Here is a 54,573-nt window from a genome sequence, read left to right on the forward strand (position 1 = left end):
TACGGCCGCCGAGTGGTCAACAGCTCGAACATCGGACGGGTGTGCAGGCGCGACCCGTTGGTCGAGATCGTGACCATCATCCCCAGATCCCACGCCGTCGTGTAGACGTGCGGGAACAACTTGTCGATGGTCGGCTCGCCGCCGGTCAGTTGCAGCCACAGCACCCCGGCGTCGCGCATGATGTGCAGCACCCGCTCGCGGTCGCGCCACTTGAGCCCCTCGAACCGCTTCAATCCGAGGTAGCAGTGCTCACAGTCGTAATTGCACCCGAGATTCAGCTCGTACGACGCTCGACCGAAGCCGCGACTCGACGGCCGACGAACGATCACCACCTCGGCCAGAGACCGCCCCACGATGTCCATGCCCCACCGCTGACGAGCAGCATCGGCCAACCATTGCGGGCACGACGCAACCGGATCGGCCGACGCGGTCAGCAACTCGCCGAACCGGCGTGACCCGATCCTGACCGCCTGCCGACTGTCCGGCCGTAAGACCAGGTACTCACCCAGAAACGGACTCGCGATCAACTCGTGCATCCCAGCTCCCCATCTACGGTTTCAGGTGATCAAGCAGCGAAACTGAGGGAGCGCGACCCCTCGGTCTCTTTGCGCGCGACCAAGGTCCTTACCGCCGCGCTGCGGTAGTCGGCGCGGTCCAAGTACGGGCGCACGAGCGCAAGCGACCCCGGCAACTCAGGATCGAAAATCACAAGCGTGGGCGCGTCGTCATGCGGACAACCCCGCGCCCTGGCCGTGACCACCGGCGCAGACGCCGCGCGCGCCGTCGCCACGGTCACCGCAGCGCCATGCGGGTTCGCGTGCTGCCCCCGCGACGGGAACAAGTAGTAGAAAACCGTCAGGCCCAGGACGAAACAACAGACCACGACGACAGCCGAAAAATACCCGAAAAACGACATAGAAAACCTCTCCGCCCAAAAGAACCAAAGGGAATCGACCAGTCGAGTTATCGACCGGGAAACCACTCTCGCCCGGCATTCCCAGGTGAGCCGTGACTTTGGACCCGACGCGACGGCGCCCCGGGTTCGCCGGGGTTCGGCACATCGAACAGTTCTATGACGACTTCGACCAAGCCGCGACAGCGAGCGCTCCATACCACGTTCTCAAGCGCGAAGAGGTTCGGATTGCCCCCGTCAGCCGCTGAGCGAACCGCCGTGACGTCGCCCTCGGCCCGCACGTGGACGACATCAATGAAAGGCTCTTCCCACGCGAACGTGAAGACAAGGGAATCTTCGCTTTCCAGGCAGCGAAATCCGCGCGCTACCAAGGCGTTCAGAGCGTCATCACTGCTGTGCATGACGCCCCCTGCTGTACCAACCAGTCGTCTCCGCGCTACCAGACGCGACGGATGCATCCGACCCATGCTGTTCCGAACACAGCAGTTCATCGACGATGACAGCGAACGAGGCCGCGCTCGATGGTTGCCCGGTAGGCTCGAAAGGATTCGCCCAGTCACGCGACAACGGCAACCGGGCACTGAGCGCATAATCGTCACCCCACGCGCTGACGACCTCCAGTTGTCCCGACTGGCACCGCACGAAGAGCAGACCCGAGTCGAGGCCCTCAGTATCGAGCGACGGACTGACGACAAACCCGGCGGCGCGCAGGCGCGCAACCACATGGTGATCGCTCATCGGTCCTCCTTCTTTCGCTTATCGCGCCGCGCAAACCTCACCCAGTCGTCTACAGGTCTTGCCAACGCGCCGAGGAACCAAAGAGCCGCGGCGACGACGAAGACGACCTGCTGCGTCAAAGACACCGACCAACCTCCCGCCAACCTCCGGCGCCACAGCGCGGCGCGCCCGATGCGGGACCGGCCGACACCTGAGGTAGGTGTGGACTCGCGAAGCCCGCAGGCTCACTGTCTCCAATCCGCCTTCTCAGTGCAAGCAATCCGAGCAATTCTTGCGCACTCTTACGCCGTTCGGAGTACTGTTTTCACTCTCAGTGGCCTCCCCTTCGCCAGCTTTGACGTGCAGCGGCGTAGCTTGTGCGAGAGTTGCGCAGATTGCTCGGAGCCGCACCAAGGAGGGCACATGAAGTTGACGTTCCTCGGCACGACCAGCAACAGCGGTTCGTGCCCCAACCTCTACGCAACAGATCGAGGCACGTACGTCGTGCAGGGCGCCAAGATCACCGATGCCGAGGCGCTGGAGGCTCTTCGGGAGCGTGGCCTGCCCGACCACGAGACCGCCGTCGAGATTCCTGTCGAGCTGCTGCGCTTCGCTCCCAAGGGCGCGTGATGCCGGATCTGGTCCGCGGAGAGGATTTTGCCAGTCTGTTCCGTCGCTTCACCCGTTCGGCTTGGCGCTGGGAAGCCCAAGGGACATACCGGCAACCCGACGAGGTAGCGCCCTGGCAACGCTGGCGGGAGGGCGTCCCTGTTGCGAATGATCTTGATTGGCTGGGGCCGTGGCTCGATGATGTGCGCGCCGCTACCCGCGCAGGCAAGCGGTTCGAGAGAGTGCGACTGGTCACTGACCCGTTGACGGAGTACCTGCGGTGGCAGATGGAGGTCACGCCGGCAAACATCGAGGCAGGCGAGGTCATTCGCCTGCTTCCAGCGGCCGACGCGCGAGCGCTAGGTCTGCCGGTTCACGACTTCTGGCTGTTTGACGACGAGAGGGTCGCTGTCCTGCACTTCGGTGATACCGGCCTGACAGGAGCCGAGATCATCACGGACCCGGCTACGGTGGCGCAACATCAGTCTTGGCGTGACGTAGCGTGGCGACACGCGGTCGCGTTCGAGGACTACGCATCGCTATAGCCATCAAGAGGAGCCCGTGAGCAGCACGCCCGACAAGCGCCGTCTTGAGTTCGCCGACGAGCTTCGACGTCTCCGTGTCGAGGCTGGCTTGTCGGGCAAACAACTCGCGGGCAAGGTCAACTGGCACCCGTCCAAGGTGTCGAAGATCGAGAACGGCAGGCAGGACCCGACCGACTCCGACGTCTCGACATGGCTTGATGCCGTCGAGGCGTCGGAGTCGGTTGTAGGCCGTATGCGGGATGATCTACGCGGAATCCGGATCGCTTCCAACTCATGGAAGCGGCAGCTTCGCACCGGCCACAGCAGCCGACAGCAGTACAGCAGCGAAATCGAAAGCAAAGCGAACGTAATCCGCGTATTCGAGTTGATAGTAGTTCCGGGTTTGGTTCAGATCGCCGAATACGCTCGGCACGTGTTCATCAAAGCTGCCGAGTTTCAAGAGACGCCACGTGACACGGATGACGCCCTACGCATCCGGCTTGAGCGTCAACGGGCGCTATACGACAGCGCGAAGCGCATCGAGCTGTTAATTTGCGAGTCGGCGTTGCGGTATTTCGTCTGCCCACCAGAGGTGATGGTTGCGCAGATCGACCGTCTTCTCGCACTGCTCGGCCTGTCAACAGTTCGATTCGGCGTCATCCCGCTGGACACGCAGATGCCAGCCGTGCCGACCAATGGCTTCTGGATCGTCGGCAACACGGTCCTCATCGAAACAGTGGACACAGAGATCAACACCGACTCTCCCACTGACTTGGCGACTTATCACAAGCTCGCGGACATGTTGTGGTCCGTGGCGGTCGAGGGTGACGACGCGCGCCGTATCCTGACGAACTGCTCGACCGCCATCGCACGAGCACATAATCTGACCAGAATTAACGAATAGAGCAGGACCACGAACATGAAACAAGCACAGTGGAGGAAGTCAAGTCACAGTGTGGGGAACCCCGAACAATGCGTCGAGGTCGCGCAGCTTAACGGCGCGGTAGCCGTCCGCGACAGCAAGAACCCCAACGGTCCCGTCGTGGTCATTTCCCATGGGCCGTTCATCGGCCTCCTAAGCAAGCTCAAAGACGTAGAACGGGCCAGCTAGTCATAGGCCGGTAGCGCAAGAGGCACTCACTTCGGGTGGGTGCCCCTTGCGCACGTCCAGCCTCTCTACGGGTGAAACCGGGAAGACCTTGCCCGTACCTCACTGCTTGCGGCGTGTCCGTGCCCGCGCGCTAAGCAGGGCCATGCGCGAGAAGTGCGCCGACCGGGCGCTCTCGGCCCGTCGAGCCCGCTCGTCAGGAGGCAGCGCGCCGTCCGGGTCGACCTGTGAGGCGAACCGGTCGCGGGAAGCCTTGCGCGCCGCTGCGGTTCGTGCCGACCAGTTCTCGGTCTTCGCCCATGAGGTGTGAGCCGCGATGCGAGCGCGAAGCGAGCGCTGTTCTGGTGTCATTCGTTCAGTCATGAGACCAGCACAGCGCATCGCCGTCACCAATCAGACCCTGTCGCCGAGTCGCATAGAGCGGTGCGACGCATGGGCGCGTTCCGTGGCTGCGCTCGCGCCATACCGGCGAAGCATCTCCGGGGACTTCCACCCCATGATCCGCATAAGGTCGGTTTCGTTCCCTCCCTCGGCCTGCCAGTAGTGCGCGAGCGCGTGTCGGAACATGTGCGGGTGGATGTGCCCGACCTTCGCCTGCTCGGCACGACGCAGCAGCATCATCTTGACGCCGTCGTGCGTGAGTGCGCCTTTCCCGGTCGACCCCAACCACAACGCAGGCAACGCGGCTTGCTTGTGACGTCCCCGCAAACGGAGATAGCGGTGCAACGCTTGCGCGGTTTTCGCGCCGACCGGGATCGCCCTCGGGCGCCGCCCTTTGCCGGTGACGAGGATCGAATCGGTTTCGAGGTCGAGGTCGTCCAACAGCAGGTTGCTGACCTCGGCTCGTCGGCTACCGGTGTCCCACAGGACCCGCAATATCGCGGTGTCGCGTCGGTCTGCGAAGTCCTTGCCCTTGCACGTTTCGAGCAACGCGCGCATCTGATCGATTGTCACGATCGGGATCGACTGCTCGGGCACGATCGGCGCCCTGGTCTTGTCCATCGGCGAACGGTCGATCTCGTCCTCGTTGACCAGCCACTTGAAGAACGTGCGCAGGCTCCGGTAGTTGTTGTGCGCGTTCCCCGCACTCGTTCGGCCGAGCAGATGAACCATGTAGTCGCGAATGTCCGACGGACGAATCGTGGTCGGCGCGATAGGCGTTTCCTGGGCATTCGCCCAGTCGCCGAGCAGACGAACCACGTGCAGGTAGATCCGCACCGTGTTGGCCGACTTGTTGTCGGCTTCAAGTGATCGACGCCACTCGCTGGCGAGGCTTCCCCATTCGCCCGAGGCGTACTTGTACGGGGTCTTCATGGCTTCCATCCTGGTTCCGGTTTGTCACCAGGCGAGAGGACTGGGAGCGCTGTGCTCGCTCAATCCGGCACTACGGAGCGCCTCATCAGCCAGTTTCCGCAGGTCAGAAGCGGTCGGAGCCGGTGAGGGGACTTGAACCCCTAACCTTTCGCTTACAAGATCTCAGATGCACCGTTCCGAGCGTTGCCACTGATTCATCTGTGCTGGTCAGGGACAAGCTTGCATCAGAAGAAGCGGCCCGCACTGGGCTGAACTGAGCCCCCATAGGAGCCCCCCGTTTCAGCACCGGAAGGCGCGTCCCCTTGCTCCGACCCCGCGGTTCATGAGGGCGTTCTCTGGCCTCCGGGGCGTGGTTGGGGGACTCTGGGGTTATGCCTGGGAAGATGCGGACGTGTCCTGAGTGCCTGGGAAGCGGGCTGGCCCCGAACAGGACGGACTTCTGTGGGAGGTGTGGAGGCATTGGCGAGGTCATCGTCAGCGGCGTCACCCGAGGGGGCCTGTCCGCATGGCTGCGGCCCAGACGGGATGCTGCGCTGGCAGCAACCCAGCACGGACGACACCGGCCGCCTGGTGCTCACCGAGATGGAACACCCGTGCCCCGGTGGCTGCGCCCCCCAGTGGCGCTACCCAGCTGCTGAACGGGACCTGGTGGTCGACGTCCCCGACCACCAGGCCGCCACGGATGCGGCGCCACCGCCGACCCGTGCCCGTGGGCACGCCGACGCGGCCCAGGAACTCCCTGACGCACTCGCCGCCCTGATCCAAGCAGCCGTGCGCCGAGCAGAAGGCCGCGCCGACTAGTGCGCCACCGTCATTTCACGTCAGAGATCGCGTACTCGTAGAAAACCCAGTTACCGGCAAGCGCAGTCGACTCGCCGTATTCAACGACCGCTCCCTCAGCGTCAAGAAAATGGTTCCTGCTAAGGAGAACCGGCGAACCAGCTTCGATGCCCAGTTCGCCCGCGTCTTCGGAGCTAGCACCGCCGCCAGCGTGCTGTACATGGGTCGCGCTGATGGCTCGTCCGGTGACTTCTTCGACATACCGGCTAGTGCCTTGAGGAATGCGGGAGCACTCAAGTAGCAACGGCGCTATCTCCGCAAGTTCACCCGCATACCACGAAACAGACGTCGACAAAGGAACGTCATCAGCGTTGTACGTCGTGCGCCGTCGCTGGATGACCTGATCTCCCTCTGTGACGCCCAACGCTCCGGCCACAGTCACGGGCGCAGGAACAAGGCCGGCAGAACGGATTTTGGCGTAGTGACCAGGTGGGTAAATCTTGCCGGTTCGCTGGATAGCAAGAACACGATCTTGCGCAGAAAGGTGTAGCGAGCCTCCCGCGACAACAGTGCCAATTCCAGGGACCGACCGAACTAGCCCCTCAGAGTTCAGCAGCCCCAGTGCCTTAGCAGCTGTGGCCATCGCGACATTCCACTCGCGGGTGATCCGGCGGGCGGACGGCACCGCGTCGTCCGGCTTTAGCTCGCCGCTCTTGATCCGACCTCGAATGTCGGCTGCGATCTGCACGTAGGGCGGTTCGGGCCGCTCTATGGACGGCATGTGGCTCATCTCCCAGGTAGAGCACTCCGGGCGTACTAGGACACCTACAGGTTAGCTCCCGGTGCTACAGGGACAAACCTGCAACAGGTGCTCTAGTACGCCTACTTGACAGCGTTCTAGTACACCTCTAACGTCTGTGGTGTTGCAGGCGTCGCAGGAGAGACAGACGACGCAGTGACAGCAAGAAGCCCCGACCGGTGCTGGAACACCGGCCGGGGCGTCGCATCCGGCTTTGGGAGGACAGATGCAGGTTGAGGGTACGGCCCGGTATCTGCGGGTCAAGGAGGTTGCGGTGCGGTTCGCCGTGTCGCCGTCGACGGTGTATCGGGCTGTGGAGGCGGGGGAGTTGCCGTCTGTGCGGATCGGTGGGTCGGTGCGGATTCCGGAGCAGGCGTTGGCGGCGTTCGAGGCTGCCGCGTTCGGGTCGGCGCTGCCGGGGGTGGCGTGATGCGGGAGTTGTTGGCGGCTGCGGAGGCGATGTCGCGGGTGTTGGTGGAGAACCCGACCGCGCCGAAGGTGTGCAACGTGCGGCTGTTCTCGGAGTACCAGATGCGTCCGGCGGCGCAGTTGCAGGTGACCGGTGGGTGGTCGTCGGGGGCGCTGGTGTCGGTGGCGTTGTGGGCGAAGGCGTTCGGCAGGCCGGTGGTGTTCACCTCGCACGAGACCTACGTCCAGGTCTGCACGACGACCAGCGTGGTGACCGCTTCCGGTGACGTGGTGTGGGTGGAGGTCTGGGACCACCTGGACTCGGAGGACCGGGAGGTTCTGGCCCGGCACGCGGGTGTCTCGGTGGTCCCGGGGCAGCCCGGGGCGGTCGTGGAACTCACGGCCGCGCGGGTGCTTGACGCCGTTGCCGCCGCTGCGGAGTTCGCGGCGGCGCGGGATGAGGCGGTGGCGCGATGACGCCGCGGATCGTGCGGTTGCCGTGGAACGGGCAGTTCTGGCACGGGCGGATGGAGGACGGGTTGCCGACCTTCGGGTTCCGTGACGCGCCCGCTGGTCTGGTGACTCGTCGGCAGTTGCGGGCGGCGGGGTTGTGCCCGGGTGGGCGTGGCTATGTCGCCCAGCTCAAGTGGCGGGGTGGTCGGCGGTGGGCGGCGCTGTACCTGCTGGAGGCGGCGGTGCCGTCGCCGGGGTCGACCACGCCGCAGCTGGTGGCGCTGTGGAAGGCCAACCGCGCGTTGCGCACCTGTCGTGACTGCGGGCGGGTGTTCGACTTCCGGCTGCCGACCTCGAACGGGCGCCGCTGCTGGGACTGCGACCAGGACCCCGACGAGTTTCCAGCCCCTGTCTCTGCCGGTGTGTCCCGAATGGAGCGTGTCGCATGAGCGCGTTGGTCCTGATCCCCTCGCATGTCGTCGTTCCGGTGGGCGGGGGCCTGTCGGTGCGGACGATTCGCGTGGTGGTGACCATCAACGATGTCGCCTACCAGGTCGACCGGCCGCTGCTCATGGTCGGCCGGAACGTCGCGTTGTCGCCGGACGTGTCCGTCCAGGGCGCGGTGGTCGGGTTCCACATGGACCGGTGGTGCGTGATCGCCTTCGGCGACACCGCAGGCGCGGGTGTGCAGTTGCCCCGCTACCTGGGCGACCAGGTTGTGGCCGCGCGGATGGCGCGGGACTTCGAGGGCGACCCCCGGATCGGGTGGGACTCGCCCGAGGTGGAGATCGAGGCGTGGTGCGTGCGCTGGATCGAGACCCACCGGGGCGGGGAGGTGACAGCGCCGTGACGCGGGTGATTCGGGTGGCGTTGCTGCCGCTGGTGCTGGCGTGGTCGCTGGCGCGGTTGCTGCTGGGCCCGGCGCTGATCGTGGTCCTGGGGTGGTGGCTGATCCCGGCGGGGTCGGTGTGGTTCGTGCTGCTGGCCTCGCTGGTGGGGCTGTACCTGGTGGTCGCGTTCACGGCGTGGAAGGCCGGGGTGCGCGGGGAGCTGCGGTCGCTGACCCGGGGCGTGGTGCGCGTCGCGGCCGCCGGTCGTGGGCGGCGCCCGAGGAGGGGGAAGCGATGAGCGGGAACGGGAAGCTGACCGGGCGCAAGGTGGCGCTGTTCGCGGTGATGGCCGGTGCGCTGGCGTTGACGGTCAACGGTGAGGTCCAAGCGGTCGCGCCGATGCTGGGGACCGGGTTCGGGGCGGTGCTGGCGGCGGTGTTCGCGCTCTCGACGCTGCTGGCGCTGAACTACGTGATCGAGGGCACCGGGTCGGTGCGGCTGTGGGCGTGGCTGGTGCTGGTGCTGGCCGGTGGCATGGAGTTGGGCCTGAACACCTGGCACGCCCTCAGCGCCGTGCTGACGACCCCTGAGGGCGCGGTCGTGCTCGACTCGCGGGGTCGGGCCGTTCCGGCGCTGCCGCCGCTGGCGGCGGTCGCGGTCGGGGCGGGGCCGGTGCTGCTGGCGGGTCTGCTCTCGCACCTGGTCGCGCTGACCATGGCCGACCGCCCCGCCCCGGTGCCGCCTGCCGCGCCCACCCCCGCCCCCGCGCCCGCTCTGCCGGTGCCGGGTACCGGATTGGCGGCGCGGGAGGAATCGGGGGCGGGTGACCCGGTGCCGGTGCGGGCGTCGGCGACCCGGGTCGGCGTGAGCGCCGGTACGGGTACCGGTGCCCGGGGTCGCAAGCCCAGGGCGGTGGAGGCCGGTACGCGTACCGCGCCGAAGACGCCGCGACCAGATGACGAGTTGCTGGCGGTGCTGACCTACCCCGAACTCGTCGCCCGCGACGCCGACGGCACCGTGCCGGTACGCCGCGCCGCCCGGGAACTGGGATGCGGGGTGGACCGGGCGCGCAAGCTGCTGCGCGAATCCGGCCTCCTGGCCGACCGGGCCGAGGGCAGCGCCACCGAGGACGCGCGGTCGGAGTTGGTCGACGCGGCGGTCTGACCGTCCAGGGTGCGGCACCCGCCCCACCGTCCGTGGTGGGTGCCGTCGCCCGGTCGGCCGGAAACCGGCGACCACATCTTCCCTCTTCGTCACCCTTTGGAAAGGACACCCCTGATGGCCGAGATCACCGCGTTCGGTGAGCCGGAGTTCTTCTCCACCAGCCAGATCCGCGACTACTGCGGCAACGCCCGCAAGGTCCTGCGTCCGATGCACCACGAGCTGATGGTCAGCGCCGAAGAGCTGCACGCGGCGTTGAAGTACGTGCGCTCGGCCGACCCGAAAGCAGCGGGCCTGGACTCCCGGGTCCGGGCGCGCCTGGTGGCCCGGCACATGCACACCGCCGCCGACGCCCTGCTGGTGGCGCAGTCGGCGATGGTCAAGACCTACCTGTCGTTCCGCCGCCACTACGTGGTCGAGCTGAACGAGGCCGGGTTCAAGGACAAGGCCCGCCGCGAGTTCCGCTTCGACGACTAACCGCGTCACCCGTACCGGGGCGCTGGGCGTGCCCGGTGACCGCGAGGCAGTACACCGCAAGGAAAGGAGAACGATGATGGGCAGGCGCAACGGGGGCCGCGCGGTCACCGAGCACGAGCAGGACAAGGCGTTCGGCTACTACGTGCCCCGCAAGTACTGGGCGTCCCGACTCGCCCCGTACGCCGGGGAGTGGGCCGGGGTCGGGGCGATGTGGGCGGCCGGTGCGGGCACGCACCTGCTGTGCGCGGACTCCACGGTCCTGCCGTGGGTCACCCCCGGCATGACCCTGCTGGGCACCGGGTTGGCGGCGGTGGCGTGGAAGGCCGGTGCCGCACGCGGCATGGTGACCCGGCTGCACGCCACCGCCACCACCGCGCTCGGTGGGCTGTGGATGACCGCGTGCTCGATCGTGGCCCCGTGGCAGCAGCCGATGACCGGGCTGTGCCTCTACGGCGGCGCGGCGGTCGCGCTGTCGTGGAACATCCGACGGATGCTCAACTCCGGTGGCGACAACGACGGCAGCGGCGGGCTGTTCGACAAGATCAAGCTGGCCGGTGTCCACACCGGTCCGTCCCAGGTCGCCCCGAACAAGGTCACCGTGCCGCTGGCGCTGACCGCCGGTGAGACCTCTGTGGAGGACGTGCAGAAGAACGCCGACAAGGTGGCCCAGGTCCTGCGGCTGCCCAAGGGGTCGGTGCGGATCGTGGGCGACCCCGACGACATGTCCCGGGCGACCATGAACCTGGTCCCCACCGACGTCCTGCGCCACACCCAGCCCTGGCCGGGGCCGTCGCACCCGGGCGGGTCCATCACGGACCCGATCGTGCCCGGGATCTACGAGGACACCGAGCCGCAGCGCATGTTCTTCCCCGGCGACAAGGCCACCGGCCGCCAGGCCATGACCCTGATCGTCCAAGGCATGAAGGGGTCCGGGAAGACCGGCGGGGCGAAGAACTGCTGGACGGAGATCCTCACCCGGACCGACGTGAACCTCATCGTCCTCGACCCGTCCAAAGGGGAGCAGTCGGTGGCGTTCCTGGGCGAGAAGACCCATGTGGTCACCGGGCACCAGAAGTGCGCCGACCTCACCGGCCGTGTCCCCGACGTCATCACCGACCGCTCCACCGCCCTGGGCCGGTGGGGCTACGACGAGTGGACCCCGGAGGCGTTCACCCGCCACGGGATGCCCTACCTGATCCTGTGGATCGAGGAGGCGACCCGGGTCCTGGAGGACGCCGCGCTCATGACCCGCATCACCCAGGAGTGCCGCTCGGCGGGCATCTCGGTGGTGCTCTCCTTGCAGAAGGCCAGCTACCGGCAGATGAGCACCGACGTCCGCTCCCAGGTGGACGGTGTGTGGTGCTTCGGGGTCAAGGACCTCGAAGACGCCGCGTTCACCCTGTCCGAACAGGTCATCGACGCCGGAGCCCGCCCCGACCGGTGGCAGAACCGCCGCGTCGGCTGCAACTACCTCGAAGTCCCCGGGGTCGACGAGGACCGCTACCCGATCCCGGGCCGCACCTTCACCGGCACCGACGAGCAGCGCGCCGCGACCATCGCCGCCCACGACCACATCCGCCCGCCGCTGTGGGCGCCCACCGCGAAACTCCTCGGCCTGCCCACCCACCCCGGCACCACGACCACGACGACCACCGCGACGACCGCGAACGGAGCCACCTCAATGTCCAGCGGCCGCGCCGACGACCACGCCGACCTCGACCGCCTGCCCCTGCCCGCCAACGACGACCCGGACACCCTGCCCGCCGACCCCGAACCCGACCTGCCCGCCGACCCCGACGCCGAACTCCCCGACGACCCCGACATGGCCCTGCCCGGCGGGCGCCCGACCCGCAAGCAGGCCCTGGCCATGGTCCGCGACGCCATCGGCGAACTCGCCGCCCAGGGCGTCACCACCTTCACCATCCGGGACCTTCCCGACCCAGCCCTGGTCAGCCGGGGCCGCCCGTGGCTGTCCGGAGTCCTCTCCGGATTCGTCCGCGACGGCCTGCTCGCCGAGGCCGGCACCGACGGCAAAGCCACCCGCTACGCCCTCGCCATGAGCGACGCAGCGTAACCACGCGCGGGCGTTCCTGACGACACGTCACGTCAGCCGTCAGGAACGCCCGCACTCCCACCCCAACGCGTGCGCGCGCACGTGCGCGCGCGAAACCCGATTCATAACAGTGTTCCGACAACGGCTGGACGCCCTCCGGCTCGACCCCGCACGCCCATCTGACGCTACACACAGTAACCAAAAGGAGGACCCTGGAATGCGAACCCGCCATCGACACCTCACCGCCGACTGGTTCGGCGAAGGCCACGACCTCGACCCCGACCGCCTCAACGTCGCCTTCCACGAGATCGGCCACCTCACCGTCTGGGAGACCCTGCCCGGAGCCCGTGTGCTCGCCGTGAAGGTCACCGGCAAGGGCAACGGCACCGAGGGCCTGGTCCACATGCGGTGGCCCAAGAACGCCCCCGAGATCGACCGCGGCTACCTGGTCGGCCGCCTGGCCGGAAGCGAAGCCGACCGGCTGCGCTGCGACCAGACCGGCGACCGCCCCGACACCGCAGGCTGGGGCCACGACATGGCCGACTTCCGCCGCGTCCGCCGCCAACACGAGCCCTCCCGGCAGTGGACCGAAGCCGAACTCCGCGCCGAAGCCCGCCGCCTCCTGCTCGCCCAACTCCCCCGCGCCCAGCGCCGAGCGCTCCAGCTCGCCCGCTACGGCCACCTCCACACCTGACCCCCACCCCGCCCGCAACAACCGACAAGGAACCTGCCATGACCGTGGAAACCCGCTGGGAACAAGCCATCCGCGACGCCATCACCAGCCTGGAACACACACGCGGCGACTGGGTCGCCCTGGTCGACCTGCGCCCCATCCTCAACCACTGGGGAACCAGCCGCGCTGCCCAGGACCGCCACCTCAAACGCCTCTCCCTCGAAGGCAAGGTCCACCTCGTCCCCGAGTCCAACCGCAAAGCCCTGCGCGAGGAAGACCACGACGCCTCCCTCCGACTCGGTGGCGACGACAACCACCTCATCGCCTGGAACTACCACCGCCACCCCTGACCACCCACCAGTTCGTTTTCACCCATCCCCATCCATAGGAGACAGATCAGTGAGTACGCCAAGCACACCGAACAACAAGATCATCGCTGCCGCTGCCACCCGGCGCGGGGTTCGCGCACACAACATGGACGCCGCTGCGGTGTTCCGTGCTGGCACCGGGGTGGTGGGCGCGGCGCTGGTGGACGGGATCGGCAACGACGAGCAGGGCGCGGCCACGATGGGTCTGCTCGCCGAAACCGCCGCGCGGATCGCCACGACCAAGGGCACCCTGGCCGGGCTGCTCGCCGCCGCAGCGCTGATCGAGGACCCCGGAGTCGAGCCCTACGCGCCCAACGGAGTGATCGTGGTCGCCGCCGCCGAACCCGGCAGCCCGACCGCGCTGGCGTGGGTCGGCGACTCCCACGCCTACGGCTGGAACGGCCACGTCCTGCGACGCCGCACCGACCCCCACACCATGGGCGCCTACCTGCGGCAGAACGGCGACCACGAAGTCCTGGCCGGACTGCACGACAACTGGGTGCGGCTGAGCCTGACCGTGGCCGCACCCACCAACGTCGCCCGCGCCGACGCCCCCGAAGACGAACTCGTCCTGCTGGTCTCCGACGGCCTGGACGACCTCACCACCGACGAACTCACCGCGTTGATCCGGGAGCACGAGCACGACCCGCAGGCCCTGGCCGAGGCCATCGTCGCCACCGCCCGACTCGACGACAACGGCTACCGCGACGACGCCACCGCCATCGTCCTCACCAGCCGCGCCACCCGCGAGAACGGCTGATGTGAGCACCCCGGTGGCCGCGCGGGGCACCTCCCGCGCGGCCACCGGGCCGACTCGCCCCACCCCGAAACCGAGACCAGGAAGGCAGACCCATGACGACGACCGCCGACATGCTCGCCGTGGCACTGGACGCCGTGGCGCGAGGTTGGAAGGTGTTCCCGCTGCGGCCGAATTCGAAGAAGCCGCCCGCTCTGCACGGTGAGCGCGATTGCCCCCGCACCGGGATCTGCGCCACCGACCACCAGGGATGGGAGCAGCGAGCCATGGGCGACCCCGACCGGGTGCGCTGGTTCTGGACAAGCCGCCGCTTCTGCGGCTGCAACGTCGGCATCGCCACCGGCCCCAGTGGGCTGGTGGTGGTCGACCTCGACATGCCCAAGTCACCCGCCGACCGCCCCAAGGACGGCTTGAACCGGGGGGAGGGTATCCGGGACGGAGCGGATGTGTTCACCGCCGTCTGCGCCGACCTGGGCCACCAAGTTCCCTGGGAGACCACGACTGTGCGCACCCCGACCGGCGGCACCCACCTTTACTACGCCGCTCCCCAGGGCGTGGAGCTGCGCAACACCGAAGGCTCCTCCGGCCACGGACTCGGCTGGAAGGTCGACACCCGCGCCTGGGGCGGCTACGTCGTCGCCCCCGGCTCGATCACCCCCGCCGGGACCTACCGGCTGATCGAGGACCGCGCCCCGCTGCCCCTGCCCTCCTGGCTGACCGCCCGACTCACCCCGCCCCCACCACCCGCGCCGCGCACCGCCGCCCCCGCGACCGGTTCCGACCGGCGCCCGGCCTACGTCGCCGCAGCCATCCAAGGCGAATGCGACCGGGTGGCCGCCGCCCGACCGTCCCAGCACACCCGGACCCTGTTCTCCGCCTCCGGCAACCTCGGCCAACTCGTCGGAGGCGGACTCCTCCCCCCGGTTGAAGCCGAAACCGCGTTGTACGCGGCCGCAGCCCACATGATCACCGGCCCCTGCGCCTGCACCGACCACGAAATCCGCCGCACCATCACCAACGGCCTACGCGCCGGAGCCGCGCACCCCAGGACCCCGGCCAAGCGAGGCGCGGCATGACCGCCCTGAACGTCCTATCGCTGTTCTCCGGCATCGGTGGCCTCGAACTGGGGCTCGAACGCGCCGGGATGCGGGTGGTGGGCCAAGTCGAGATCGAGGCGACGGGCTCCTGGCGGCCACATCCCAACCACGTCGAATGGCTGATGGGGTTCCCCCAGGACTGGACGCTGCCCGCGTCACCGCCCTCGGCAACGCCGTCGTCCCCGCCGTCGCCGAACACCTCGGCCGATACCTGCTCACCCTCGAACACCAGCAGCACGCGGCCTGAACAGGACACCACCATGACCACCGCACCACGCCTGCACGCCGTCCCCGACACCCCCGCCCAGCCCGCGACCACCGGGCAGGACTGGGAACAGCCGCTGCCCCTGGGCTCCAGCCGCGCGGTGCCGCCGTTCCCGGTCGACGCCCTGCCCGGCTGGATGGCCGCCCATGTCACCGCGGTCGCCGAACTCACCCAGACCCCGCCCGACCTGGCCGGGTGCCTGGCCCTGGTCGCCCTGTCGACCGCCGCCGGGGGTCGGGTCCGCGTGCAGGTCCGCCCCGGCTGGGAGGAACCGGTCAACCTCTACTCCGTGGTCGTGCTCCCGCCCGCGTCCCGCAAATCGGCGGTGTTCAAGGCCATGACCCGACCCATCCGCGCGGTGGAGAAGGAACTCAAAGACCAGGCCAAAGTCGAGATCGAAGCCGCCCGCATCGGGCGCCGCGCCGCCGAGGAGTTCGCCGCCCGCGCCGAGAAAGCCGTCCTGAGCGCCGAGGCCGCCGACCGGGATGCCGCACTCGAAGCCGCGGTCAACGCCGCCATGCAGGTCGACAAGACGGCCCTACCGATCGTCCCGAGGCTCATCGCCGACGACGCCACCCCCGAGGTCGTCGCCACCCTGCTCGCCGACCACGGCGGACGCATCGCCGTCCTGTCCGCAGAAGGCGGCCTGTTCGGCACCATGGGCGGGCGCTACTCCGGCTCCCCGAACCTGGACGTGTTCCTCAAAGGCCACGCAGGCGACCTGCACTTGGTCGACCGCCAAGGCCGCGAGGCCACCGCCGTCGAAGAACCCGCCATCACCCTCGGCCTAACCATCCAGCCCACAGTCCTGGACGGCCTGGCCCGCAACGAGACCTTCCGAGGCACCGGCCTACTCGCCCGGATCATGTACTCCCTGCCCGTCAACACCGTCGGCAACCGCAAAAGCCGCCCCACCGCCCCCGACCCCGCCATCTCCGACGCCTACGACACCCGCATCCGCGCCCTCGTCCGCGAACTCGCCGACTGGACCGACCCCGCCGTCCTCGCGTTCACCCCCGCCGCCGACGACCTCATGGCCGACCTGCAAGACGAGATCGAACCCCGCCTGCACCCCGTCACCGGCACCTGGGCGCACCTCGGCGACTGGGGCGGCAAACAAGCCGGACTCACCGCCCGCATCGCCGCCCTGCTGCACCTGGCCAACAACCCCACCAGCTGGGCCGGAGCCATCACCACCACCACCTTCACCAACGCCCGCCGCATCACCGACTACGCCGCCATCCACGCACTCGCCGCGTTCGACCGCATGGGCTCCGACCCCGTCATCGACGACGCCCACACCCTCCTGGACTGGATCGCCCGGACCCGCCCCACCAAGTTCACCGTCCGGGAGCTGTTCACCGCCCTGAACCGCAACCGGTTCCGCACCGTCGCGGACCTGACTCAACCCCTCGAACTGCTCGAACAGCACTGTCACATCCAGAAAGCCCCGCCCCCAGCCCGCGCCGGACGCGGGCGCCCACCCAGCCCCACCTACTACGTCCACCCCACCTACCGCGCCCAGGAGCAGCGATGACCCTCCGCAAAATCCGCAGAATCCGCAGAAATCCCCGCCTACCCCTGTTTCCGCAGCTCACACCCCATCCCACCCCCGGGCCGCCGGACTCCGCAGAAACTCCGCAGAAACTCCGCACAAACCCACCCAGCACCCCCGCCCCCGCACCCCGCTCCCACCCGCCCAGGAGCCGCCGAGCCCCACCCCCAGGTTTCTGCGGACTTTCTGCGGACTTTTTGCGGAGTCCGACCATGATCACCACACAAGGCACTGACCAGCGCGAACGACCCCGAACACCGTTTTTTGCGGATTCTGCGGATTTTGCGGAGCCCCCCGCCCCCGACAGGAGGACCGACCCATGACCAACACCCCAGAGCCCACCACCCCCGCGACCCTGCTCACCGTCGAAGCCGCCGCAGCACAGCTGAGCATCGGCCGCACCACCATGTACGCCCTCATCCGCGACGGCAAGATCCAGACCGTGCGCGTCGGCCACCTCCGACGTGTGCCCGCCACTGCCCTTGACGCCTACATCGCCCGACTCGCCGCAGACCAACAAAAGACATAACCCCCGGTTGCAGCCCCAAAAAACCCCACGCAATACCGCCAAGGGCACAGCCATGCCCAAACAACCTAGAAGGAAAACATGTCCCGCAAAAAGCGCCCCGAAGGAACGCGTCGACCCAACGGCACATCTACCGTCTACTACAGCGAATACGACGGTAAGTGGCACGGCCGCGTCACCATGGGGGTCAAAGACGACGGCCGCCCGGATCGGCGACATGTTAAACGAGCGACCGAAGCAGAGGCCATCAAGGCCGTTCAGGAGTTGGAGGCAAAGCGTTCTACGGGGGACGTGACGCGTCCTGGCACGCCGTGGAAGGTCGAGAAGTGGCTTACGCACTGGCTCGACACGATTGCCACACCGTCGATCACGCCGAATGCGGCGTCGGCTTACCGGTACGCCGTGAACAAGTGGCTCATTCCCGGCATTGGCGGTCACAGGTTGGACCGCCTCCAGCCGGAACACCTGGAAGCCCTTTACGCGAAGATGCTGGCAGCCGGAAAGGCTCCCGGGTACGCGCACCAGGTTCACCGCACGATCAAGACGGCGCTCAATGTGGCACATGCGCGCGGTCGTATCACCCGCAACCCTGCGGAGCTGGCAAAAGCCCCGAAGTTGGCCGAGGATGAGATCGTCCCGTTCACCGTCGATGAGGCAAGGAAGATTCTCAGGGCGGCGCGGGACGGCCGAAACGGTGTTCGTTACTCGCTGGCGCTGACGCTCGGGTTGCGCAAAGGCGAGACGCTGGGATTGAAGTGGTCGCGTATCGACCTCGACAACGGCGTCTTGCGCACTCCGAAGCAGATTCAGCGGCACCGCTGGCAACACGGATGCGATGACCCGCACGAGTGCGGCGCACGGCTGCACAAGACGAAGCCGTGCAAGCCTGACTGCACTGTGCACCGCCGGAAGCCTTGTCCCCCAGTATGTGCGCCGAACTGCGCGAAGCACGCCTCTGCCTGCCCGCAGCGGCACAGCGGCGGCCTGCGGGAGGTCGACGTCAAGTCCCGGGCCGGACGTCGCGGCGTGGGCATTCCCAAGCCGCTGTTGCGCGACCTGGTCGAGCACAAGGCCCGCCAGGATGCGGAGCGTCGACGCGCGGGCAGCGTGTGGCAGGAGGGCGGCTGGGTTTTCACGCAGCCGACCGGGCGGCCGGTCGATCCGCGAGCAGACCACGACGAGTGGAAGGCGCTGCTTGACCATGCGGGGGTTCGTGAGGCGCGCTTGCACGACGCCAGGCACACGGCCGCGACGATGCTGCTCGTGCTGGGAGTCCCGCCCCGGGCGGTCATGGAGATCATGGGGTGGTCGCAACTGTCCATGACCGCGCGCTACCAGCACGTCTCAGCAGAGCTGGTAGCGAGCATCGCAAACCAGATGGAAGGGCTCTTTTGGAAGGACTAATGAGCCCCTGACTGAAACCCTGGCTCTCTCTGCGGCTGACCTGCGTATTCGTTTGCGCAGGTCAGCCATGGAGCCGGTGAGGGGACTTGAACCCCTAACCTTTCGCTTACAAGGCGAGTGCTCTGCCAATTGAGCTACACCGGCGCTGCGCCCGGGGGCGCTGGGGTAATCCTAAGGCTCGGCGGGACGCGGTTGCGGGGTGGGCCTTGATCCGCGACGGTCGGTAGGGGACGTGGCCGTGTGTGGTGGAGGTGGTGGACTTGTGGTTGGCCCGGCGCGGGCGTGGGGGGTGGCGGTCATCGGGGCCGGTCGGGTCTGGGGAGATGGCGCCTGGGCAGCCGGAGGCGGTGCAGGGGCCCGCGCTCCCGGAAGAGCGGACTGTGCACTTCGTGCTCGATCTGGCGTTGCGGATCGGGGAGGTGCAGATGTCGTCCGGGGCGGGGGCGGCGGATGTGACGGCGACGATCATCGCGGTGGCGGGGGCGTATGGGTTGCCGCATTGCGAGGTCGACGTCATCTTCACGTCGATCACGGTGGCCTGTAGTCGGGGGACTGATGAGCCGCCGATCACGTCGGTGCGGGTGGTGCGGTCGCGGAGTCTGGACTACACGCGGCTGGCCGCGGTGGAGGGGCTGGTTCGGCGGATCACCTACGGGCGGGTGGGGGTGACCGCCGCGCAGACGGAGTTGGAGCGGATCACGTCGGCGGCGCACCCGTATCCGCGGTGGGTGGCGACGGCCGCGTGGGCGGGGATGGCGGCGGCGATCACGGTCTTGATCGGCGGGGCGCCGATGATGGCGGTGGCGGCCGCGGGCATCACGGCGGTCATCGACCGGGTTGGGCGGTTGTTGAACAAGCGGGCCTTGCCGTTCTTCTACCAACAGGTAGTGGGTGGGGCGTTGGCTACCGGTGGGGCGTTAGCGCTGCTTGCCAGTGGCCTCTTGCCCGCTCGACCGACTGTCTTGGTCGCGGCGGCGTTGACGGTTCTGCTTTCCGGGTTGTCGGTGGTGTCGACGGTGCAGGACGCGATCACCGGGTACAACGTGACCGCCGCGGGCCGGACCATGGAGGTTTCGCTGATGACCGCGGGCCTCATCGCGGGGGTCGTGCTCGCGCTGCACATCTCCGTTTCCCTCGGGATGGACTACACGCCGCTGGCCGACCCGCTGCCGCCCAGCGCGCTGCGTCTCCCGGTCCAGACGTGCGCGGGAGCCGCAGCCGCCGGTCTTTTCGCGCTGGGCAGCTACGCCACTCCCCGGGCGCTGTTGGTGGCGTCGGTGGCCGGTGGCGTCGGGGCGGCGGCGTACGGGGCGCTGGTGCTGGCCGGGCAGGGGGCGATCGCGGCGTCGGCGGGGGCGGCGGTGGTGATCGGGTTCGCCGGTGGCGTGATCTCCCGGCGGCTGCGGATGCCGCCGCTGGTGGTGGCGGTGTCGGGGATGGTCCCGCTGCTGCCGGGGCTCACCACTTACCGCGCGTTGTATGAGTTGGCTGTGCAGCGCAGCGCCAACGGGGTGCCGACCCTGATGCTGGCCGCCGCCATCGCGTTGGCGCTCGCCGCCGGGGTGGTGCTGGGCGAGTACCTGGCGCAGCCGGTGCGCAGCGGGCTGGGGCGGCTGGAGCGGCGGCTGTCCGGTCCGCGCATGTCGGGTCCGCTGCAACCCACCGAACGTAGACTTGAGTGAACCCCTTGCGGGAGTGACAGTTCCCACGCACACGTGCACCGGTCGCAGGACGCGGTCACGGCGGCGAATGACTAGCCTCGAACGGGGTACCCGACCTCGGTTCGACAGGAGGCACACCAGGCGTGAGCAGCGAAAACGCCCCCGGTAACCACGGTGCGGAGTTCATCGTCGTCGCCAACCGGCTACCGGTCGACCTCGAACGCCTGCCCGACGGGACCCAGCGCTGGAAGCACAGCCCTGGCGGTCTGGTCAGCGCGTTGGCGCCGTTCCTGCGCAGCCACAGCGGCGCGTGGGTCGGCTGGCCCGGTGTGCCCGACGTCGACCTCGACGAGTTCACCGAGGACGGCCTGCGGCTGCACCCGGTGTCGCTCACCCAGGACGAGGTGCGCGACTACTACGAGGGTTTCTCCAACGGCACCCTCTGGCCGCTCTACCACGACGTCGTCGCCCCGCCGGTGTTCGACCGGGGCTGGTGGGACAGCTACGTCAAGGTGAACCACCGCTTCGCCGACGCGTGCGCGAAGGTGGCCGCCCCCGGCGCGACGGTCTGGATTCAGGACTACCAGCTCCAGTTGGCCCCGGCGATCCTGCGTGAGCAGCGGCCCGACCTGCGGATCGGCTTCTTCCTGCACATCCCGTTCCCGCCGACCGAGCTGTTCATGCAGCTTCCCTGGCGCGCGGAGATCGTGCGCGGCCTGCTCGGCGCCGACCTGGTCGGCTTCCACCGGCCCGGCGGCGCGCAGAACTTTTTGTGGCTGGCGCGCAGGCTGCTCGGCCTGGAGCCGACCCGGGGCGCGGTCGGGGTGCGGACCCGGCCCGGTGTCATCCAGCTCGGCGACCGGGCGGTGCGGGTCGGCGCGTTCCCCATCTCGATCGACTCGGCCGGGTTGGACGCGTTGGCGCGCAAACGCGAGACGGTCGCGCGTACCCAGCAGCTCCGGGAAGACCTGGGCAACCCGAAGAAAATCATCTTGGGCGTCGACCGGCTGGACTACACCAAGGGCATCGACGTGCGGCTCTACGCGCTGCAAGAGCTGCTCGCCGAGGGCAGGGTGGACCCGGAAGAGGTCACCATGGTGCAGCTCGCCACCCCCAGCCGGGAGCGCGTCGAGCACTACCAGCGGATGCGCGGCGAGATCGAGCAGGTCGTGAGCCGCATCAACGGCGAGTTCGGCCGGGTCGGGCGGCCGGTCGTGCACTACCTGCACCAGTCGGTCAACCGGGCGGAGCTCGCGGCGTTCTTCTCGGCGGCCGACGTCATGCTGGTGACCGCGGTCCGCGACGGCATGAACCTGGTCTGCAAGGAGTACGTCGCCTGCCGCCACGACCTCGGCGGCACCCTCGTGCTGTCGGAGTTCGCGGGGGCCGCCGCCGAGCTGACAAGCGCTTTCCTGGTGAACCCGCATGACCTTGACGGAGTCAAGAACGCCATGCATGCGGCCCTCACGATCGATCCAGCAGAAGGCCGCCGTAGGATGCGCGCGCTGCGGCGACAAGTGCTGACCCACGACGTCGACCGGTGGGCTCGCTCATTCCTTGACGCACTGGACCCTGAGCACGCTCACTAGAGCAGTCAGCCCTGCCCCACCCACGCCAGAGTCCCAAGGAGAAGGCGTTGACCGCCGAGGCCCTCCCCGCAGACTTGCGCCGTGCAATCGTGCAGATCGCGCGAACACCGCGGTTGCTGGTCGCCTGCGACTACGACGGGACGCTCGCCCCGATCGTCGAAGACCCAGAAAACGCCCGCCCGCACACCGAGTCGGTGGGCGCTCTGCGCTCGCTGGCGGGTTTGCACGAGACGACGACGGCGGTGATCTCGGGTCGGGCTCTGCGCGACCTGGCCACGCTGTCGCGGCTGCCGTCGGAGGTGCACCTTGTCGGCAGCCACGGTTCGGAGTTCGACGTCGGCTTCGTGCACGCTCTCGACGCGCAGGCCCGCGAGCTGCACCGCCGCATCGAGGCCGAGCTGGAGAAGCTGATCGAGGGCGCCCCCGGGGTGCACCTTGAGGTCAAGCCCGCGAGCATCGCGGTGCACGTGCGCCGGGCCGAGGCCGAGGTCGCAGAAGCCGTGCTGGTCCGGGTGCGCTCCGGGCCGTGCACGTGGGAAGGCGTGCAGGTCACCGAGGGCAAGGCCGTCGTGGAGCTTGCCGTCGTGCAGACTGACAAGGGCCACGCGCTCGACGTCCTGCGCCACCAGGTCGGCGCCACCGCGGCGATCTTCGTCGGCGACGACGTGACCGACGAGAAGGCGTTCGCCCGGCTGTCCGGCCCCGACCTTGGGGTCAAGGTGGGCGACGGCGAGACGCTGGCCGGGTACTACATCCCCGACCCGGTGTCGGTCGCGTTGATGCTGGCGTTCTTGCTCGAAGAGCGCCGCAACTGGCTCTATGGCGACCAGGCCCCGCCTATCGAGCGCCTGTCAATGCTGGCTAACGAGCGCTCGGTAGCGCTGGTCACCCCGGATGCCCGGCTGACCTGGCTGTGCCACCCGGAGCCGGACTCGGCGGCGGTGTTCGCCGACCTGCTCGGCGGCCCCACCGCGGGCCACTTCTCGATCTCGCCGGAGCGCGGTGGCCTGCCGCTGGGCCAGCGGTACCTGCCGGGCACCATGACCGTGGAGACCCGCTGGGCGGGCCTGCTGGTCACCGACTTCCTCGACCACGGCGCCGCCGCGCACCGCACCGACCTGACCCGGATCGTGTCCGGCACCTCGGCCGCGGTCGTGGAGTTCGCGCCGCGCCCGGAGTTCGGGCAGGTGCAGGTGCGGCTGGAGGCCACCGAGGACGGCCTGCGGGTGCTGGGCACCTCCGACCCGATCGCGCTGCGCGCCCCGGGCGTGCGGTGGGAGATCACCTCCGACGGCATGTTCGACTCCGCCCGCGCCGTGGTCCAGCCGACCGCGACCGAGCCGGTGGTGTTCGAGTTGCGCTGCGGCACCAACGACCTCGACGCGGCCGAGGTGCCCGAGGCCGACCGCAAGGCGCGGGCCGGGTCGTACTGGTCGGAGTGGCTGGACACGCTGGTGCTGCCGCCGGTGGAGAAGGACCTGGTGGCCCGTTCCGCGCTGGTGCTGCGCGGGCTGTGCCACAGCGAGACCGGCGCGATCATGGCCGCGGCCACCACGTCGCTGCCGGAGGAGATCGGCGGCATCCGCAACTGGGACTACCGGTACTGCTGGCTGCGCGACGCGTCGATGACGGCGAAGGCGCTGGTGTCGCTGGGGTCGACGGCCGAGGCCGAGGCGTTCCTGCGCTGGGTGCACGGGGTGCTGGCGACTGTCCCCGGACCGGAGCGGCTGCACCCGCTGTACACGATCGCGGGCACCACTCTCGGCCCGGAGGCGGTCATCGACACCCTCCCCGGTTACGCGGGCTCCCGCCCGGTGCGGGTCGGCAACCTCGCCAACCAACAGGTCCAACTCGACGTGTTCGGCCCGGTGGTCGACCTCGTCGCGGCCCTGTCGGAGGCCAAGGGCGGCCTGACCGACGACGACTGGCGGATGGTGTGCGCCATGTCCGAGGCGGTCACCCGGCGCTGGCACGAGCCCGACCACGGCATCTGGGAGGAGCGGCACCGCCCGCGCCACCACGTGTACTCCAAGGTCATGTGCTGGCTGACGATCGACCGGGCGATCAAGCTCGCGGAAACCTACGGCCGCGAGATCGAGCCCGGCTGGGTCCCGCTGCGCGACGAGATCGCCCAGGACGTGCTGACCAACGGCTGGAACGACGAGATCAAGTCGTTCACCACGGCCTACGACGGCACCGACCTGGACGCGGCGACCCTGCTGATCGGCATGGTCGGCCTGATCGACCCGACCGACGAGCGGTTCCAGAGCACGGTCACCGCGACCGAGGCGGAACTCCGCAGCGGCTCCACGGTCTACCGCTACCACCGCGACGACGGCCTCCCCGGCGACGAGGGCGGCTTCCACCTCTGCGCGGCCTGGATGATCGAGGCTTACCTGCTCACCGGCAGGCGCACCGAGGCGGAAGACCTGTTCGCCCAAATCGTCGACGCGGCGGGCCCCACCGGCCTGCTGCCCGAGGAGTACGACCCGATCGCGGAACGCTCGCTGGGCAACCACCCGCAGGCGTACTCGCACCTGGGCCTGATTCGCTGCGCCCAACTGCTGTCCGCATAACCGGACAACCACATAACTGGATAGCCACGCTGAGCGTGCCGACCGCCCCGCGGTCGGCACGCTCTTGTCCGTAAGAGGGCTACCGCGAACGGTAACGCCCGCAACACTTTCCGCAACCAGGTCACGCGGCCCGCTCGCACGCGACATGATCCGCCCATGCCCACTCGCGCCGCCCTGCTCTGCCTCGCCGCCCTGACGCTCACCGCGTGCTCGGACCAGTCACCCGTCCCGCCGCCGGTCGCGGAATCCAATCCGCAGGCGAACACTTCGCCAACGGCGAGCAAAGACCGGATGCACGGCGCGCCCCAGGTCTCCGAACCGCTCGACCCCAAGGCGTGTGACGACGCCAAGGAGCTGGCGGCCCTCGCGATCGACACGGTCAAGAGCGGGCGCTGAGGGGCTGAATGCCCGGTTCCGCCTCGAACACGCTGCGCGATCCCTTACGGTGTGAGCCGCTGAGTCGCCGTGTCGTAGGGGGTCTGGAGTGGATGGGCTCGTCGTCGTCTTGATCGTGGTGGTCGCTGTCGCGGTCGGGGCGTTGGTGACCGCTGTGGTGTTGCGGAACAAGAACAAGGTTTCACCTAAGAAGGCGCCGGTTGACCCGTTCGCCGACAACGATCATCACGCCGTCTATGGGGACCCGCGCGCTCTCAAAGCGGGTGATCTTGTTGAGCTGCGCGGGGAATCGTACGCCGTGCGGGGAAGTCTGCGGCTTGACGAGGGTGGGTGGACGTGGTCGGAGCACCTGCTGGAGAAGGCGGACGGCGAGCGGGTGTGGCTGTCGGTCGAGGAGGACCCCAACCTGGTGCTGGTCGCCTGGACCGAGCAGTCCGAGGGCTCCGATGACTCCACAGCGCTGGAGCCCGGCCCGAAGTCCCTGTCTTACCAGGGAAAGCAGTACCGGTCGGACGAGTCCGGTAGGGCTGCCTACCGCAGTGAGGCGACCACCGGTCTGACCGCCGAGGGCACTGTCCGCTACCACGACTACGAGTCCGGCGACGGCGCGCTGTTGTCCTTCGAGGCGTATGGCGACGCGGGCTGGGAGGTCTCCACCGGCGTCTCGCTGTCCACTTACGACATCCGCATCTACCCGGCGAGCACCGAATGAGCGCCACAGACGAGCCCAAGCCGGAAGAGCCCAAGCCGGAGATCGTCCCGGCGCACAAGAAGCCCCGGTTCTGGTTCTGGACGGCCGGGATCTTCGGCCTGATCGCCGGGATCGTGGCTATCGCGATGATCGCGCGGGGCACGTCCGTGCGGGGTTACGTCGAGCGGACCTACACCCGGGCCGCGTCGATGGATGTCGGCGAGGAACGCGCCTATACGAGTCCGAACGCGCCGAGCGCGGTGTCGGCGAACATCGTGGGGCAGTGGAAGCCGGTGTCGCAGTACGCCGACGCGTCCGGGATCTACCTGCGCTACAACGACGACATGGTCCTCATCCGTCCACAGGGGAAGGGCAGCGTGATCCGGGTGGACGACATCGATCGCGCCTACCGTTCGCACCATTCGTCGGTCGGCGGCCACTGGGGCTGGACGTCCGGGCACGGCGAGTCGTTCCGCGGCCGGGGACCGGGAGCGGGCAAGTGAAGAAGAAAAAGAAGGGCACTGTCTGGACCCTGGTCATCGTGGTGTTCATCGTCCTCTTGGGCGCGGGCAACGGCTGGTTCTCCGCCTCGGACGACAGCACTGTCGTCGAGTCGATCTCGGCGGTGGACGGCGCGGACCTGGCGAAGCGGCTCGCGGCGGCCGAGGCGGCGCACGGCATCTGCTACGGCTGGGAGTTGCACAAGGGCACCAGCACGACCGGGAAGCCGCTGAGCGAGGGGTCGAGCCGGGGCGTGGGTGTCAACGCCGAGACCTGCCAGCGGTACATGATTCTGCGCGGCTCGGTCGACTACACCTCCGCTGACAGCGTGTTGGAAGACAGCGCTTACCTGTCCGTGGACAGTTCTAGCGATCTGCGGTCTAACCGGCCGTCCACAGCGGACCTGGACCGGGTGGGCGTGTCGACGGCGTCGATGCTCAACGAACCGGCGGCCACCACCGGGTACGGCGCGCTGGCGCTGCCGCTGCTGCTGGCTGAGAAGGGTGTCGTGGCCCCGGTGCCGGAGCCGACGACCGCCGCCGCGCCCGCGACCCCGATCGGGCGGCCGGGGTCGGACTTCACCAGCAACCGGCAGACCGCGCTCGTCCTCGTCACGATCTTCGGCGGGGTCGCCCTGTTCGGCGTCGCCATCGGTTTCCTCATCAGCCGCAAGCGCGGGCAAGAAAGGTAGACACCGTGTCCGACCTGCTCAACGGACTCATCGGGACGCTCGCCTACGGCGCGGTCGGCCTGGTCCTGATGGCTCTCGGCTTCGTCCTGGTCGACGTCGCCACCCCCGGCAAGCTGCGCGACCTGATCTGGGTGGAGCACAACCGCAACGCCGCGGTGCTGCTGTGCTCGGGGCTGTTCGGCATCGGCGTCATTCTGACCACGGCGATCGTCATCAGCGACGACAACCTCGCCGTCGGCCTGGTGAACACCGGCATCTACGGCATTCTCGGGCTCGCGCTGATGAGCCTGTCGTTCGTGGTGATCGACGCGGCCACGCCCGGCAAGCTCGGCGAGGTCCTGGCCACCACCGAGCGGCACCCCGGGGTGTGGGTGTCGGCGACAGCGCACGTGGTGGTCAGCGTGATCATCGCGGCGGCGATCTCCTGACCGTCACCGAGGTCCCGCGCAGGCGGGCGGCGCGTGTCGCGCTGCTCGCCACGGTGTTCGTGTGCGCTGCCTGCGGGCTGGTCTACGAGCTTGCCCTGGTGGCGCTGGGCAGCTACCTGATCGGCGACACGGTCGGGCAGGCGTCGATCGTGGTGTCGCTGATGGTGTTCGCGATGGGCGTCGGCGCGCTCGCGGCGAAGCCGTTGCAGCGCCGGGCCGCGGTGTCGTTCGCCGTCGTTGAGCTGGTGCTGGCGCTGCTGGGCGGGTTGAGCGTGCTGCTGCTGTACGCGGCGTTCGCGTGGCTGAGCCTGTACACGCCCGCGCTGATCGTGATGGCGCTGGTGCTGGGCGCGTTGATCGGCGCGGAGATCCCGCTGCTGATGGTGCTGTTGCAGCGCATCCGCCGCCAGGACGCGGGGTCGGCGGTGGCCGACCTGTTCGCCGCGGACTATGTGGGCGCGTTGCTGGGCGGGTTGGCGTTCCCGTTCGTGCTGCTGCCGGTGTTCGGGCAGATTGAGGGCGCGCTGCTGGTCGGCATCGTCAACGCGCTGGCGGGGCTCGGGTTGGTGCTGACCGTGTTCCGGGCAGAGTTGGGGCGCCGGGCGAAGGCGGCGCTGATCCTGGCGGCGGTAGCGGTGGGTGGGGTTCTTACCGGCGCTTACCTGTTGGCTGAGGACTTCGAGGTGACGGCCCGTCAGGCGCTCTACGCGGACCCGGTAGTGCACGCCGAGCGCACCCCTTACCAGGACATCGTGGTGACCGAGGCTGTGTCGCTTACCGGGAACCGGGATGTGCGGCTGTTCCTCAACGGCGACTTGCAGTTCAGTTCGGTGGACGAGTACCGCTACCACGAGGCCATGGTCCACCCGGCGATGTCGGGGCCGAAGCGGGACAACGTCCTGGTGCTCGGCGGCGGCGACGGCTTGGCCCTGCGCGAGGTGCTGCGCTACCCGGACGTCAAGAGCGTGACCCTGGTCGAGTTGGACCCGGCCGTGGTCGCCCTGGCCCGCACTGATCCCCGGCTGTCCGAGCTGAACCGGCACGCGTTCGACGACCCCCGGGTGGCGGTCCGCACCGAGGACGCCTTCGGCTGGCTGCGGTCCAACACCGACCGGTACGACGTGGTGCTGGTCGACATGCCTGACGCGGATTCCACGGCGACCGCGAAGCTGTACTCGGTGGAGTTCTACGGCCTGGTCGACCGGGCGATGGCCGACCACGGCCGGATGGTCGTGCAGGCGGGTTCGCCGTTCTTCGCGCCGAAGGCGTTCTGGTGCGTCGAGACGACTCTCCGCGCGGCGGGCGTGCACAGCGTGGCTTACCAGGTCTCGGTCCCCGCGTTCGGCGAGTGGGGGTTCCACCTCGGCGCGCGCGGCGGCGTCCCGGCGCTGACGCTGCCGCCCGGGATGCCGCTGCGTTCACTCGATCAGGCGAGCCTGGCGGTGGCGGCCACGTTCCCCCCGGACCGCCGCAGGCCCGCTGACCTGCCCGCGTCGACCCTGATGAACCCGGTGATCCTCGGCTTCGCCAGGGAAGAGTGGACCAACTACTGATCGCCCCCGCCTGGTCCGCGTAGACGCCGTTGGCCGTGGAGACCTACCTGAACCAACCGTGCCTCCTGAGCGCATCGAGCAACTCAGGAAATATCGAACTGGGCACTTCTTCCCGTCGACAGCGTGCGCGAAGCCCTACATGAGTACTTCACCAAACGACCCACGTCCGTCGAGTGGAAAGAAGACGATTTCAACTAAGCACACAGGGGGTTTTCGCGCTCCAGAGGGTGTCACACCCCCGCCGTAGCCTCACCCTCGTGGCCTCCATCGAGGAACTGACCGCCCGACTGGCAGGCGAGCTGGCCAGGCTGACCGCCCTCAAGGCAGCCGTCATGGCCGCGGTGCTGCCCCCGCTCGATGAAGTACGCCAGGCCGTGGACGCCCTGCTCCACGGCACCGCGACCCACGAGACCATAGCCACCCCACTCGCCCACGCCCACCAGGGCATGGGCGAGCTGTACCAGGCCCTGACCGTGGCCCAAGAGTCGATCAGCGCCGCCATAGCCCATCAAGGGGTCACCACACCAGCAACCAGGCCCCCACAGCCGACGCGGACAAGCACCCCGGCACCACCACCCGCCGTATCCGCTGAACGCATCGACCAACTCAGACGCGAGCTGCCCCCCGATGTGATCCCGGAGGAACGTAGACCGCGTGGCACGCCTCGCCCCAAGACCCACGGCAGGTGGATCGACCCGGACGGCAACACCCACACCGAGGTCAGCGGCAAAGACGAGAAGTACGAGCAAGCCGTGGCCTATTTCGACTCGACTCCCGACCAAAGGGTACCGCTGCGTGCCTACGATGTGGAAATGAAACTCGCGGTCCATATGCGAGTCAACAACATTCAACCACGTCCCTTGCAATAAAGGCTACCTGAACTGCGACTCCCTTGTCCCGGTCATTTTGCCCGAGGGCTACACTATAACCGTGCACGGCGCAGGCGGATATCACAAGGTGTACCGGGGAGGACAGACACTGAAATGACCACCATAAAAGCGTTCTATCGTGAGGACGGGCCCGACGAGGGGGTCACCATCAGCACGGACGCCGAAGCGGCTGCGCTGCTGGGCCGCGTCCATGCTGACTCGGTCGCGTTTGATTGCCCGCTGTTGGTTCAGATGTACGTCGAAGGCGAGTCGCCTCGGGCCACGCCGGAGTTCGGCGTGGGGGTGGACGGAGACCACGGGGTGTTGTCCTATTCCGGGCGCGGCTGGAAAGGACTGTGGGCCAGCCACAACGGGGCCGACGACGACGGCGATTCCATCGAATACTATTACATGGGAAACGGGACGCCGTTTCCCGCCAATTGCCGGATACCATACGACGACCTCGTCAAAGCCGTCCAGGAATTCCTACTCGACGGCGACAGGCCGGCTTCGGTCACGTGGCAAAAGATCACATAGGTAGACAGCGGAACCGCTCCGCGTGGGTGGACACGGCCTATGACCTGTCGTGGACGGTGGCCGTCAGCCGGGGGCGCACCGAGGACGAGGTGCGGGCGGCCTACGGGGTGGATCAGGGGATCGGCCTGCTGACGTTCGGGCAGGCCGATGCCGAGCGAGCCGAGCACTTGGGCGACTACGGTCTTGTGCAGTTCAAGGCGCACGGTGAGTATCTGGTGGCCATTGAGCCGAACGGCTGGGTCGGCAACGGCACCGAGGTCGCTCGCGTGCTGTCGAGGCCCACCGGGTTGTTCTTCTCGGTGTACTGGAGTGTGAACGGGCATCAGCTTGTGCAGGCCACGGACGGACAGATCACCGGGCGCTTCGATCCGACGTTCGTCGGGTTGCCTGCTGGAGCCAATGACATGCCCGGGTGGGTGGGGGACGACGAGTTCCCGCTGGAGCACTTGCGGTCCGCGAGCCTTGTGGCGATGGAGCGGCAGACCGGCCTGTCCTTTGATCCGGCGTGGCTCACCGAGCCTCTCCCGACCTACCGGATTCCCGCGTAGCCCCCGGGCGGGCTGTGGTGGAGTTAGGCGGTCAGGTTGCGTACGAAGGCGTCCCACTGGCGGGTGCCGAAGAGCAGCACCGACTCCGTGCCACCCACCTTGCTATCCCGGGTCGCGATCTCGTCGTCACCCAGGAAAGCCACCTCAACACAGTTACCGATGTCGTCGCTCCGGGTGCTCTTGAACCACCGGGCGTCAGACAGTCTGTCGTGGCTCATCGCGGCGTCTCCTTTGTGGGAAGGGCGTCATCCAACGATGGTGATCACGGGGGCGTTCGTCAAGCAGCCCGCGCGCACCAGGTGCGGGCGGGCTGCTTTGTGGTGAAGTCTGGTGTTGTCAGGCGTTCAAGCCGCGCACGAAGGAATCCCACTGGCGCGTGCCGAAGAGCAGCACCGACTCGGTGCCACCCACCTTGCTGTCCCGAGTCGCGATCTCGCCGTCACCCAGGAACGCCACCTCAACACACTCACCGATGCTGTCGCTCCGGCTGCTCTTGAACCACCGGGCGTCGGCCAGCCTGTCGCTGCTCATCACTGCATCTCCCTTGCCAGCTTGGCGATGTAGTTCACGGACTCCACCTCGCTCATCGAGGCTTCCCAGATGCCCGCGAACGCCTCACTGTACTGCTTGATCTCCTGCGGCTTCTCCAGGAAGAGCGCCCCGGTGAAGCCCTCCACGTAGACCGTGGTCGGCTCGGAGGGGGAGCCGCTTTCCGTGGTCGGGAACTCCAACTTGACGAACTGACGGGACACGGAGCCATAGTGAAAACCAGCCGAGAACGGCACCACCCGCAGGGTCACATTGTTCCGTTGACTAATCACCACGAGATGCCGAAGCTGTTCGACCATCACGTCGGTGCCACCGTACGAGCGATGCAGGACGGCCTCATCGAGCACCATCCTTACCCAGAGTGGACGAATGGTCCGCATCACCAGCGATTGCCTGGCCATACGAAGCTGCACCCTGCGCTCGACCTGCTCCGGGGTGACACCTGGCCATCCCTCAAGCAGGACACGGGCGTAGCGCTCAGTCTGGAACAGCCCTGGCACCCGCTCCGTCCAGTAGCCGTCTAGTTCGACAGCCGCTTCTTCGAGACCGATGTAGACGTCAAGGTAGTCGGGGATGACGTCGCTGTAGCTCATCCACCAGCCGTTCGCCTTGGTCTCCCTGGCCAACGCCATCAGGGCATTGGTGGTCTCTTCCGGAGCGTCGTAGAGCTGGCACATCATCTTGACGTCGTTGCCCCGCATGGACGTCAACCCGGACTCAATTCGCCACATCTTGGTCTCAGACCACTCGAACTCCATGGCCGCCGACCGCACCGAGAACCGCGCCCTACCACGCAGATCCCGCAGGTAGCGGCCCAACTGGCGGCGCGCCACCGTCGATCCCGTCGCACCCTCTTGAGACACCCTTCACCCCACTTCTCACCGACGCCGGTCCTGCATCCACAATGAAAGAGTCGCCGCGTCCGATTTGAAAGACAAATACTGACTGACCATTACTCTATCCTGGGAGTGACCGAGAAGTCTCGCGATCCCGCTGCCCGCGTGTCGCCTACCAGGACTGTTCGGTCAGGAGCACCACCACGAGCAGTCGCGATCTCACCTTTTCCACCGCCCGCAAAGAAAAAGGCGAGCGCCGGACTGGAAAGCCCCCACGGATTGAATCGAAGGCAAAAATCCCGCGCCAATCCCCTGAACACGACCGAAAACCCCCTGACCTGCGGCAAGACGCCAACTATCAGCCACGATCCGCCGTCCGGCGCAGCCCCAGGCACCGCCGCCCAGGAGACACAGCGCGCCCCCGCAACAGCCGTGACCACACGCCCCGGCGCAACCCGCCCGTTCTCCTGACAGCCCTCAGCACCCCCCGCTACCGTGAGATTCCGGAGAGTGTCAACACGGAAACCGGGAGTGCGGACATGGACGACACCACCGCAGGCGGCGCGATCGGCTCAGGCCTCGGCGACCAGATCGCCCAGATGCGCCAAGGCTCACGCGGCTTCCTCACCGCCGCCCAACGCGGCGAGTTCGGCGTCAGCGAGAACGCGGGCAAGGCCATCATCACCGCCATCCACACCGTCCTCGACGGCATCGACGGCCTCGACGAGAAGGTAAAGCGGATCAGTCAGGACACGAAGTTGGGGACGAGCCCGGACGCTCTGGTGATGAGGGCCTTCAACAAGGACGTCGCGGCAGGCCCCAACTCGGCCGCCAGCAGCCTGCGAGACCTCCGCGACCTGCTCATCGAAGTCGAAGCAGGCATCACCGAGGCCATGCGCCACTACCGCAACACCGACGACCACAACCGCAGCACCCTCACCCGCAAAGACCAGTGAACCCAGCACCCGACCACACTGTGACCATGCCCAAACCCCGTGCGGCCACCCGTCTCGCCATCGCCGCGATCCTGCTCACCGGACTCGCCGCCTGCACCGAAACCCCCGGCCAACCCCTCCCCCAACCCGACCCCACAACCCCCACCCACTCCACACAACCACGCACCACCAGCACCACACCCGCCGCCACACACGCACTCGACAACCTCGACCCCTGCCAACTCCTCACCCAAGCCGAAACCACACAACTCGGCGCAGGCCCCGGAGAACGCCACGACACCAGCCTGCGAAGCTCGTGCCAATGGACAATGAAAGGCCAAGGTGTCTTCAGCATCACCATCCGCCCCGAACAGGGCCTCAAGGACATCGTGACCGACAACGGGACCATCAGCGACTACCCGGTCGGTGACCGACACGGCCGCAAACTCGAAGGCAACGGCGGCGGGGGATGCATGATCATTATCGAGATCGCCCAATCCGCACGAGTGGACGTCAGTGGCACAACGCGCGCTGACACGGCGAAGGCATGCCGGGTCGCCAACAACGTCGTCAATTTGATCGAGCCCAGACTGCCCAAGGGGGAATGACCAATGCCACCGCGCGACCCGCAGACCCAGCACACCCCCCAACCGCGAACCTACGAAGGCACCTACGAAAGCAGGCTTCACGACGAAGCCGCGCAGGTGATCGAGGACGCACGCGGCCAAGGCCCCTTCGCCACGCTGGCCGCCCTCGCGCAGGCAACCCCGAAACTCTTCGCCGCCGGAATCGACTCCCAGCAGTACACCGCGACCCAGCAGCAAGCCCTGCGGGACGCCGGAATCGACACGCGGGACGCGCCTCCGATGCCAGGCACCTACTACCTGGGGTTCGAGCACCCCGAGATGAAGAAAATGCTCGAAGACGACATGGACCCCGGCCAGGTCGACGAGACCGGGGCCGAGTGGAACGCCCTCGGCAACAGCCTGATCGAGTGCAAGGCCGCTATCGCCGCAGGGGTTGGGCAGAGTGCCGAGGACTGGACCGGCGCCACCGGTGACAACGCGCGCGGGTTCCTCACCGGTCTCGGCGACTGGATGGAAGGCACCGGCCAGGCCTTCCACCTCGCCTCGAACCGGATGCACGCCCAGTCCGAAGCGTCCGGGGCGGCTCGGGCGGCGATGCCCGAGCCGGTCGACTTCACCATGGACGACGCGATGGCCCGGCTCAGGGAGGAACAGGACCCGGCCCGGCTACAGGCCGCGGTTGACGAGGTCAACCAGAAGTTCGCCGAGAAGCAGCGGGCGCACGAGCAGGCCGCCGAGGTGATGACCACGTTCTCGGCTTCCCTGGCCGACTCCGGCACCGGGATGCCCGTGTTCGCACCCGTGCCCACGATGGCGAGCGGCACGGACGACGGCACCGGACGAGGCGTCGACAGTGGCCCCACCGAGACCGGACACGACGGCGGTCCTGACCGTGGCCGGGCCGGGATGCCCGGCAGCGAGCCCGGTCGCGGCGACACCTCCGGACCCGACGGCGCGACGCGGCCTGCGGCCACCGCGACCGGGCCGGGCGGCGGGCCGACCACGGGCCAGGGGGGCCTGGTCCGGTGTTCCCGGAGGGCAGGTCAGACCTGGCGGGGCTGGGTCTGGCGGATTCGGGACCGGCGGGCCTGGGTCCGGCGGACTCGGGGCAGGCGGGCAGGAACCGGGCATGGGCGGGCTTGGGTTCGGCGGGTTCCCGGGTGGTCTCGGCGGCGGCGCGGGCGCGGAGGCGACCGGGCGCGGCGGACGTGGCGGCGCGGCGGGCCTGGGACGACCGGGCGGTGGGCTAGGCGGCGGCGCGGGCTTCGGCCCTGACGGCGGCAGGGCAGCCGACGCCGCCGGTCGCGGTCCCGGGAGCGGCGCCCGCCAACCCGGCGCGCTCGCGGCGGAACACGCCGCGTCCGGCGGACGTCCCGGCACCGGCACCGGCAGGGGCGCCGGTGGCTCTGCGGGCGGCATGGGCGGCATGGGCGGCGCGGGCAAAGGCGGCGGCGGTGCGGACACCGAGCACCAGCGACCGAGCTACCTCGTGGAAGCCGACCCGGACGACCTGTTCGGCACCGACGAGATCACCGCGCCTCCGGTGATCGGCCAGTGACGTTCCGGTCGTTCACCCTGTCGTTCGCGGCGATGGACATTCTCTTCACGGAGCACCGGCTCGGGCTCGCGCCGTTCCCGTTCGAGATTCCCGGGCACGGCCGCACCCTCGCGCAGCGGGCAGACATCCGCCGCGCGGTGTTCGCGGACTTGGAGCGGCGGAACCTCGCTGTCCGGGGGCGGATCGAGCCAGACGTCGAGGAAGCGCTTGCCCTGCTCGTCCGGCCCCGGCTCGCGATCACCGGATTCGGCGACCTGGGCGGCGGGCACACCCTGTGCGCCAGGCTCGGCGCGCTCGGGAACCGTGCCGTCGTCGCGGTCCGGCAGGGCCAGACCGTGCGGTTCGACGCCATCCGGGAAACCGCGCTGGTGTCCACCGCCGTCGGGCTGCTTCCCCAGCACCGGCCGGGTCCGGGGCAGTCGGTGACCATCGAGCTCACCGCACCGCCCGCCGAGGCCGGAGCCATCGAGCCAGTCCGTCCACACCGGACATCGCGGTCGGCGCAAGCACGAGCGGTGCAAGCGATGCTGGCACCGCCCAAACTCCGGCTCGGCCAACTCCAGGCGCACGCTCGCGACCGGCACGGACGCCAGTCGAGCGCGCCTTGCCTGTTCTGGTTCGACACCGCGGACGGCCGGTATCTCACGGTGGGCAGCGCCCGCGCGGACGGCGCCCGGTGGACCACCTACGCACCGGCCGACAACCAGCGGATCGCGCGGCACCTCAGCGGGCAACTGGCGCACCTGACCGGGTGAGCCATCGCAGGCCCCCCTTGCTCGGCTTCCACCCCCGCCATCCGCCACGACCTCCTGCGCGGCGGCCGCAAGGCAGACACCGAGGCCGTGCTCGCGCCGCCGAGCCATGACCGGACCTGGCGGCCATCAGCGTAAAACTTGCAGATTCCCCATAGCCGACCCGAGGTCAGGCACCACCCGGATCTGGAGCCCGTCCGGCACGTCCCCCGAGTCCGGCGGGATCAGCGCCTTGGTGAACCCCAACCGCATCGCCTCGGTCAGCCGGGCCTTCACCCCGCTCACCCGGCGGACCTCCCCCGCCAACCCCACCTCGCCCAACACCACCAGATCGGGTGGCAACGCCACGTCACGGGCAGCGGTGGCGACCGCCAAGGCGATAGCCAGGTCAGCCGCAGGCTCCGGGATCTTCATTCCCCCGACCGTCGCGGCGAAGACATCCGCGTCCCCCAGTCGGACCCCGCCCCGGCGTTCCAGCACAGCGAGCACCATCGCCACCCGGGCCGAGTCGAGCCCGGACACCGCGCGCCTCGGCGTGCCCAGCGGCGACTTCGACACCAGCGCCTGCACCTCACCGAGCAGCGGCCGTTTCCCCTCCACCGCGACGGTGACCGCCGTCCCCGGCACCCCCACGTCACGCTTGTTGAGGAACAGCCCCGACGGGTCGGGCACGCCGACGATCCCGCTCTCGACCAGCTCGAAGCAGCCCACCTCGTCGGCCGGGCCGAAGCGGTTCTTCACACCGCGCAGCATCCGCAGGGACGAATGCCGGTCGCCCTCGAAGTGCAAGACGACATCTACCAAGTGCTCCAGCACGCGGGGACCGGCGATGGACCCGTCCTTGGTGACATGCCCGACGAGCAGCACCGGCAGGGCCCGCTCCTTGGCCAGCGCCACCAGCGCCGCCGTCACCGCCCGCACCTGCGTCACCCCGCCGGGCGCGCCGTCGACCGCGGGCGAAGACATCGTCTGCACCGAGTCGACAACCAGCATTCCCGGCTTGACCGCGTCGACATGCCCGATCAACGCGGACACATCGCTTTCCGCGGCCAGGAACATCGACCCGTGCACATTGCCGGTGCGCTCGGCCCGCAGCCGGACCTGCCCGGCCGACTCCTCACCCGTCACATACAGCGTCGGCCCGTATTCGCCGTCGCGCGCCGCCCAGCGGTAGGCGACCTCCAGCAGCAGCGTCGACTTGCCCACCCCGGGCTCACCCGCCAGCAGCACGACCGCCCCGGGCACCAGGCCGCCGCCGAGGACCCGGTCAAGCTCGGGCACGCCGGTCCGCCTGGCCTTGGCGGCCTCGATGTCGACCTCGGCGATCGGGCGGGCCGGGGAACTCGGCAACCCCGCCGCGACCCTGGTCAGCGCGGCGCGCGGGACGCCGACTTCCTCCAGGGTGCCCCACGCCTGGCACTCGGGACAGCGGCCGAACCACTTGGCCACGCCGTGCCCGCACTCGGCACAGCGGTAGCCCGGCTTCGGTGATTTGGTTGCCACGCGATCACCGTACGGCCGGGCACCGACAATCCCAGTCGGCCCAGTCGGCGCGTCAGTGCTCGGTCTTGGGCTGTTCCTCGCGGGGGCCGTTCGGCGCGGCGATGGGCAGGTCGAAGGTGACCGGGCCCGCCTTCGCGAAGACCAGGGTGATCGGAATCGTCTGGCCGGGCACAAGCTTGGCGTTGAGGCCCTTGAGCACGACCTTCAGCTTGCCGAGCTGGGTCCCGGTCGTCGTCGCGGTCGTGGTGGCCGCGGCGGACGAGGTGGCAGGCGGGGGCGTCGGCGACGTGGCCGCGTGCGAGGAACCAGCGGGCTCGGCGTGCGACGACTCGGGGTGCGCGGGAGAGGTGGACTGGGCGTGCGCCGAGTCGGCGAGCTTGGCCTCTTCGCCGGGGGTGCCCACGACCAGGACGGCGCCGCCGGGCAGCGCGGTGTCGCCGGTGACCTCGACGCTGGCCGCCGCGGGGCTGCTCAGCTCGACCAGGGTGTCCGCTTCGCTGCCGACGTTGACCAGAGTCAGGATGACCGGCGCGTCGGAGCCCTGCGGGTAGCTACCGCCGTGCGGGTAAGCGAGCTTGGCATCGCGGACCGCGATCTGACCGACCTGCGCGAGCGACCCGTTCACCGACGGAGGCTGCGAGTCGGTCTGCGTGATCTGACCGGCCGAGCACCCGACGGCACCGAGGACTGCGGCAAGACCGAGTCCCAACGCGGCCGGGGCGAGGCGCAGCCGACCGGTCGAGTTCTGCTGTGCACGGCTCACGAGCGCTCCTGCGTCTGCTGCGGACATTTCACCTTCTCGGCTGCGAAGCCTAGCCCGCGCAATGGATCGGGCCCGCGTGTGGTCGGACATATCACCACGGCGGTGTCGGACGAATCACGTCCATTGTGGATGCGGAGGCGATCTCCGGGCGTGCCCACAGGCCTCGGGCAATAGGGGCTGAGTACGCGAAAAGCGCGCTTGTCAACCCCCGTCCACCTCCTGATGTGGCCGCTGACCTGCGCAGACGGTTCGCAGGTCAGTCTCCTCCACTAGGCGGGCCGTGTTAAGATGGAGCCAGCGAAAGGGGCAGAGGACACATGGTTTTCAAGGTCGGAGAGACCGTCGTCTACCCGCACCACGGTGCCGCACTCATCGAAGCGATCGAGACCCGCGTGATCAAGGGCGAGGAGAAGAAGTACCTCGTCCTCAAGGTCGCGCAGGGTGACCTCACGGTTCGCGTCCCCGCAGACAACGCCGAGATCGTCGGCGTGCGGGATGTCGTGGGCCAGGAGGGTCTCAACCGCGTGTTCGATGTCCTGCGGGCGCCGCACACCGAGGAGCCGACCAACTGGTCGCGTCGGTACAAGGCGAACCTCGAGAAGCTCGCCTCTGGCGATGTGAACAAGGTTGCCGAAGTGGTGCGAGACCTCTGGCGGCGGGAGAAGGATCGCGGCCTGTCCGCTGGCGAGAAGCGGATGCTGGCCAAGGCCCGGCAGATACTGGTCAGCGAGCTCGCGCTGGCCGAGGGCACCGATGAGGACAAGGCCGAGGTCCTGCTCGACGAGGTCCTGGCAACCGCAACCGTCTGACCGCACGTCCCGACCGGGCCTCCCCCGGAACCTGGCCCGATTGTGACTTGCATGACACCCCGTGGGACGAACCTGAACAGGGTCCCTGAGCAGGCGAGCCGCCCGTGACAGCGGTCGCGCTCGTGCCCGCCGCGGGTCAAGGCGTCCGCCTCGGCCTCGGCACGCCCAAGGCCTTGGTCCCGGTCCACGGCACACCGTTGCTCACCCATGCCGTGCGTGGCCTGCTCGACGCGGGCTGCGTGCGGCATGTCGTGGTCGCGGCCCCGCCCGCCGAGGTCGCCGCCACCGCGGCGCTGCTGGCCGAGGCCGGTCTCGCCGCCGACGTCGTGCCCGGCGGGGCCGACCGCACCGACTCCGTGCGCCGCGCCCTGCGGCACGCGCTCACCGTCGTGCCCGACGCCCGGGTCGTGCTGGTGCACGACGCGGCGCGCGCGTTCACTCCACCGGAGGTTATCCAGGCCGTGGTCGCCGCCGTCGAGGCGGGCGCGCCCGCGGTCATCCCGGTGCTGCCGATGGCCGACACGGTCAAACAGGTCGACGGCGGGGGCACGGTGACCGCGACGCCCGACCGGGCCGCGCTGCGGGTGGTGCAGACCCCGCAGGGATTCGACGTCGAGGTCCTCACCAGGGCTTATGCCGCCGCTGGCGACTCGGCGACCGACGACGCGGGCCTGGTCGAGAAGCTGGGCGTGCCGGTGGCCACGGTCATGGGCCATCCGTGTGCGATGAAGATCACAACCCCGTTCGACCTCGCGATAGCCGAGGCCGTCCTGTGCGCGAAGAGGAACCCGTGAGAGTCGGCATCGGCACCGATGTGCACCCGATCGAGGCTGGGCGCGACTGCTGGATCGCGGGCCTGCGCTGGGACGGGGTCGACGGCTGCGCCGGTCACTCCGACGGCGACGTCGCCGCGCACGCGCTGTGCGACGCGCTGCTCTCGGCCGCCGGCCTCGGCGACCTGGGCGCGGTGTTCGGCACCGGCGACCCGAAGTGGGCAGGCGCGCACGGCGCGGTCTTGCTCGCCGAAGTCCGCCGGTTGATCGAAGCCGAGGGTTACCGCGTCGGCAACGCTGCCGTGCAGATCATCGGCAACAAACCGAAGATCGGTAAGCGCCGCGAAGAGGCACAGGCAGCGCTGTCGGCGGCCGTAGGCGGCCCGGTGTCGGTGTCGGGAACCACCACCGACGGACTCGGGCTCACCGGCCGCGGCGAAGGCATCGCCGCCATGGCCACCGCCCTGCTGCTCCCCACCCGGTAAGGGTGGCGTTGATCACAGCCAACCGGGTGGCGGGCGGCCCGGGGTCTCCCTTTACCGTTGAGGACGTGGCCATCCGCGGCGTCCTGCTGGACTTCTCGGGCACCCTGTTCCGCCTGGAACCGAGTGCCCGACTTGTCGACGGCATGGCCCAGCGCGACGGCGCACCCCTCGACGCCGACCGCTACGCGGAGATCCTGGCGCTGCTGACCGTGCCGGTTGGCGTGCCCGCGCACCTGCCCGCCGACCTGCACGAGGCGTGGCACCGCCGCGACCTCGACCCGCAGGTGCACCGCGCCGCCTACGAGGCGTCGCTGGCGCACCCGGAGTTCGGGCTGGCCGAGGGCATGGCCGCGCGCCTCTACGACCTCATGCTCTCCCCCGAGGCGTGGCGGCCCTACCCGGACGCCGGAGACGCGCTGCGCCTGCTCAAAGCCGAGGGCATCCCCGTCGCGGTGCTCAGCAACATCGCCTGGGACCTGCGGCCGACGTTCGCCCGGCACGGCTTCGACAGCCTCGTGGACGAGTTCGTGCTCTCCTACGCCGAGGGCCTGGTGAAGCCGGACCCGAAGATCTTCCGGCTGGCCTGCGAACGCATCGACGTCGCGCCGACCGACGCGCTGATGGTCGGCGACAGCGCCAAGGCCGACGGCGCGGCCGTCGAAGCGGGCTGTCGATTCGAGCGGGTGGAGCCGCAGGCGACCGCGAACCGCCCCGACGCGCTGCTCGGCGCGTTGCGCGCGCACGGCATCGCGGGCTAGCGCCAAGAACGGGCCGTCAGGCCTGTCAAGTCAAACCTGGCACGAGTGACCCTCGCGTTACCCGTACCATTTCCCCCAAGAATTGCAATGCTCCCACCAGGAGATCCAGGTGTCCCTGCACATTTTCGACAGCGCAAGCCGCAGTCTGCGTGAGTTCAGCGCGCTCACGCCCGGGGTCGCCTCGATCTACGTCTGCGGCGCCACCGTGCAGGGCGTCCCGCACATCGGGCACGTGCGCAGCGGGCTCAACTTCGACGTCGTGCGCCGCTGGCTGGCCCACTGCGGGGCGGATGTCCGGCTCGTCCGCAACGTCACCGACATCGACGACAAGATCATCGCCAAGGCCGCGGACGCGGGCAGGCCGTGGTGGGAGTGGGCGGCGACGCACGAGCGCGCGTTCGACTCCGCCTACGACACGCTGGGCTGCTTGCCGCCGTCCGTCGGACCGCGGGCGACCGGGCACATCACCCAGATGGTCGACCTCATGCAGCGGCTGATCGACACCGGCCACGCGTACGCCTCCGGCGGCGACGTCTACTTCTCCGTCGCCTCTTACCCCGCGTACGGCGAACTGTCGCGGATGAAGCTGGACGAGGTGCAGCAGGGCGAGGCGTCCGCCGAGGGCAAGCGCGACCCGCGCGACTTCACCCTGTGGAAAGCGGCGAAACCCGGTGAGCCGTCGTGGCCGACGCCCTGGGGTCCCGGGCGGCCCGGCTGGCACCTGGAGTGCTCGGCGATGGCGCGCGCCTACCTCGGCCCCGAGTTCGACATCCACGGCGGCGGCGTCGACCTGGTGTTCCCGCACCACGAGAACGAGCAGGCGCAGTCCCGCGCGGCCGGTGACGGGTTCGCCCGGTACTGGATGCACAACGCGTGGGTCACCATGAGCGGCGAGAAGATGTCGAAGTCGCTGGGCAACGTGGTGTCGATCCCGGAGATGCTGAACCGGGTCCGCGCGCAAGAGCTCCGGTACTACCTCGTCGGCCCGCACTACCGGTCGATGATCGAGTACTCCGAGGCCGCCCTGGACGAGTCGGTTCGCGCGTACCAGCGCATCGAGTACTTCCTGCGCAAAGTCGCGCAGCGGACCGGCATCGTCGCCCCCGGCGACCCCGGCCCCGAGTTCGCCGCCGCGATGGACGACGACCTCGCCACCCCCGCCGCGCTCGCCGCCGTGCACAACGCCGTCCGCCTCGGCAACACCGCCCTCGACGCGGGCGACGAGGAAACAGCCCGCGCGGCGGCGGCGTCGGTGCGCGGGATGACCGGCGTGCTCGGCCTGGACCCGCTCTCCCCCCAGTGGTCGGACACCTCCGCCGCCGACACCGGCCTGCGGCAGGCGCTGGACGCGCTAGTCGAGGACCTGCTGGAAGAACGCCAGCGGGCCAGAGCCGACCGAAACTTCGCGTTGGCCGACGCGATTCGAGACCGCCTGCTGACCGCGGGCGTCACCGTCGAGGACACCCCCGGCGGTCCGTTGTGGACACTGAAGGACAGCTGACGTGGCAGGGAACTCCAGGCGCCAGGGCGCTATGCGCAAGCCGGGCTCCAAGAAGGGCGCCGTAGTCGGCTCCGGTGGACAGCGGCGCAAAGCGTTGGAAGGCAAGGGCCCAACCCCCAAGGCCGAGGAACGCCCCGGCCACAAGGCCTACCGCAAAGCGAACGCGGCCGCCAAACGCACCCAGGGCAGCAAAGACAAGCCCGTCAACGAGTTGGTCGCAGGCCGCAACCCGGTCGTGGAATGCCTCCGCGCAGGCGTCCCATCGACCGCGCTTTACGTCGCGATCGGCATCGACGCGGACGACCGGGTGGCCGAAGCGGTGCAGCTTGCGGCTGACCGGGGGATCTCCGTGCTGGAGGTGTCCCGGCCGGAGCTGGACCGGCTGACGCACGCCGCGATGCACCAGGGCTTGGCGTTGCAGGTTCCTCCGTTCGAGTACGCCCACCCGGACGACCTGCTCGACGCGGCGGTCGGCACGGGTGAGCCGCCGCTGATCGTGGCGCTTGATGGGGTGACCGATCCGCGCAACCTTGGGGCGGTGATCCGGTCGGCGGCCGCGTTCGGAGCCAACGGGGTGCTGCTGCCGCAGCGGCGCAGCGCGGGGATCACGGCGGTGGCGTGGCGGACCAGCGCGGGGACAGCGGCGAAACTGCCGGTCGCGGTGGCGACGAACCTGACCCGGGAACTGCGCGGGTTGGCATCGCAGGGACTGATGATCGTCGGCCTGGACGCCGACGGGTCGATGGAGCTGGATGAGCTGGAACTGGCCACTTCGCCGCTGGTGGTGGTGGTCGGGTCCGAAGGGCGCGGCCTGTCGCGGCTGGTGAAGGAAGCCTGCGACGCCACGGTGTCGATTCCGATGTCGGCTGGGGTGGAGTCGTTGAACGCTTCAGTGGCGGCTGGGGTTGTGCTGGCCGAGGTCGCTCGACGGCGGCGGGCTGCTGGGCGCGTCTGAGCCGCTTTCGGGGTCTGCTCGATGGGGTGGAGTGGTTTCTCCGGGGCCCCTACGAAGGAAGATCGCCGTGTGAAAGACGGGTGGGAAGCCTTCGGCCTCACACGCGCAGCCAGCTTAGCGATCTTCCTTCACCCCCGAAGAAACCACTCCACCCCATCGAGCACCTGGCAGAGGCGGGCTTCGTTGGCAGGAGGGCGGGTTCGCTGTTCCTGCTCCACCCAGTCGAGCACCTGGCCGGGTTGGGTCCGGTTGGCAGGAGGGCCGGGTCTACCGCGCGAGCGCGCGGCACGGCTTACCGCGCCGGCCCGGTATACGCCGCGCAGGCGACCGGGAGGCCTCGTCCGTGCGGACGGCCGTGCCGGTGTCAAGGAGCGCTGTCGTGGTCCTCGACCCGCGCATTCCAATAGGCCAGGTTGTGGCGGGTGGCGAGGGTGTCGGGGTGGTCGGGGCCGAGGTGGGTGGTGGCGGTGGTGTGCAGGTCGTCGTAGTAGGCGATGGCGGCTGTGACCTGTCCGGCCTCGCCCAGGCTTTCGCCCGCGCGGAACAGCAGGGGGTGTCCGTCGGGGTGCCACAGGTAGTTCCCGGCGACGGCGGCCACGTCCGCCCCGGCACCCCCGCCGACCGATACGGCAACACCCCGGACGGCCGTGGGCCCGTCCCCAGGTACACGTTGCCCTCGATGCGACCGGCCTGAACCGACCGCCCAGCCACGTCCCCGCTCACCAAGTTCACCGAGTCGGGCTCCCCGGGCATCCCCTCGCGCATCCGCCCATGATCCCCCGCACCCACTTACCTGCGACACCCGCACGCACTGGCCCCCAAACGCACCCGACAAACACAAACCCACGAGCTGGGCAGGCCCAGGTGCCAGTGGCGGGGGTGCTCGAAGGGGACCTGGGGACGCCCAAGGTGGTGAAGGTGGGGGTTGGTGGGTGCGATTGATCCATCCGGGGGTATGTGACTCGCTAAGGTCAGCGGGGGTTGATCGCCGAGGGAGCAGAGGATGTCATTCGCCAGTCCGTTGTTCCTGTGGTTCTTCACCCCTGTGGTGTTGCTGGGCGTCCTGTCCTCGCCGAGGCATTGGCGCAACGGGATCGTCGCGGTCGCCAGTCTGGTGTTCTACGCGGCGGGGGCTGGGCCGAGCACGCTGTTGCTGCTGACCACGATGGCCGTCAACTTCATGGCGGGGCCGTGGCTGGAGCCCGACGAATGGGACACCGGGCGGGCTCGGCGGTTGCGGGTGCTGGTGGCGGTCGTGGCGTTCGACGTCGCGATTCTGTTGGTGTGGAAGTACGCGGGGTTCGCCACTGAGCAGATCGCCGGGTTCGCGCGGTTGTTCGGGGCGGACTTGCCGGTGGTGCACCTGCTGCTGCCGATCGGGATCTCGTTCTACACCTTCCACCACATCTCATACGTGGTGGACATCTACCGGGGCGAGCGGCCCGCGCTGCGTGACCCGGTCGCGTTCGTCACCTATATCGCGATGTTCCCGCAGCTTGTGGCCGGGCCGATCGTGCGGTACCGGGAGCTTGCCGACCAGCTTCCGCAGCAGCGCACGCACCGGTTGGACGATGTGGCGTCGGGGTTCCCGAGGTTCGCGCTGGGGCTGTGCAAGAAGGTGATCGTCGCGGACTCGCTGAGTCCGCTGGTCGAGCAGTGCTTCGACACCCCGGCAAGCCAGATGACGTTCGCGGTGGCGTGGCTGGGGGCGGTGGCGTACACGCTCCAACTGTTCTTCGACTTCTCCGGCTACTCGGACATGGCGATCGGGCTGGGCCGGATGGTGGGGTTCCGGTTGCCGGAGAACTTCGCGCGCCCGTACTCGTCGGTGACGATCACCGAGTTCTGGCGGCGCTGGCACATGTCGCTGTCCCGCTGGTTCCGCGACTACGTCTACATCCCGCTCGGCGGCAACCGCGAAGGCGCGGGGCGCACCTACCGGAACCTGAGCATCGTGTTCGTGCTGACCGGACTGTGGCACGGCGCGAACTGGACGTTCCTGGTGTGGGGGCTCTACCACGGGGCGCTGCTGGTCATCGAGCGCGGCTACGGGCTCGACCGGACACCCGCCAACCCGTGGCGACGGATCGGCAGGCGGGCCCTGACCCTGGTCCTGGTGGTGTTCGGGTGGGTGTTCTTCCGCGCCGCCGACATGGGGCAGGCGCTGGTGATGATCGGCCACATGCTGCTGCCGGACTTCACCGGCCTGACCGACCGAGTCGACGCGGCACTGGGCAACCAGGTGCTGGTGACCCTGGCGCTGGCCGCGCTGATCGTCTTCCTGCCCGCGAGCCCGGTGACCGGCCCCCTGCTGGAGTCGTCCCGCAGCCGGACGGCGCGAATCCTGCGGGTCACGGTGATGGTGCCGGGCATGTTGTGGGCGGCGATCATGGTGGCGACGGGGACGTTCAGCCCGTTCCTGTACTACCAGTTCTGACCGGAAGCCCGAGACCCACGGCGTTGGACGCCGGTGGATATCGGGCTTCGACGGGTCATCGTGCGGCTCGGCCGCGGAATGCGGCTATCGGGGGGAGAGGTAGCAGAACCAGCTGTAGGCGTTGCGCCGGTCGGAGAAGCCTGCCCGCGCCCATGGTTCCCGGTACTGGAGCTGGCAGGCGGCGTACATGTTGATGGGGATGCGCTCGTTGACGTTGTAGTGGCACTCCCAGCCGTACGCGCTGCGCGCGTCCTTGAGGAAGATGTCGCCGCCATAGAAGTGCTGGCAGTAGGCCTGGAGGTCGATCACGCCCAGGTAGACGTCCTCCTGCAGCATCGAGGTCTCGACGGCGCTGGGCGGCGCCGGGGCTTCCTGGGCCGCGGCGACGGCGGGAGCGAGAGCGCACACGAGGGCGGCCACCGCCACCGAGAACATTTTCACGATCCTGTACGACATCGAGCTATTCCCCTTCTTGGAGACGCGTGATGCTTGCACCGGAAGCTTTTCCGCCGGCAGCCCTCCGAATATAGGAGATCGTTTTCGGTAGTCGCAATGCCCGTTTTGGGGCTGCTCTAAAGGGAACCGAAAACGCGCCGTCCCTTGTGGACGCTTGATCGGGCGGCCGTGGTGATCACGAATAGTGATCAGGTTCGGCGCGGTAGCCAGTTCAGGTGCCACCACTAGTGGGGTACCCACGATCGGGCGGCCGGTCCCGAAACGACGCCGGCCGATCCGCCCAACGGGCGGATCGGCCGACTTGCCCTGACCTGTGCTCTCGTGGTGGTGCGCCTACCGCAAGCGAACTAGATCCAGCAGTACCAGGAATAGGGGTCCTTGAACTCGTAGAAGTCGGGCCGCGAAGGCCTGCGGTACTGCCACCAGCAGGCGTCGTACATGTCGATGCCGTAGACCTCGCCGTCAAGATGACAGCGCCAGCTGTACACGTCCTTCGGGGGAAGGAGGGTGACATCGTCGAATCCGTGATACTGGCAGTACGACTTGAGATTCACCCCGCCCAAGTCCACCGTGGTGTCGGATACCGCCGAAACGGCGGGCGGCGCCACCGGTTCCGCCACGGCGACCGCGGTCGGAGCCAGTACGGCGATGACCGCGAGAATCGTCACCGAGGCGACCTTGAGCATTCTCTTCAGCATCGAGCGTTTCCCTTTCGTCGAGCCGGATGACACCTGCCGAATGACACCTGCCTATTCGCTGGCGGCAATACCCATGTAAGCAGCAGGCGTTTGTGTTCGCAATGCCCGCATAGGGTTGTCCACAGGTGCCCGATCGAACACGAAAAACACCACAAACAGCGGACGCCCCCCGGTTCGACACACGATCAGTGACCATTTCGCCGGTTGGTTACCTGTCCGGGCGAGACACTGTCGTGGGGCCAGCCCGTACTGTCTCGCCCAGGAGACCCGGGCGGGCTGTGGGATGCTCATGTGCTGGTCGGGGACGGTGAGAGGGGTGAGCGGGTGGACTGGCAGGGCCTCTTGGCCGACTTCGGGACGCACTGGCACGTCTACCTGTCGATGCCGTTGATCGCCGCCGCCATCGGATACGTGACCAAGCGCGCCGCGATCGAGATGATGTTCCAGCCGCTGGAGTTCGTCGGCGTCGGGGTCGTCGGGTGGCAGGGGGTCATTCCGCGCAACGCGCACCGCATGGCGAACGTCGCCATGGAGCTGATGACCACCAACCTGATCAAGCCGAAGGAGATCTTCGCCCGGCTCGACCCGAAGCAGGTCATCGCGGAGTTGCGGGAGCCGATCGAGCAGGCGGTTGACGAGATCACCCGCGACCTGCTCGCCCGCTACCAGCCGAACCTGTGGGAGCTGATGCCCCAGCAGGCGCAGCGGCTCATCCTCGCCCGGGTGCAGGCCGAGGGGCCGCGCATCGTGGAAAAGCTGATGCGGGACCTGGCCGAGAACATCGACGACGTCCTCGACGTCAAGGACATGGCCGTGCGCAGCCTGGTGCGCGACAAGGCCATGCTCAACCGGCTCATCCGCGACACCGCGCAGCCGGAGATGCGGTTCATCGCGCACTCGGGAATCTGGTTCGGCCTGGCCATCGGCCTGATCCAGGTCGTCGCATGGGCGCTGACGAAGAACCCGTGGATCATGCCGATCTTCGGCGGCATCACCGGCTGGCTCACCGACTGGCTGGCCCTCAAAATGATCTTCCTGCCGCGCGCGCCCAAGCGGTTCCTGGGCCTGGTGACCTGGCAGGGCATGTTCCAGAAGCGCCGCATGGAGGTCGCCCGCGACTACGGCGACCTGATCGCCACCGAGATCATGACCGTGGCCAACGTGATGGAGGCCGTGCTCACCGGCCCCAAGTCGGACCGCCTCTACGCCAAGATCCACCGCGAGGTGCAGCGGGCCATCGACACCCAGGCCAGCCTGGCGAAGCCGTTCGTGGTGGCCGCCGTCGGCTCCCGGCGGTACCAGGAGATGAAGCAGGAGGCCGCGCGCGCCGCGATCGAGCGCATCCCCGACACCATCCGGCACATCGAGGGCTACGCGACCGGCGCGCTCGACATCCGCAACACCATCATCCGGCAGATCCAGCAGCTCACCCCGCTCCAGTACGAGGGCCTGCTGCGGCCCGCGTTCCGCCAGGACGAGTGGAAGCTGATCGCGGTGGGCGCGATCATCGGTTTCCTGGTGGGTGAGCTACAGGTGCTGGTAGTGCTGCACTGAGTTAGCCTCTTAGCGGATTTCAGTCGAGGAGGATGCTTGGACGGCTCGATCCTCGACCACTTCGCCGCCCACTGGCTCGTGTACGTGTCGATGCCGTTCATCGCCGCGATCATCGGGTACATCACCAAGCGGGTGGCCATCGAGATGATGTTCCGCCCGGTCCGGTTCATCGGCGTCCTCGAACCGTTCCTCGGCTGGCAGGGCGTCGTCCCCCGCAACTCGGCCAGGATGATCCGGGTCTCCGCCGAGCTGATCACCAGCAGGCTGGTCGACCCGAGGGAGATCGTCGCCCGCCTCGACCCGGACGAGATCACCCGGCAGATCCAGGGCCCGCTGCTGCTCACCATCGACGAGACCACCCGCGAGGTGATGGCCAAGCACCACCCGCAACTGTGGGAGATGCTGCCGGTGCTGGCCCAGGACATGATCGTCAAACAGGTCCAGGCAGGCAGCCCCGTCCTGGTCCGCCGGGTCGTCGCCGAGATCCGCGCCAACATCGGCGAGGTCCTCGACGTCCAACAGGTCGCGATCACCGCCCTGGAACGCGACAAGGAACTCCTGGTCCGCCTGGTAAGGGACATCTCGCGCCCGGAGATGGCGTTCATCGCCCGCTGCGGCATCTACTTCGGCTTCGTCCTCGGCCTGGTCCAGACCGGGGTGTGGGCACTGACCCGCGAGCCACTGATCCTGCCGATCTTCGGCGCCGCCATCGGCTGGTTCACCGACTGGCTGGCCATCAAACTGGTCTTCTTCCCCCGCGAACCCGTCCGAATCCTCGGCCTGTTCCCCTTCCAGGGCGTGTTCCAGCGCAGGCGCGCCGAAGTCGCCAAGCAGTACGGCGCCCTCATCGCCCGCGAGGTGATGACGGTCCCCAACATCGTCGAAGGCATCCTGCGCAACCCCAAATCGGACCGCCTGCTGTCCCTGATCCGCCAAACCGTCGAACGCACTGTCGATGAGCAGGCAAGCATCGCCAAACCCCTGGTAGCCGTGGCCGTGGGCACCCGCCGCTTCCAAGACCTCAAACACGCGGCGGCGGACAAGGCCATGTCGCGCCTCGACGCCACCGCCCTGCAAGCCGAGCCCTACGCCACCCGAGCCCTGGACATCGGCAACACCATCGCGGAAAAGATGAACCGCCTCACCCGCGAGGAATACGAGGGCCTCCTCCGCCCCGCCTTCCGCCAGGACGAATGGAAACTGATCGCCGTGGGCGCCACCATCGGCGCACTGGTGGGACACCTGCAAGCAGTGCTGATGCTCCAGTAACCCCAGCCCTGCCCAGCTCAGACCGCCCCCCTGCCAACCGCACCTAACGCTGCCAGGTGCCGCCTAAGAGCGCTCCACCCCATCGAGCAGACCCACAAGAGCCAGCAGAAACCCAGAGCACGCACCAGCCGAACTCTGAGAGGCTGACCCCGTGCAGGTTGCGATGCTCGGCCCCCTACGCCTCCAGGGCGCGGGCGGGCACTGGATCGAGCCAGGCGGTCTCCGGCTGCGGATGCTGCTGGCCCGACTGGCGCTGACCCCAGGCCAAGCCGTCCCCGCGACCGTCCTGATAGCCGATCTCTGGAAAACCGAGCCGCCAACCACCAACGCCCTCCAATCCCTCGTCTCCAGGCTGCGCCGAGCCCTGCGCCCGGAAGCGGGCGAAGTCCTGGAGTCGCACCCGACCGGCTACCGGCTCCTGATCAGCGACGACGACGTGGACGCGATCCGCTTCGAGCACTTGGCGACCCAAGGCCGAGCGGCACTGCGCGACGGTCACGCGACCAAGGCCGCGGACCTTCTGAGACAGGCGACAGAGCTCTGGCGGGGAGACGCGCTGACCGGCCTGGAGGAAGCACCATTTGCCGCCCCAGCGATAGCCCGGCTAACAGAGTTGCGGACAGCGGCCCGGGAAGACCGCCTGGACGCCGAGATACGCGCTGGACGCCACGCGGACGCGATCACCGAGTTGCGCGCCCTGGCAGCCGAGCACCCGCTGCGGGAGCGCCCGACCGCGTTGCTCATCCACGCGCTGTCGCTCGCGGGTAGGCAGGCGGACGCGCTCGCCGAGTACGAGCGGGCGCGGCGGACACTGGCCGACGAGTTGGGGGTCGAGCCGTCCGCTGAGCTGCGTGACCTGCACGTGGCCGTGTTGCGCGGCGAGGTGGCGCGGGCGCCGGGGCGGCGGCTGCCGGTGGCGCTTACCAGTTTCGTGGGTAGGCAGGCGGAGCTGGCCGAGGTGTCGCGGCTGCTGGCGACGACCCGGCTGGTGACGCTGGTGGGGCCGGGCGGCGCGGGGAAGACCCGGCTGTCGCGGGAGGTGATCGCCGCGCGGGACGAGACCGCGTGGCTGGTCGAACTGGCGGGCGTGGCAGGCGCCGAGGACATGGCCGCCGCGGTCCTGGGCGCGCTCGGCGTCCGGGAGACCCCGCTGCTGGAGCCGCCCGGCGCGGGCGCGCCACGGCCGGTCGACGTGCTCGACCGGTTAGCCGAAGTGCTGTACCCGCAGCGGTGCGTGCTGGTCCTGGACAACTGCGAGCACCTGATCGGCGCCGCCGCGCGGCTCGCCGACGCCCTGCTGGCGCGCTGCCCGGGGCTGCGGGTGCTGGCCACCAGCCGGGAGCCGCTGGCGATCACCGGCGAAGTCGTCTTCCCGGTCGGGCCGCTGGAACTGCCAGCCGAGAACGCCACCGTGGAGCGGGTGACGGCGGCGGAGGCCGGGCGGCTGTTCGCCGACCGGGCCGAATCCGCGAGCCCAGGGTTCCGGGTCGACGCGGACAACGCCGCGACCGTCGCCGAGATCTGCCGCAGGCTCGACGGGCTCCCGCTGGCGCTTGAACTGGCCGCCGCCCGGCTGCGCTCGATGACGGTCAACCAGATCGCCGAGCGCATCGACGACCGGTTCCGGCTGCTCACCGGCGGCAGCCGCACGTCCCTGCCGCGCCACCGCACGCTGCGGGCCGTGGTCGAGTGGAGCTGGGACCTGCTGGAGAAACCCGAGCGGGTGCTGGCCGCGCGCCTGTCGGTGTTCCCCGGCGGGGCCACCGCCGACGCGGTCACCGCCGTCGCCGCCGACGGTGACCTGCCCGCCGAGGACGTGGTCTACGTGCTCGCGTCCCTGGTCGAGAAGTCGATCGCGCAGGCGGCCGAGGGCCGCGACGGGCAGGTGCGGTACCGGATGCTGGAAACCGTCCGCGCGTACGCCGCCGAGCGGCTGGCCGAGGTGGGTGAGACCGAACGGGTCCGCGAATGCTGCAGCCGGTACTACCTCGGGCTGCTGGAACGGGCCGAGAAACACCTGCGCGGCCCGGAGCAGGTCGTCTGGCTCGCCAGGATCGCCGCGGACCACGAGAACATGCTGGCCGCGCTGCACTACGCGGTCGCCATGGGCGACGCGGACCTCGCGCACCGGCTGGCGCTGAGCGCGGGCTGGTTCTGGATGCTCAGCGGGCACCACCGGGAGGCGCTGAACCTGATCACCCAGGTCAACGCGGTCCCCGGCCCCGCCCCCGGGTACGCGCGGGCCGCGCTGCGCGCCATGGCGGCGTTCGGCCAGGCGGCAGGCATCCCCGACCGCGACACCATCCGCGACCTGCGCGCCGACCTGGCCGCGACCGACGCCATGACCCACGTCCCGATGATGGCCATGCTCGAACCCATGCTGGCCGCGTTCGCGGGCGACGTCGATGGCGCCCGCGAAGGCCTGCGCCGCGGCGCGGCCCACCCGGACCCGTGGGCGCGCGGCCTGGTCCTGCTCGGCAGCGCGTTCCTCCTGGAAAACCTGGGCGAACCCGCCGAAGCCGAAGCCGAGGCCGAACGCGCCCTGACGGTCTTCCGCGACCTCGGCGACCGCTGGGGACAGGCGATGGCCATCGGCCAAGTCTCCGAACGGCGCTCACTGCGCGGCGACCACACGGGCGCGGTCGCCGCGTACGAGGAATCCGTCCGCCTGGTCAGCGAACTCGGCGCGACCGAGGAACTGCCCGGAATGCTCGGCCGCCTCGCCGTCCAACGCGGCCGCGCAGGCGACCTCGACGGCGCCGAACGCGACCTGCGGGCGGCCCTGCGAGCGGCCAGGGAAAGCGGTTCCCGGGAAAACCTGGCGCTCATCTTCGGCTGGCTGGCCAGCCTCCTGCGCCTGCGCGGCAACCTGGCCGAAGCCCGCGAGTTCCTCGCCGAAGGGCAGACACTGCTGGCCGCGGTCCCACGCCAGTCACCGCACTGGGACTCGCTGTACGCCAGCGTCCGCGCCCAACTGGCCCTAGCCGAGAACGACCCGGACACCGCCCTCACCCACCTCGCCGCCGCCATGACCGGCGTCGAGGACATCCCCGACATGCCGGTCATCGGCGCGGTCGGCGAACAGGCCGCCCTAGCCCTGTTCGCCCGCGGCGAGCCGCTGGCCGCGGCCCACATGCTCGGCGTCGGCGCGGCCCTGCGCGGCGCACCCGACCTGGGCAACCCGGAACTGGTGGAACTGATCGCCCGCTTGGACACCGCCCTGGGCCCCGAGGCACGCGCCACCGCTTTCACCGCGGGCCAAGCTTTGGACCGCGAAACCGCCCTCACCGAACTGCGCCGAGTGCTCGGACGGCCTGCCTCGACCTGACCCAGGTCAGGGAAGTTGGGCGGCCACGGCCTCAGCGACCTGAGTGCCGATCTGGCAGCCCTGCTCGTGGCCGCTGTTGGCTACACCGGTCACATCGACGCGGGCGGTGTCGGTCACCGAGACAGCGATGACGCAAGCGCCGCCACGTGCTCGCTGAAGTTTGGCGGGTCGGCCGCCGATGGTGATGTCGGTGGCGGCACCGAGTGAGGTGTCGAACTCACCGATGCCCTGGGTGTTCCGGATGGTGATGCCCACGGTGTAATCGGATTCGGTGTCATCCCAGACGCAACCCCGCGCGCTGCTGGTGTCGCTGTCTCGTTCTTTGACGAGTTTGAGTTGGGTCTTGAGCGTGTCAGGGATCAAGGTGCAGGGATCGGTGTCTGCCAGGGGACTGGCAGGCTTCGCGGGCTTGCTGGTGGTCCGGGGGCTGGTCCGCGATGTGCTGGTGGCCTGTGTGGTGGTGTCCTCGGGCAGGGGTGTGCCGGGGGTGTCGCTTGAGCAGGCGGCCAACGTGGCGGTGAGGGCGATGGCCACCGGTAGGGCGAGCAGGAGGCGGGGGGCCGGGGTCGGCAACGGTGTCCCTTTCAAGCGATGGGCGGTCAGGTCGTGAACTTGCCCTGGGCATCGTCGGACGGCCTGCCTCGGCCTGACTCGGGTCAGGGAAGCTGGGCGGCCACGGTCTCAGCGACCTGGGTGCCGATCTGGCAGCCCTGTTCGTGGCTATTGGCGATGGTGGTCACGTCAACGCGTGCCCTGTCGGTGACCGAGATGGCGATGACGCAGGCGTCGCCGCGTGCTCGCTGGAGTTTTGCGGGTCGGCCGCCGATGGTGGTGTCGGTGGCCGCCCCGAGCGACGTGTCGAACTCACCGATCCCCTGGGTGTCCCGGATACCGATCGCCACCGTGTAGTCGGACTCAGTGTCATTCCATAGGCAAGCCCGTGCGCCACCGGTGTTGTCTGTTCGTTCGTCGACGAGCTTGAGCTGAGTCTTGAGCGCGTCGGGCATGAGGGTGCAGGAATCGATGGCGGCCAGGGGACTGTCCGGTTTCGCTGGCTTGCTGGTGGTCCGGGGGCTGGTCCGGGCTGTGCTGCTGGTGGCCTGGGTGGTGGTGTCCTCGGGCAGGGGTGTGCCGGGGGTGTCGCTGGAGCACGCGGCCAGGGTGACAGCGAGGGCGATCGTCGCCGGTAGGGCGAGCAGGAGGCGGGGGGCCGGGGTCGGCAACGGTGTCCCTTTC

The 54,573-nt window shown here is 68.8% G+C and carries 62 protein-coding genes, 1 tRNA gene and 1 pseudogene; 48 read left to right on the plus strand and 16 right to left on the minus strand.

Going from position 1 to position 54,573, the window contains the following annotated elements; genetic code table 11:
• The 3 genes from BLS56_RS29040 to BLS56_RS31050 all read right to left on the minus strand — a co-directional run.
• On the minus strand, nucleotides 1-536 hold a 536-nt coding region (locus BLS56_RS29040; protein ID WP_139191058.1), incomplete at its 3' end, for a radical SAM protein.
• 29 nt (nucleotides 537-565) lie between these two features.
• Nucleotides 566-916: a hypothetical protein gene (locus BLS56_RS29045; protein WP_091457436.1), complete on the minus strand. Its 351-nt coding sequence runs from the start codon at nucleotides 914-916 to the stop codon at nucleotides 566-568.
• 384 nt (nucleotides 917-1,300) lie between these two features.
• Nucleotides 1,301-1,651: a hypothetical protein gene (locus BLS56_RS31050; protein WP_139191059.1), complete on the minus strand. Its 351-nt coding sequence runs from the start codon at nucleotides 1,649-1,651 to the stop codon at nucleotides 1,301-1,303.
• Nucleotides 1,652-2,053: 402 nt separating this feature from the next.
• Between BLS56_RS31050 and BLS56_RS29050 the strand changes: the two genes are divergently transcribed.
• From BLS56_RS29050 to BLS56_RS29065, 4 genes are read left to right on the plus strand one after another with little or no spacing between them, the layout of a single operon-like run.
• Entirely contained in the window at nucleotides 2,054-2,260 is a 207-nt protein-coding gene (locus BLS56_RS29050; RefSeq protein WP_091457438.1) for a hypothetical protein, read from the plus strand.
• Nucleotides 2,260-2,784 carry a DUF6879 family protein gene (locus tag BLS56_RS29055; protein ID WP_091457565.1) on the plus strand — a complete coding sequence of 175 codons (525 nt, stop codon included), beginning with the start codon at nucleotides 2,260-2,262 and terminating at the stop codon, nucleotides 2,782-2,784. The genes BLS56_RS29050 and BLS56_RS29055 overlap by 1 nt, the downstream gene beginning before the upstream one ends.
• A 16-nt stretch (nucleotides 2,785-2,800) precedes the next feature.
• A complete protein-coding gene (locus BLS56_RS29060; RefSeq protein WP_091457441.1) occupies nucleotides 2,801-3,667 on the plus strand; it encodes a helix-turn-helix domain-containing protein in 867 nt (288 codons plus the stop codon).
• A 15-nt stretch (nucleotides 3,668-3,682) separates the two neighbouring features.
• On the plus strand, nucleotides 3,683-3,874 hold the full coding sequence (locus BLS56_RS29065) for a DUF397 domain-containing protein (protein ID WP_091457444.1): 192 nt from the start codon (nucleotides 3,683-3,685) through the stop codon (nucleotides 3,872-3,874).
• A 390-nt stretch (nucleotides 3,875-4,264) separates the two neighbouring features.
• On the opposite strand, the gene BLS56_RS29075 is transcribed toward BLS56_RS29065, so the two are convergent.
• A complete protein-coding gene (locus BLS56_RS29075) occupies nucleotides 4,265-5,185 on the minus strand; it encodes a tyrosine-type recombinase/integrase (protein WP_175483101.1) in 921 nt (306 codons plus the stop codon).
• 525 nt (nucleotides 5,186-5,710) lie between these two features.
• Here BLS56_RS29075 and BLS56_RS29080 point away from each other — a divergent pair.
• Complete coding sequence (locus tag BLS56_RS29080) at nucleotides 5,711-5,986, plus strand: hypothetical protein (RefSeq protein WP_091457450.1); 276 nt, start codon at nucleotides 5,711-5,713, stop codon at nucleotides 5,984-5,986.
• 10 nt (nucleotides 5,987-5,996) lie between these two features.
• Here the strand turns inward: BLS56_RS29080 and BLS56_RS29085 are convergent, their stop codons facing one another.
• Nucleotides 5,997-6,746 carry a GntR family transcriptional regulator gene (locus BLS56_RS29085; RefSeq protein ID WP_091457568.1) on the minus strand — a complete coding sequence of 250 codons (750 nt, stop codon included), beginning with the start codon at nucleotides 6,744-6,746 and terminating at the stop codon, nucleotides 5,997-5,999.
• A gap of 244 nt (nucleotides 6,747-6,990) precedes the next feature.
• Here BLS56_RS29085 and BLS56_RS29090 point away from each other — a divergent pair, with 244 nt between their 5' ends.
• The 15 genes from BLS56_RS29090 to BLS56_RS29160 all read left to right on the plus strand — a co-directional run bounded on the left by BLS56_RS29090 (nucleotide 6,991) and on the right by BLS56_RS29160 (nucleotide 18,791).
• The gene (locus BLS56_RS29090) at nucleotides 6,991-7,194 is read left to right on the plus strand and encodes a helix-turn-helix domain-containing protein (protein ID WP_091457453.1); all 204 of its coding nucleotides are present in this window, start codon (nucleotides 6,991-6,993) and stop codon (nucleotides 7,192-7,194) included.
• Nucleotides 7,194-7,649 (plus strand): hypothetical protein, encoded by a 456-nt coding sequence (locus BLS56_RS29095; protein WP_091457455.1) that lies wholly within the window; start codon nucleotides 7,194-7,196, stop codon nucleotides 7,647-7,649. The genes BLS56_RS29090 and BLS56_RS29095 overlap by 1 nt, the downstream gene beginning before the upstream one ends.
• Nucleotides 7,646-8,074, plus strand: a complete 429-nt coding sequence (locus BLS56_RS29100) for an RRQRL motif-containing zinc-binding protein (RefSeq protein ID WP_175483102.1) — start codon at nucleotides 7,646-7,648, stop codon at nucleotides 8,072-8,074. The genes BLS56_RS29095 and BLS56_RS29100 overlap by 4 nt, the downstream gene beginning before the upstream one ends.
• Nucleotides 8,071-8,475, plus strand: coding sequence for a hypothetical protein (locus BLS56_RS29105; RefSeq protein ID WP_091457458.1), 405 nt, complete (start codon nucleotides 8,071-8,073; stop codon nucleotides 8,473-8,475). The genes BLS56_RS29100 and BLS56_RS29105 overlap by 4 nt, the downstream gene beginning before the upstream one ends.
• The gene (locus BLS56_RS29110; RefSeq protein WP_091457462.1) at nucleotides 8,472-8,753 is read left to right on the plus strand and encodes a hypothetical protein; all 282 of its coding nucleotides are present in this window, start codon (nucleotides 8,472-8,474) and stop codon (nucleotides 8,751-8,753) included. The genes BLS56_RS29105 and BLS56_RS29110 overlap by 4 nt, the downstream gene beginning before the upstream one ends.
• Complete coding sequence (locus BLS56_RS29115) at nucleotides 8,750-9,619, plus strand: hypothetical protein (RefSeq protein ID WP_091457463.1); 870 nt, start codon at nucleotides 8,750-8,752, stop codon at nucleotides 9,617-9,619. Before BLS56_RS29110 ends, BLS56_RS29115 begins: the two co-directional genes overlap by 4 nt.
• Before the next feature lie 114 nt (nucleotides 9,620-9,733).
• Nucleotides 9,734-10,093, plus strand: coding sequence for a hypothetical protein (locus BLS56_RS29120; protein ID WP_091457466.1), 360 nt, complete (start codon nucleotides 9,734-9,736; stop codon nucleotides 10,091-10,093).
• Nucleotides 10,094-10,169: 76 nt separating this feature from the next.
• A complete protein-coding gene (gene traB / locus BLS56_RS29125) occupies nucleotides 10,170-12,167 on the plus strand; it encodes a plasmid transfer protein TraB (RefSeq protein ID WP_091457468.1) in 1,998 nt (665 codons plus the stop codon).
• A 196-nt stretch (nucleotides 12,168-12,363) separates the two neighbouring features.
• Nucleotides 12,364-12,840 (plus strand): hypothetical protein, encoded by a 477-nt coding sequence (locus BLS56_RS29130; protein ID WP_091457471.1) that lies wholly within the window; start codon nucleotides 12,364-12,366, stop codon nucleotides 12,838-12,840.
• A gap of 38 nt (nucleotides 12,841-12,878) precedes the next feature.
• Complete coding sequence (locus tag BLS56_RS29135) at nucleotides 12,879-13,169, plus strand: hypothetical protein (protein WP_091457473.1); 291 nt, start codon at nucleotides 12,879-12,881, stop codon at nucleotides 13,167-13,169.
• A gap of 49 nt (nucleotides 13,170-13,218) precedes the next feature.
• Nucleotides 13,219-13,947 (plus strand): PP2C family protein-serine/threonine phosphatase, encoded by a 729-nt coding sequence (locus tag BLS56_RS29140; RefSeq protein ID WP_228772028.1) that lies wholly within the window; start codon nucleotides 13,219-13,221, stop codon nucleotides 13,945-13,947.
• Between the two features lie 92 nt (nucleotides 13,948-14,039).
• Entirely contained in the window at nucleotides 14,040-15,020 is a 981-nt protein-coding gene (locus BLS56_RS29145) for a bifunctional DNA primase/polymerase (protein WP_091457478.1), read from the plus strand.
• Nucleotides 15,017-16,843 carry a YfjI family protein gene (locus BLS56_RS29150; protein ID WP_267463960.1) on the plus strand — a complete coding sequence of 609 codons (1,827 nt, stop codon included), beginning with the start codon at nucleotides 15,017-15,019 and terminating at the stop codon, nucleotides 16,841-16,843. Before BLS56_RS29145 ends, BLS56_RS29150 begins: the two co-directional genes overlap by 4 nt.
• A gap of 337 nt (nucleotides 16,844-17,180) precedes the next feature.
• Nucleotides 17,181-17,390: a helix-turn-helix domain-containing protein gene (locus BLS56_RS29155; protein WP_091457480.1), complete on the plus strand. Its 210-nt coding sequence runs from the start codon at nucleotides 17,181-17,183 to the stop codon at nucleotides 17,388-17,390.
• Nucleotides 17,391-17,468: 78 nt separating this feature from the next.
• Nucleotides 17,469-18,791, plus strand: a complete 1,323-nt coding sequence (locus tag BLS56_RS29160; RefSeq protein WP_091457483.1) for a tyrosine-type recombinase/integrase — start codon at nucleotides 17,469-17,471, stop codon at nucleotides 18,789-18,791.
• Nucleotides 18,792-18,859: 68 nt separating this feature from the next.
• On the opposite strand, the gene BLS56_RS29165 is transcribed toward BLS56_RS29160, so the two are convergent.
• Nucleotides 18,860-18,935, minus strand: a tRNA-Thr gene (locus tag BLS56_RS29165).
• A 179-nt stretch (nucleotides 18,936-19,114) separates the two neighbouring features.
• Here BLS56_RS29165 and BLS56_RS29170 point away from each other — a divergent pair.
• The 13 genes and pseudogenes from BLS56_RS29170 to BLS56_RS29230 all read left to right on the plus strand — a co-directional run bounded on the left by BLS56_RS29170 (nucleotide 19,115) and on the right by BLS56_RS29230 (nucleotide 30,831).
• Nucleotides 19,115-20,473 (plus strand): threonine/serine exporter family protein, encoded by a 1,359-nt coding sequence (locus BLS56_RS29170; RefSeq protein ID WP_091457574.1) that lies wholly within the window; start codon nucleotides 19,115-19,117, stop codon nucleotides 20,471-20,473.
• Between the two features lie 122 nt (nucleotides 20,474-20,595).
• A complete protein-coding gene (locus BLS56_RS29175) occupies nucleotides 20,596-22,041 on the plus strand; it encodes an alpha,alpha-trehalose-phosphate synthase (UDP-forming) (RefSeq protein WP_091457485.1) in 1,446 nt (481 codons plus the stop codon).
• A 47-nt stretch (nucleotides 22,042-22,088) separates the two neighbouring features.
• Nucleotides 22,089-24,617, plus strand: coding sequence for a trehalose-phosphatase (gene otsB, locus BLS56_RS29180; RefSeq protein WP_091457488.1), 2,529 nt, complete (start codon nucleotides 22,089-22,091; stop codon nucleotides 24,615-24,617).
• Between the two features lie 156 nt (nucleotides 24,618-24,773).
• Complete coding sequence (locus tag BLS56_RS29185) at nucleotides 24,774-25,013, plus strand: hypothetical protein (protein ID WP_091457491.1); 240 nt, start codon at nucleotides 24,774-24,776, stop codon at nucleotides 25,011-25,013.
• A gap of 88 nt (nucleotides 25,014-25,101) precedes the next feature.
• The gene (locus BLS56_RS29190; protein ID WP_091457493.1) at nucleotides 25,102-25,725 is read left to right on the plus strand and encodes a DUF4178 domain-containing protein; all 624 of its coding nucleotides are present in this window, start codon (nucleotides 25,102-25,104) and stop codon (nucleotides 25,723-25,725) included.
• Nucleotides 25,722-26,207 carry a DUF4247 domain-containing protein gene (locus BLS56_RS29195; protein ID WP_091457495.1) on the plus strand — a complete coding sequence of 162 codons (486 nt, stop codon included), beginning with the start codon at nucleotides 25,722-25,724 and terminating at the stop codon, nucleotides 26,205-26,207. Before BLS56_RS29190 ends, BLS56_RS29195 begins: the two co-directional genes overlap by 4 nt.
• Entirely contained in the window at nucleotides 26,204-26,896 is a 693-nt protein-coding gene (locus tag BLS56_RS29200; protein WP_091457498.1) for a hypothetical protein, read from the plus strand. The genes BLS56_RS29195 and BLS56_RS29200 overlap by 4 nt, the downstream gene beginning before the upstream one ends.
• Nucleotides 26,897-26,901: 5 nt before the next feature.
• The gene (locus BLS56_RS29205; protein ID WP_091457499.1) at nucleotides 26,902-27,324 is read left to right on the plus strand and encodes a DUF350 domain-containing protein; all 423 of its coding nucleotides are present in this window, start codon (nucleotides 26,902-26,904) and stop codon (nucleotides 27,322-27,324) included.
• Entirely contained in the window at nucleotides 27,264-28,877 is a 1,614-nt protein-coding gene (locus tag BLS56_RS29210) for a polyamine aminopropyltransferase (RefSeq protein ID WP_228772029.1), read from the plus strand. The genes BLS56_RS29205 and BLS56_RS29210 overlap by 61 nt, the downstream gene beginning before the upstream one ends.
• Before the next feature lie 90 nt (nucleotides 28,878-28,967).
• Nucleotides 28,968-29,075, plus strand: a complete 108-nt coding sequence (locus BLS56_RS33190) for an Imm1 family immunity protein (RefSeq protein WP_139191063.1) — start codon at nucleotides 28,968-28,970, stop codon at nucleotides 29,073-29,075.
• Between the two features lie 248 nt (nucleotides 29,076-29,323).
• Nucleotides 29,324-29,864, plus strand: a pseudogene (locus tag BLS56_RS29215) (DddA-like double-stranded DNA deaminase toxin).
• Nucleotides 29,861-30,283, plus strand: coding sequence for an Imm1 family immunity protein (locus BLS56_RS29225; RefSeq protein ID WP_091457507.1), 423 nt, complete (start codon nucleotides 29,861-29,863; stop codon nucleotides 30,281-30,283). The pseudogene BLS56_RS29215 and the gene BLS56_RS29225 overlap by 4 nt, the downstream one beginning before the upstream one ends.
• A gap of 26 nt (nucleotides 30,284-30,309) precedes the next feature.
• The gene (locus tag BLS56_RS29230) at nucleotides 30,310-30,831 is read left to right on the plus strand and encodes a hypothetical protein (RefSeq protein WP_091457509.1); all 522 of its coding nucleotides are present in this window, start codon (nucleotides 30,310-30,312) and stop codon (nucleotides 30,829-30,831) included.
• 23 nt (nucleotides 30,832-30,854) lie between these two features.
• Here the strand turns inward: BLS56_RS29230 and BLS56_RS29235 are convergent, their stop codons facing one another.
• The 3 genes from BLS56_RS29235 to BLS56_RS29245 all read right to left on the minus strand — a co-directional run bounded on the left by BLS56_RS29235 (nucleotide 30,855) and on the right by BLS56_RS29245 (nucleotide 32,243).
• A complete protein-coding gene (locus BLS56_RS29235; protein WP_091457511.1) occupies nucleotides 30,855-31,049 on the minus strand; it encodes a DUF397 domain-containing protein in 195 nt (64 codons plus the stop codon).
• A gap of 118 nt (nucleotides 31,050-31,167) precedes the next feature.
• A complete protein-coding gene (locus BLS56_RS29240) occupies nucleotides 31,168-31,362 on the minus strand; it encodes a DUF397 domain-containing protein (protein WP_091457514.1) in 195 nt (64 codons plus the stop codon).
• On the minus strand, nucleotides 31,362-32,243 hold the full coding sequence (locus BLS56_RS29245; RefSeq protein WP_228772030.1) for a helix-turn-helix domain-containing protein: 882 nt from the start codon (nucleotides 32,241-32,243) through the stop codon (nucleotides 31,362-31,364). The genes BLS56_RS29240 and BLS56_RS29245 overlap by 1 nt, the downstream gene beginning before the upstream one ends.
• Before the next feature lie 512 nt (nucleotides 32,244-32,755).
• On the opposite strand from BLS56_RS29245, the gene BLS56_RS29250 reads away from it, so the two are divergent.
• From BLS56_RS29250 to BLS56_RS29265, 5 genes are all read left to right on the plus strand, one after another.
• Nucleotides 32,756-33,172 (plus strand): hypothetical protein, encoded by a 417-nt coding sequence (locus BLS56_RS29250; protein ID WP_091457520.1) that lies wholly within the window; start codon nucleotides 32,756-32,758, stop codon nucleotides 33,170-33,172.
• A gap of 26 nt (nucleotides 33,173-33,198) precedes the next feature.
• Entirely contained in the window at nucleotides 33,199-33,759 is a 561-nt protein-coding gene (locus BLS56_RS29255; protein WP_139191060.1) for a DUF3558 family protein, read from the plus strand.
• A gap of 3 nt (nucleotides 33,760-33,762) precedes the next feature.
• Complete coding sequence (locus BLS56_RS29260; protein WP_091457525.1) at nucleotides 33,763-35,013, plus strand: PPE domain-containing protein; 1,251 nt, start codon at nucleotides 33,763-33,765, stop codon at nucleotides 35,011-35,013.
• 142 nt (nucleotides 35,014-35,155) lie between these two features.
• Nucleotides 35,156-35,296, plus strand: coding sequence for a hypothetical protein (locus BLS56_RS31855; RefSeq protein WP_175483103.1), 141 nt, complete (start codon nucleotides 35,156-35,158; stop codon nucleotides 35,294-35,296).
• Nucleotides 35,293-36,051: an ESX secretion-associated protein EspG gene (locus BLS56_RS29265; protein WP_091457527.1), complete on the plus strand. Its 759-nt coding sequence runs from the start codon at nucleotides 35,293-35,295 to the stop codon at nucleotides 36,049-36,051. Before BLS56_RS31855 ends, BLS56_RS29265 begins: the two co-directional genes overlap by 4 nt.
• A 126-nt stretch (nucleotides 36,052-36,177) precedes the next feature.
• Here the strand turns inward: BLS56_RS29265 and radA are convergent, their stop codons facing one another.
• Together radA and BLS56_RS29275 are read right to left on the minus strand one after the other, a co-directional pair.
• Nucleotides 36,178-37,551, minus strand: coding sequence for a DNA repair protein RadA (radA, locus tag BLS56_RS29270; RefSeq protein WP_091457529.1), 1,374 nt, complete (start codon nucleotides 37,549-37,551; stop codon nucleotides 36,178-36,180).
• Between the two features lie 52 nt (nucleotides 37,552-37,603).
• The gene (locus BLS56_RS29275) at nucleotides 37,604-38,314 is read right to left on the minus strand and encodes a copper chaperone PCu(A)C (RefSeq protein ID WP_228772031.1); all 711 of its coding nucleotides are present in this window, start codon (nucleotides 38,312-38,314) and stop codon (nucleotides 37,604-37,606) included.
• Nucleotides 38,315-38,631: 317 nt separating this feature from the next.
• Here BLS56_RS29275 and BLS56_RS29280 point away from each other — a divergent pair, with 317 nt between their 5' ends.
• From BLS56_RS29280 to rlmB, 6 genes are all read left to right on the plus strand, one after another.
• Entirely contained in the window at nucleotides 38,632-39,123 is a 492-nt protein-coding gene (locus tag BLS56_RS29280) for a CarD family transcriptional regulator (RefSeq protein WP_018682461.1), read from the plus strand.
• A gap of 104 nt (nucleotides 39,124-39,227) precedes the next feature.
• Nucleotides 39,228-39,917, plus strand: a complete 690-nt coding sequence (gene ispD, locus BLS56_RS29285) for a 2-C-methyl-D-erythritol 4-phosphate cytidylyltransferase (RefSeq protein ID WP_091457532.1) — start codon at nucleotides 39,228-39,230, stop codon at nucleotides 39,915-39,917.
• Nucleotides 39,914-40,381, plus strand: coding sequence for a 2-C-methyl-D-erythritol 2,4-cyclodiphosphate synthase (gene ispF / locus BLS56_RS29290; RefSeq protein WP_091457535.1), 468 nt, complete (start codon nucleotides 39,914-39,916; stop codon nucleotides 40,379-40,381). The genes ispD and ispF overlap by 4 nt, the downstream gene beginning before the upstream one ends.
• 65 nt (nucleotides 40,382-40,446) lie before the next feature.
• Complete coding sequence (locus BLS56_RS29295) at nucleotides 40,447-41,139, plus strand: HAD family hydrolase (RefSeq protein WP_091457538.1); 693 nt, start codon at nucleotides 40,447-40,449, stop codon at nucleotides 41,137-41,139.
• Between the two features lie 109 nt (nucleotides 41,140-41,248).
• Nucleotides 41,249-42,640, plus strand: a complete 1,392-nt coding sequence (cysS, locus tag BLS56_RS29300) for a cysteine--tRNA ligase (protein WP_091457541.1) — start codon at nucleotides 41,249-41,251, stop codon at nucleotides 42,638-42,640.
• A gap of 1 nt (nucleotide 42,641) precedes the next feature.
• Nucleotides 42,642-43,595, plus strand: coding sequence for a 23S rRNA (guanosine(2251)-2'-O)-methyltransferase RlmB (rlmB, locus tag BLS56_RS29305; RefSeq protein ID WP_091457544.1), 954 nt, complete (start codon nucleotides 42,642-42,644; stop codon nucleotides 43,593-43,595).
• 364 nt (nucleotides 43,596-43,959) lie between these two features.
• Here the strand turns inward: rlmB and BLS56_RS31860 are convergent, their stop codons facing one another.
• Nucleotides 43,960-44,193 carry a tetratricopeptide repeat protein gene (locus tag BLS56_RS31860; protein ID WP_091457547.1) on the minus strand — a complete coding sequence of 78 codons (234 nt, stop codon included), beginning with the start codon at nucleotides 44,191-44,193 and terminating at the stop codon, nucleotides 43,960-43,962.
• 405 nt (nucleotides 44,194-44,598) lie between these two features.
• On the opposite strand from BLS56_RS31860, the gene BLS56_RS29315 reads away from it, so the two are divergent.
• Nucleotides 44,599-46,032: an MBOAT family O-acyltransferase gene (locus tag BLS56_RS29315; RefSeq protein ID WP_091457548.1), complete on the plus strand. Its 1,434-nt coding sequence runs from the start codon at nucleotides 44,599-44,601 to the stop codon at nucleotides 46,030-46,032.
• An 84-nt stretch (nucleotides 46,033-46,116) separates the two neighbouring features.
• Here BLS56_RS29315 and BLS56_RS29320 read toward each other — a convergent pair whose 3' ends face one another.
• Complete coding sequence (locus BLS56_RS29320) at nucleotides 46,117-46,488, minus strand: hypothetical protein (protein WP_091457551.1); 372 nt, start codon at nucleotides 46,486-46,488, stop codon at nucleotides 46,117-46,119.
• A 347-nt stretch (nucleotides 46,489-46,835) separates the two neighbouring features.
• Nucleotides 46,836-47,186: a hypothetical protein gene (locus tag BLS56_RS29325; RefSeq protein WP_091457554.1), complete on the minus strand. Its 351-nt coding sequence runs from the start codon at nucleotides 47,184-47,186 to the stop codon at nucleotides 46,836-46,838.
• Nucleotides 47,187-47,510: 324 nt separating this feature from the next.
• Between BLS56_RS29325 and BLS56_RS29330 the strand changes: the two genes are divergently transcribed.
• From BLS56_RS29330 to BLS56_RS29340, 3 genes are all read left to right on the plus strand, one after another.
• Complete coding sequence (locus tag BLS56_RS29330) at nucleotides 47,511-48,740, plus strand: DUF445 domain-containing protein (RefSeq protein WP_091457586.1); 1,230 nt, start codon at nucleotides 47,511-47,513, stop codon at nucleotides 48,738-48,740.
• Between the two features lie 90 nt (nucleotides 48,741-48,830).
• Nucleotides 48,831-50,009 carry a DUF445 family protein gene (locus BLS56_RS29335; RefSeq protein WP_407640564.1) on the plus strand — a complete coding sequence of 393 codons (1,179 nt, stop codon included), beginning with the start codon at nucleotides 48,831-48,833 and terminating at the stop codon, nucleotides 50,007-50,009.
• A 151-nt stretch (nucleotides 50,010-50,160) separates the two neighbouring features.
• A complete protein-coding gene (locus BLS56_RS29340; RefSeq protein WP_139191061.1) occupies nucleotides 50,161-53,337 on the plus strand; it encodes a BTAD domain-containing putative transcriptional regulator in 3,177 nt (1,058 codons plus the stop codon).
• A gap of 6 nt (nucleotides 53,338-53,343) precedes the next feature.
• Here the strand turns inward: BLS56_RS29340 and BLS56_RS29345 are convergent, their stop codons facing one another.
• Both BLS56_RS29345 and BLS56_RS29350 read right to left on the minus strand, forming a co-directional pair.
• Nucleotides 53,344-53,871, minus strand: coding sequence for a DUF3558 domain-containing protein (locus BLS56_RS29345; protein ID WP_175483104.1), 528 nt, complete (start codon nucleotides 53,869-53,871; stop codon nucleotides 53,344-53,346).
• 122 nt (nucleotides 53,872-53,993) lie between these two features.
• A partial coding sequence (locus BLS56_RS29350) for a DUF3558 family protein (protein WP_228772032.1) occupies nucleotides 53,994-54,573 on the minus strand: 580 nt, incomplete at its 5' end.

This window comes from Actinokineospora iranica, from assembly GCF_900101685.1.
GTDB lineage: Bacteria > Actinomycetota > Actinomycetes > Mycobacteriales > Pseudonocardiaceae > Actinokineospora > Actinokineospora iranica.

Excerpts from the sequence above, each read along its gene's own strand:
- BLS56_RS29045 (WP_091457436.1), bottom strand. The coding sequence starts at position 916 with ATGTCGTTTTTCGGGTATTTTTCGGCTGTCGTCGTGGTCTGTTGTTTC.
- BLS56_RS31050 (WP_139191059.1), bottom strand. The coding sequence starts at position 1,651 with ATGAGCGATCACCATGTGGTTGCGCGCCTGCGCGCCGCCGGGTTTGTC.
- BLS56_RS29050 (WP_091457438.1), top strand. The coding sequence starts at position 2,054 with ATGAAGTTGACGTTCCTCGGCACGACCAGCAACAGCGGTTCGTGCCCC.
- BLS56_RS29055 (WP_091457565.1), top strand. The coding sequence starts at position 2,260 with ATGCCGGATCTGGTCCGCGGAGAGGATTTTGCCAGTCTGTTCCGTCGC.
- BLS56_RS29065 (WP_091457444.1), top strand. The coding sequence starts at position 3,683 with ATGAAACAAGCACAGTGGAGGAAGTCAAGTCACAGTGTGGGGAACCCC.
- BLS56_RS29075 (WP_175483101.1), bottom strand. The coding sequence starts at position 5,185 with ATGAAGACCCCGTACAAGTACGCCTCGGGCGAATGGGGAAGCCTCGCC.
- BLS56_RS29080 (WP_091457450.1), top strand. The coding sequence starts at position 5,711 with ATGCTGCGCTGGCAGCAACCCAGCACGGACGACACCGGCCGCCTGGTG.
- BLS56_RS29085 (WP_091457568.1), bottom strand. The coding sequence starts at position 6,746 with ATGCCGTCCATAGAGCGGCCCGAACCGCCCTACGTGCAGATCGCAGCC.
- BLS56_RS29090 (WP_091457453.1), top strand. The coding sequence starts at position 6,991 with ATGCAGGTTGAGGGTACGGCCCGGTATCTGCGGGTCAAGGAGGTTGCG.
- BLS56_RS29095 (WP_091457455.1), top strand. The coding sequence starts at position 7,194 with ATGCGGGAGTTGTTGGCGGCTGCGGAGGCGATGTCGCGGGTGTTGGTG.
- BLS56_RS29100 (WP_175483102.1), top strand. The coding sequence starts at position 7,646 with ATGACGCCGCGGATCGTGCGGTTGCCGTGGAACGGGCAGTTCTGGCAC.
- BLS56_RS29105 (WP_091457458.1), top strand. The coding sequence starts at position 8,071 with ATGAGCGCGTTGGTCCTGATCCCCTCGCATGTCGTCGTTCCGGTGGGC.
- BLS56_RS29115 (WP_091457463.1), top strand. The coding sequence starts at position 8,750 with ATGAGCGGGAACGGGAAGCTGACCGGGCGCAAGGTGGCGCTGTTCGCG.
- BLS56_RS29120 (WP_091457466.1), top strand. The coding sequence starts at position 9,734 with ATGGCCGAGATCACCGCGTTCGGTGAGCCGGAGTTCTTCTCCACCAGC.
- traB (WP_091457468.1), top strand. The coding sequence starts at position 10,170 with ATGGGCAGGCGCAACGGGGGCCGCGCGGTCACCGAGCACGAGCAGGAC.
- BLS56_RS29130 (WP_091457471.1), top strand. The coding sequence starts at position 12,364 with ATGCGAACCCGCCATCGACACCTCACCGCCGACTGGTTCGGCGAAGGC.
- BLS56_RS29135 (WP_091457473.1), top strand. The coding sequence starts at position 12,879 with ATGACCGTGGAAACCCGCTGGGAACAAGCCATCCGCGACGCCATCACC.
- BLS56_RS29145 (WP_091457478.1), top strand. The coding sequence starts at position 14,040 with ATGACGACGACCGCCGACATGCTCGCCGTGGCACTGGACGCCGTGGCG.
- BLS56_RS29150 (WP_267463960.1), top strand. The coding sequence starts at position 15,017 with ATGACCGCCCTGAACGTCCTATCGCTGTTCTCCGGCATCGGTGGCCTC.
- BLS56_RS29155 (WP_091457480.1), top strand. The coding sequence starts at position 17,181 with ATGACCAACACCCCAGAGCCCACCACCCCCGCGACCCTGCTCACCGTC.
- BLS56_RS29160 (WP_091457483.1), top strand. The coding sequence starts at position 17,469 with ATGTCCCGCAAAAAGCGCCCCGAAGGAACGCGTCGACCCAACGGCACA.
- BLS56_RS29170 (WP_091457574.1), top strand. The coding sequence starts at position 19,115 with ATGGCGCCTGGGCAGCCGGAGGCGGTGCAGGGGCCCGCGCTCCCGGAA.
- BLS56_RS29185 (WP_091457491.1), top strand. The coding sequence starts at position 24,774 with ATGCCCACTCGCGCCGCCCTGCTCTGCCTCGCCGCCCTGACGCTCACC.
- BLS56_RS29195 (WP_091457495.1), top strand. The coding sequence starts at position 25,722 with ATGAGCGCCACAGACGAGCCCAAGCCGGAAGAGCCCAAGCCGGAGATC.
- BLS56_RS29225 (WP_091457507.1), top strand. The coding sequence starts at position 29,861 with ATGACCACCATAAAAGCGTTCTATCGTGAGGACGGGCCCGACGAGGGG.
- BLS56_RS29235 (WP_091457511.1), bottom strand. The coding sequence starts at position 31,049 with ATGAGCCACGACAGACTGTCTGACGCCCGGTGGTTCAAGAGCACCCGG.
- BLS56_RS29240 (WP_091457514.1), bottom strand. The coding sequence starts at position 31,362 with ATGAGCAGCGACAGGCTGGCCGACGCCCGGTGGTTCAAGAGCAGCCGG.
- BLS56_RS29250 (WP_091457520.1), top strand. The coding sequence starts at position 32,756 with ATGGACGACACCACCGCAGGCGGCGCGATCGGCTCAGGCCTCGGCGAC.
- BLS56_RS29255 (WP_139191060.1), top strand. The coding sequence starts at position 33,199 with ATGCCCAAACCCCGTGCGGCCACCCGTCTCGCCATCGCCGCGATCCTG.
- BLS56_RS29260 (WP_091457525.1), top strand. The coding sequence starts at position 33,763 with ATGCCACCGCGCGACCCGCAGACCCAGCACACCCCCCAACCGCGAACC.
- BLS56_RS31855 (WP_175483103.1), top strand. The coding sequence starts at position 35,156 with ATGGGCGGCATGGGCGGCGCGGGCAAAGGCGGCGGCGGTGCGGACACC.
- BLS56_RS29280 (WP_018682461.1), top strand. The coding sequence starts at position 38,632 with ATGGTTTTCAAGGTCGGAGAGACCGTCGTCTACCCGCACCACGGTGCC.
- BLS56_RS29315 (WP_091457548.1), top strand. The coding sequence starts at position 44,599 with ATGTCATTCGCCAGTCCGTTGTTCCTGTGGTTCTTCACCCCTGTGGTG.
- BLS56_RS29320 (WP_091457551.1), bottom strand. The coding sequence starts at position 46,488 with ATGTCGTACAGGATCGTGAAAATGTTCTCGGTGGCGGTGGCCGCCCTC.
- BLS56_RS29325 (WP_091457554.1), bottom strand. The coding sequence starts at position 47,186 with ATGCTGAAGAGAATGCTCAAGGTCGCCTCGGTGACGATTCTCGCGGTC.
- BLS56_RS29335 (WP_407640564.1), top strand. The coding sequence starts at position 48,831 with ATGCCGTTCATCGCCGCGATCATCGGGTACATCACCAAGCGGGTGGCC.